General features: G+C 48.0%; 44 protein-coding genes and 1 pseudogene. 24 read left to right on the forward strand and 21 right to left on the reverse strand.

All coding sequences use genetic code 11. The annotated features are described in order from the left end of the window. Positions 1-226 (forward strand): annotated as a pseudogene (locus tag BGE37_RS22645) (ISAs1 family transposase); the annotation flags it as partial. 189 nt (positions 227-415) lie between these two features. On the opposite strand, the gene BGE37_RS22650 reads toward BGE37_RS22645, so the two are convergent. The 6 genes from BGE37_RS22650 to BGE37_RS22670 form a co-directional block, all read right to left on the reverse strand. Beyond that, positions 416-1540: an ABC transporter permease gene (locus tag BGE37_RS22650; protein ID WP_024212196.1), complete on the reverse strand. Its 1125-nt coding sequence runs from the start codon at positions 1538-1540 to the stop codon at positions 416-418. Continuing rightward, positions 1540-4275 (reverse strand): ribosome-associated ATPase/putative transporter RbbA, encoded by a 2736-nt coding sequence (gene rbbA, locus BGE37_RS22655; protein ID WP_032185361.1) that lies wholly within the window; start codon positions 4273-4275, stop codon positions 1540-1542. The genes BGE37_RS22650 and rbbA overlap by 1 nt, the downstream gene beginning before the upstream one ends. Beyond that, a complete protein-coding gene (locus BGE37_RS22660; RefSeq protein WP_105288470.1) occupies positions 4272-5339 on the reverse strand; it encodes an HlyD family secretion protein in 1068 nt (355 codons plus the stop codon). Before BGE37_RS22660 ends, rbbA begins: the two co-directional genes overlap by 4 nt. 71 nt (positions 5340-5410) lie before the next feature. After that, on the reverse strand, positions 5411-5515 hold the full coding sequence (gene yhiY / locus BGE37_RS25760) for a hypothetical protein (RefSeq protein WP_213054493.1): 105 nt from the start codon (positions 5513-5515) through the stop codon (positions 5411-5413). Between the two features lie 189 nt (positions 5516-5704). Next, entirely contained in the window at positions 5705-7327 is a 1623-nt protein-coding gene (locus BGE37_RS22665) for a DUF4049 domain-containing protein (RefSeq protein WP_088542103.1), read from the reverse strand. A 261-nt stretch (positions 7328-7588) separates the two neighbouring features. After that, the gene (locus BGE37_RS22670; protein WP_105288471.1) at positions 7589-9196 is read right to left on the reverse strand and encodes a DUF4049 domain-containing protein; all 1608 of its coding nucleotides are present in this window, start codon (positions 9194-9196) and stop codon (positions 7589-7591) included. Between the two features lie 381 nt (positions 9197-9577). Between BGE37_RS22670 and BGE37_RS22675 the strand changes: the two genes are divergently transcribed. Beyond that, positions 9578-10630, forward strand: a complete 1053-nt coding sequence (locus tag BGE37_RS22675) for a DUF2776 domain-containing protein (protein ID WP_001028909.1) — start codon at positions 9578-9580, stop codon at positions 10628-10630. Positions 10631-10936: 306 nt separating this feature from the next. Here the strand turns inward: BGE37_RS22675 and BGE37_RS22680 are convergent, their stop codons facing one another. After that, entirely contained in the window at positions 10937-12139 is a 1203-nt protein-coding gene (locus BGE37_RS22680) for an NAD(P)/FAD-dependent oxidoreductase (RefSeq protein ID WP_000439186.1), read from the reverse strand. A gap of 231 nt (positions 12140-12370) precedes the next feature. Between BGE37_RS22680 and pitA the strand changes: the two genes are divergently transcribed. Beyond that, positions 12371-13870 (forward strand): inorganic phosphate transporter PitA, encoded by a 1500-nt coding sequence (pitA, locus tag BGE37_RS22685; RefSeq protein WP_000902780.1) that lies wholly within the window; start codon positions 12371-12373, stop codon positions 13868-13870. Between the two features lie 244 nt (positions 13871-14114). Here the strand turns inward: pitA and uspB are convergent, their stop codons facing one another. After that, the gene (gene uspB, locus BGE37_RS22690) at positions 14115-14450 is read right to left on the reverse strand and encodes a universal stress protein UspB (protein ID WP_000626187.1); all 336 of its coding nucleotides are present in this window, start codon (positions 14448-14450) and stop codon (positions 14115-14117) included. Positions 14451-14840: 390 nt separating this feature from the next. Here uspB and uspA point away from each other — a divergent pair, with 390 nt between their 5' ends. Then, positions 14841-15275, forward strand: coding sequence for a universal stress protein UspA (gene uspA, locus BGE37_RS22695; RefSeq protein WP_000323571.1), 435 nt, complete (start codon positions 14841-14843; stop codon positions 15273-15275). Between the two features lie 98 nt (positions 15276-15373). Here uspA and BGE37_RS25765 read toward each other — a convergent pair whose 3' ends face one another. After that, on the reverse strand, positions 15374-15427 hold the full coding sequence (locus BGE37_RS25765) for a hypothetical protein (RefSeq protein ID WP_212591402.1): 54 nt from the start codon (positions 15425-15427) through the stop codon (positions 15374-15376). 165 nt (positions 15428-15592) lie between these two features. Between BGE37_RS25765 and dtpB the strand changes: the two genes are divergently transcribed. Further along, positions 15593-17062 carry a dipeptide/tripeptide permease DtpB gene (dtpB, locus tag BGE37_RS22705; protein WP_105288472.1) on the forward strand — a complete coding sequence of 490 codons (1470 nt, stop codon included), beginning with the start codon at positions 15593-15595 and terminating at the stop codon, positions 17060-17062. A gap of 48 nt (positions 17063-17110) precedes the next feature. Here dtpB and rsmJ read toward each other — a convergent pair whose 3' ends face one another. Beyond that, positions 17111-17863, reverse strand: coding sequence for a 16S rRNA (guanine(1516)-N(2))-methyltransferase RsmJ (gene rsmJ, locus BGE37_RS22710; RefSeq protein ID WP_000686608.1), 753 nt, complete (start codon positions 17861-17863; stop codon positions 17111-17113). Positions 17864-17870: 7 nt separating this feature from the next. Next, the gene (prlC, locus tag BGE37_RS22715) at positions 17871-19913 is read right to left on the reverse strand and encodes an oligopeptidase A (protein ID WP_032185368.1); all 2043 of its coding nucleotides are present in this window, start codon (positions 19911-19913) and stop codon (positions 17871-17873) included. A 202-nt stretch (positions 19914-20115) separates the two neighbouring features. Between prlC and rlmJ the strand changes: the two genes are divergently transcribed. Beyond that, complete coding sequence (gene rlmJ / locus BGE37_RS22720; protein ID WP_001353598.1) at positions 20116-20958, forward strand: 23S rRNA (adenine(2030)-N(6))-methyltransferase; 843 nt, start codon at positions 20116-20118, stop codon at positions 20956-20958. 71 nt (positions 20959-21029) lie between these two features. Next, positions 21030-22382, forward strand: coding sequence for a glutathione-disulfide reductase (gene gorA, locus BGE37_RS22725; RefSeq protein ID WP_000160799.1), 1353 nt, complete (start codon positions 21030-21032; stop codon positions 22380-22382). A 53-nt stretch (positions 22383-22435) separates the two neighbouring features. Here the strand turns inward: gorA and dinQ are convergent, their stop codons facing one another. Next, entirely contained in the window at positions 22436-22519 is an 84-nt protein-coding gene (dinQ, locus tag BGE37_RS22730; RefSeq protein ID WP_001295215.1) for a damage-inducible type I toxin DinQ, read from the reverse strand. Between the two features lie 157 nt (positions 22520-22676). Between dinQ and BGE37_RS25365 the strand changes: the two genes are divergently transcribed. The 7 genes from BGE37_RS25365 (at position 22677) to BGE37_RS22775 (ending at position 28671) form a co-directional block, all read left to right on the forward strand. Further along, a complete protein-coding gene (locus BGE37_RS25365) occupies positions 22677-23015 on the forward strand; it encodes a hypothetical protein (protein WP_162754263.1) in 339 nt (112 codons plus the stop codon). Positions 23016-23260: 245 nt separating this feature from the next. Continuing rightward, positions 23261-23614: an As(III)-sensing metalloregulatory transcriptional repressor ArsR gene (gene arsR, locus BGE37_RS22745; RefSeq protein ID WP_000008961.1), complete on the forward strand. Its 354-nt coding sequence runs from the start codon at positions 23261-23263 to the stop codon at positions 23612-23614. A 54-nt stretch (positions 23615-23668) separates the two neighbouring features. Next, positions 23669-24958 carry an arsenite/antimonite:H(+) antiporter ArsB gene (gene arsB / locus BGE37_RS22750; RefSeq protein ID WP_105288473.1) on the forward strand — a complete coding sequence of 430 codons (1290 nt, stop codon included), beginning with the start codon at positions 23669-23671 and terminating at the stop codon, positions 24956-24958. A gap of 12 nt (positions 24959-24970) precedes the next feature. Then, complete coding sequence (gene arsC, locus BGE37_RS22755) at positions 24971-25396, forward strand: glutaredoxin-dependent arsenate reductase (RefSeq protein ID WP_088542108.1); 426 nt, start codon at positions 24971-24973, stop codon at positions 25394-25396. A 545-nt stretch (positions 25397-25941) separates the two neighbouring features. Continuing rightward, on the forward strand, positions 25942-27174 hold the full coding sequence (locus BGE37_RS22760) for a hypothetical protein (RefSeq protein WP_105288474.1): 1233 nt from the start codon (positions 25942-25944) through the stop codon (positions 27172-27174). A 244-nt stretch (positions 27175-27418) separates the two neighbouring features. Further along, a complete protein-coding gene (gene slp / locus BGE37_RS22765) occupies positions 27419-27985 on the forward strand; it encodes an outer membrane lipoprotein Slp (RefSeq protein WP_001057453.1) in 567 nt (188 codons plus the stop codon). Positions 27986-28140: 155 nt separating this feature from the next. Then, positions 28141-28671, forward strand: coding sequence for a helix-turn-helix transcriptional regulator (locus BGE37_RS22775; RefSeq protein ID WP_000478615.1), 531 nt, complete (start codon positions 28141-28143; stop codon positions 28669-28671). A 60-nt stretch (positions 28672-28731) separates the two neighbouring features. Here BGE37_RS22775 and chuS read toward each other — a convergent pair whose 3' ends face one another. Together chuS and chuA are read right to left on the reverse strand one after the other, a co-directional pair. Further along, a complete protein-coding gene (gene chuS, locus BGE37_RS22780; RefSeq protein ID WP_032185374.1) occupies positions 28732-29760 on the reverse strand; it encodes a hematinate-forming heme oxygenase ChuS in 1029 nt (342 codons plus the stop codon). Between the two features lie 48 nt (positions 29761-29808). Then, on the reverse strand, positions 29809-31791 hold the full coding sequence (gene chuA, locus BGE37_RS22785) for a TonB-dependent heme/hemoglobin receptor ChuA/ShuA (protein WP_105288475.1): 1983 nt from the start codon (positions 31789-31791) through the stop codon (positions 29809-29811). A gap of 683 nt (positions 31792-32474) precedes the next feature. On the opposite strand from chuA, the gene shuT reads away from it, so the two are divergent. From shuT to BGE37_RS22820, 6 genes are read left to right on the forward strand one after another with little or no spacing between them, the layout of a single operon-like run. Next, complete coding sequence (gene shuT / locus BGE37_RS22795) at positions 32475-33389, forward strand: heme ABC transporter substrate-binding protein ShuT (protein ID WP_123057349.1); 915 nt, start codon at positions 32475-32477, stop codon at positions 33387-33389. Positions 33390-33408: 19 nt separating this feature from the next. Further along, complete coding sequence (gene hutW, locus BGE37_RS22800) at positions 33409-34746, forward strand: heme anaerobic degradation radical SAM methyltransferase ChuW/HutW (protein ID WP_105288477.1); 1338 nt, start codon at positions 33409-33411, stop codon at positions 34744-34746. A 12-nt stretch (positions 34747-34758) separates the two neighbouring features. Further along, positions 34759-35253 (forward strand): heme utilization cystosolic carrier protein HutX, encoded by a 495-nt coding sequence (gene hutX, locus BGE37_RS22805; protein WP_032185377.1) that lies wholly within the window; start codon positions 34759-34761, stop codon positions 35251-35253. Beyond that, a complete protein-coding gene (gene chuY / locus BGE37_RS22810; RefSeq protein WP_000189351.1) occupies positions 35253-35876 on the forward strand; it encodes an anaerobilin reductase in 624 nt (207 codons plus the stop codon). Before hutX ends, chuY begins: the two co-directional genes overlap by 1 nt. 48 nt (positions 35877-35924) lie before the next feature. Continuing rightward, the gene (gene shuU, locus BGE37_RS22815; RefSeq protein ID WP_206748511.1) at positions 35925-36917 is read left to right on the forward strand and encodes a FecCD family ABC transporter permease; all 993 of its coding nucleotides are present in this window, start codon (positions 35925-35927) and stop codon (positions 36915-36917) included. After that, entirely contained in the window at positions 36914-37684 is a 771-nt protein-coding gene (locus BGE37_RS22820) for a heme ABC transporter ATP-binding protein (RefSeq protein WP_000622316.1), read from the forward strand. The genes shuU and BGE37_RS22820 overlap by 4 nt, the downstream gene beginning before the upstream one ends. 51 nt (positions 37685-37735) lie before the next feature. On the opposite strand, the gene BGE37_RS22825 is transcribed toward BGE37_RS22820, so the two are convergent. The 3 genes from BGE37_RS22825 to hdeA all read right to left on the reverse strand — a co-directional run bounded on the left by BGE37_RS22825 (position 37736) and on the right by hdeA (position 39221). Beyond that, positions 37736-38383, reverse strand: a complete 648-nt coding sequence (locus BGE37_RS22825) for an MgtC/SapB family protein (protein WP_001296814.1) — start codon at positions 38381-38383, stop codon at positions 37736-37738. Positions 38384-38446: 63 nt separating this feature from the next. Continuing rightward, positions 38447-38773 carry an acid-activated periplasmic chaperone HdeB gene (gene hdeB, locus BGE37_RS22830; RefSeq protein WP_001298717.1) on the reverse strand — a complete coding sequence of 109 codons (327 nt, stop codon included), beginning with the start codon at positions 38771-38773 and terminating at the stop codon, positions 38447-38449. 115 nt (positions 38774-38888) lie between these two features. Then, positions 38889-39221, reverse strand: a complete 333-nt coding sequence (gene hdeA / locus BGE37_RS22835; protein ID WP_000756553.1) for an acid-activated periplasmic chaperone HdeA — start codon at positions 39219-39221, stop codon at positions 38889-38891. Positions 39222-39475: 254 nt separating this feature from the next. Between hdeA and hdeD the strand changes: the two genes are divergently transcribed. Together hdeD and gadE are read left to right on the forward strand one after the other, a co-directional pair. Beyond that, positions 39476-40048 carry an acid-resistance protein HdeD gene (gene hdeD, locus BGE37_RS22840; RefSeq protein ID WP_000965671.1) on the forward strand — a complete coding sequence of 191 codons (573 nt, stop codon included), beginning with the start codon at positions 39476-39478 and terminating at the stop codon, positions 40046-40048. A 798-nt stretch (positions 40049-40846) separates the two neighbouring features. Next, a complete protein-coding gene (gene gadE / locus BGE37_RS22845; protein WP_000576690.1) occupies positions 40847-41374 on the forward strand; it encodes an acid resistance transcriptional activator GadE in 528 nt (175 codons plus the stop codon). On the opposite strand, the gene BGE37_RS22850 is transcribed toward gadE, so the two are convergent. Beyond that, positions 41375-41653, reverse strand: a complete 279-nt coding sequence (locus BGE37_RS22850; protein WP_001205315.1) for a hypothetical protein — start codon at positions 41651-41653, stop codon at positions 41375-41377. It lies immediately after the preceding gene. Positions 41654-41760: 107 nt separating this feature from the next. Here BGE37_RS22850 and mdtE point away from each other — a divergent pair, with 107 nt between their 5' ends. Beyond that, positions 41761-42870 carry a multidrug transporter subunit MdtE gene (gene mdtE, locus BGE37_RS22855; RefSeq protein WP_311023917.1) on the forward strand — a complete coding sequence of 370 codons (1110 nt, stop codon included), beginning with the start codon at positions 41761-41763 and terminating at the stop codon, positions 42868-42870. A gap of 24 nt (positions 42871-42894) precedes the next feature. Then, positions 42895-46008, forward strand: coding sequence for a multidrug efflux pump RND permease MdtF (gene mdtF, locus BGE37_RS22860; RefSeq protein ID WP_089575752.1), 3114 nt, complete (start codon positions 42895-42897; stop codon positions 46006-46008). A 362-nt stretch (positions 46009-46370) separates the two neighbouring features. On the opposite strand, the gene gadW is transcribed toward mdtF, so the two are convergent. The 3 genes from gadW to BGE37_RS22880 form a co-directional block, all read right to left on the reverse strand. Then, positions 46371-47099, reverse strand: a complete 729-nt coding sequence (gene gadW, locus BGE37_RS22870; protein WP_105272318.1) for an acid resistance transcriptional activator GadW — start codon at positions 47097-47099, stop codon at positions 46371-46373. 368 nt (positions 47100-47467) lie between these two features. Continuing rightward, positions 47468-48292 (reverse strand): acid resistance transcriptional activator GadX, encoded by an 825-nt coding sequence (gene gadX / locus BGE37_RS22875; protein ID WP_105272317.1) that lies wholly within the window; start codon positions 48290-48292, stop codon positions 47468-47470. Positions 48293-48660: 368 nt separating this feature from the next. Continuing rightward, the coding region (locus tag BGE37_RS22880; protein WP_001773767.1) for a pyridoxal-dependent decarboxylase at positions 48661-49065 on the reverse strand (405 nt) is incomplete at its 5' end.

The following is a 49065-nucleotide window of genomic DNA, read 5'->3' on the forward strand; positions in this document are numbered from 1 at the left end:
GAAGCAATATGGTGATTTTGAAAATGGTATTCCTGTTCACGATACCATTGCCAGAGTTGTATCCTGTATCAGTCCTGAAAAATTTCACGAGTGCTTTATTAACTGGATGCGTGACTGCCATTCTTCAGATGATAAAGACGTCATTGTAATTGATGGAAAAACGCTCCGGCACTCTTATGACAAGAGTCGCCGCAGGGGAGCGATTCATGTCATTTCTCGCGTCAGTCCTTGCGGGGAGCGGGCTTTCGTAATCTTGCCCTGAATACCGGACTGAGTATCAAAAAGCCGGTTAACTGAAACTGTCCAGGTTTTGGGGGGCAGTCCATAAACGCTTTATCCTGCCTAAAAAACCACTAAATTTCAATAAATTGCACCAATGCGTAGACCCTATAAGCTTACGCATCGGGCACTGTAATTACGCCATTGTCCCAATCGTCTTCCTGAATCGCAGCAGCGCGATGGTGAAAAACGCGCCGCCAATTGCCATCAACGTCAGGAACTGCGGCCAGACGATTTCGAATCCGGCACCCCGGTAGAGGATGGCCTGCGCGAGGCTGACAAAGTGTGTCGTCGGCATGGTCAGCATAATGTCCTGCACCATCTGCGGCATACTTTCGCGCGGCGTGGAGCCACCGGAAAGCATTTGCAACGGCAGCAGCACCAGAATCACCAGCAGCCCCAGTTGCGGCATTGAACGCGCTATCGTCCCCATAAAAATGCCGATTGACGTGGTGGCAAACAGACTGAGCGCCACGCCCAGCATAAACAACGGGATCGAGCCTTCAATCGGTACGCCCAGTACACCTTTCACCATCAGCACCAGCGATAATCCCGACACCACCAGCACCACCAGCCCCATCGACCAGACCTTCGCCATCATGATCTCAAACGGCGTTATCGGCATCACCAGTAAGTGTTCCACCGTGCCGTGTTCACGCTCGCGGATCAGCGCCGATCCGGTCAACACAATCGCCAGCATGGTAATGTTGTTGATGATCGCCATCACCCCGCCAAACCACGCGGGATCGAGGTTCGGATTAAAGCGCATGCGGGTTTCCAGCGATACCAACGGTTCGCTGTTATCACGGTAGCGCGCGACAAAGCTGTTCACTTCACCGTTGATAATATTCTGGATATAACCGTTGCCAGTGAATGCCTGGCTCATGCGCGTGGCATCGACGTTCACCTGAATATCCGGCTGGCGTCCTGCGAGGACATCACGCTGAAAATTAGGCGGAATATTTATCGCGAAGGTATAGCGCCCGGCGTCCAGCCCAGCATCCATCTCATCGGCGGTGATCATCTCCGGGGGCAAAAACCACGGGCGGTAGAAGCTGTTAACGATCCGGTTCGATAACTGCGATTGATCCATATCGGCAATAGCGATCGGTGCCAGATTCAACGATCCTGGCGTGACGGTCGCTGACGAATACACCGACACCGTAAACGAGAAAATAATCAGCGTCAGCATCGCTTTATCACCAAGCAGACTGCGCAACTCTTTGATACCCAGATTAAAAATATTGCGTAAATGGCGCATCATCCCTCCTGTTTTTTCAGCAGCAGGATGCTTAAGCCCATCACCAGTGGAATGGCTATCAGCAACGGGATAAAAAGTTGCCATAAATCCGTCAGATCCAGCGCCTTCGAGAACGTCCCGCGGGCGATAGTCAGAAAATGACTGGTAGGGTAAACCTCGCCGATCCAACGTCCTGGACCTTCCAGCGAAGCTACCGGATCGATCATCCCGGAAAACTGCGTCGCCGGGATCAACGTGATAATCGCCGTACCGAAAATGGCGGCAATCTGGCTTTTCATAAAGGTGGAGATCAGCAGCCCCATTCCGGTGGCGATGATGATATACAGCAACGCCGCCAGAGTGAGCGTCAGGAAACTGCCTTTATGCGGCACGCCAAACACAAACACCGACAGGCCGCAGAGCAGGAAAAAGTTCAGCATCCCCAGCGCGATGTACGGTAGCTGTTTGCCAAGCAAAAATTCGCTACGGGTGGTGGGAGTCACGTAAAGGTTGATAATCGACCCCAACTCTTTTTCCCGCACCACGCTAAGGGCGCTTAGCATTGACGGAATCATCATCAGCAGAAGCGGGATCACCGCCGGAACAATCGCTGGCAGGCTTTTTACGTCCGGGTTATAGCGATAGCGTGTCTCAATATTCATCAGCCCGCTTTGGCTCGCGGGCGTGGATTGCCGACTCGCCACATCCTGTAGCCAGCTCTGGTGCATGGCCTGCACGTAACCTTTTACCGTTTCGGCACGACTGGGCATCGCACCGTCGATCCAGACACCGAGTTCCACAGGCGTACCACGCGCGATATCGCGCCCGAAATTGGGTGGAATCTCAATCGCCACCGTGATATCGCCCGCACGCATCCGACGATCAAGCTCGTCATAACTGGTGAGCGGCGGCTGCTCGATAAAGTAACGGGAACCGGAGAGATTGAGCGTCCACGCCTGGCTACTGACGGTCTGGTCGCGGTCGAGCACCGCAAAGCGCAGATTTTCCACATCCATACTGATGCCATAACCCATTATCAGCATCAGGATCACCGTTCCCATCAGCGCCAGCGTCGAACGTACCGGATCGCGGCGCAGTTCCAGTGCTTCGCGACGGCTGTAGCTAAACAGACGTCGCAGGCTAAATCCCTGACGCGGCGCGTGGGTGGTGTCATGTACCACAGGCGGCGCTTCGGCTTCGTTGCTCTGCCCTGCCGCTTCCTGCAAATAGGCGATAAATGCCTCTTCCAGACTGGCGGCTCCGCGTTTCTCAACCAGTTCCTGCGGTGTACCGCTGGCAAGCACTTTTCCGGCGTGCATTAGTGAGATGCGGTCGCAGCGTTCCGCTTCGTTCATAAAGTGGGTGGAGATGAAAATGGTCACTTTGTCCTGGCGCGAAAGATCGACCATTAACTGCCAGAACATATCCCTCGCCACTGGATCGACGCCAGAAGTAGGCTCATCGAGGATTAACATCTCCGGGCGATGAATCACCGCCACCGCCAGCGAAAGCCGCTGGCGAATGCCGAGCGGCAATGACTCCGGCAGAACATCTTCAACGTCGTTGAGCTTAAAACGCTCGCTCATTTCAGCCACTCTTGCGGGAATTTCCGCTTCCGGGATGTGAAATAAACGGGCATGTAACTCAAGGTTTTGCCGCACGGTGAGTTCGTTATAGAGCGAAAACGCCTGCGACATATAGCCTACCCGACGGCGAGTATCGATATCTTTTGGATCAACCGGTTGCCCGAACAGCCACGCCTCACCTTCGCTGGCGGGTAACAGTCCAGTAAGCATTTTCATGGTGGTGGATTTACCGCAGCCGTTCGAACCAAGGAAGCCAAAAATCTCCCCGCGTGGAATGCGGAAATTGACGTGATCAACGGCAACGAAGGAACCAAAACGCATGGTCAGATCGCGCGCTTCGATGGCAATCTCTGCGTTTTCAGGTTGATACGGTGGGATCACTACCGCCTGATGCGCCTGCCGTTGTGCTTGCGGTAACAGATTTATAAATGCTTCTTCCAGCGTGGCGCTTTGCGTTTGCTGCCGCAGCTCTTCGGCGCTGCCAGTCGCCAGTACTTCTCCGGCATTCATCGCTACCAGCCAGTCGAAGCGTTCCGCCTCTTCCATATAGGCGGTGGCAACCAGCACGCTCATATTGCTCTGCCGCTGGCGAATACTGTCGATCAGATCCCAGAACTGGGCGCGAGAGAGCGGGTCAACCCCCGTTGTTGGCTCATCAAGAATCAACAATTCCGGGTCGTGGATTAACGCACAGCACAGCCCCAGTTTTTGCTTCATCCCGCCGGAGAGTTTACCTGCCGGACGATCGCGAAACGGTGCTAACCCGGTGCTGGTCAGCAGCTCATTAATTCGGACTTCCCGCTCCGCTTTGTCGTGACCGAACAGGCGGGCGAAAAAATCGACGTTTTCATACACCGACAAGGTGTGGTAGAGGTTTTTGCCCAGTCCCTGCGGCATCCAGGCAATGCGCGGGCAGACGTCACGGCGATGCCTCGGGTCGCGCATATCGCCGCCCAGCACGATCACGTTGCCCTGCTCAATGACGCGGGCACCGGAAATCAGTGACAACAAACTCGACTTCCCGACGCCGTCCGGGCCAATCAGCCCGACCATACAGCGGGCCGGAATGTCGAGAGTGATATTGTTCAGCGCAACAGTTTTTCCATAATGCTGGCTCACGCCCGCCAGTTGCGCGACAGGCGGGACGGGAACCAGTTCCAGATGCGTCATTGCGGCAACCTCACCGCAAGGTCGTCAGGCCACGGAAGTTCTTCGTTCACCCGCACCCACGCCACGCCCGGCAAACCGGTTTTGACATATTCCAGATGTTGCTGGAGTAATTCCGGTGGGATACGCGCTTTGACGCGGAACATCAGTTTCAGCCGCTCATCGCTGGTTTCGACGGTTTTTGGCGTGAACTGGGCGACGCTGGCGACAAAACTGATGGTCGCCGGAATACGCAGATCTGGCGCGGCATCGAGGATCAGCCGTGCTTCACCGCCCAGTTTCAGCGTGCCCGCCTGTTCGGTTGGCAGGAAGAAGGTCATATAGACATCGCTGAGATCGACCATATTTAGCACCCGACCGCCTGCTGCCAGCACTTCGCCAGGCTCGGCAACCCGATACTGCACGCGTCCGTCACGCGGGGCTTTCAGTTCACTGTCATCGATATCTGCGGCAATGCGCCGCTCAGTGGCTTGTGCCGCTTCGACGCGCGTTTGCGCCTGAATGATATTGGTACGTGCCGCTTCTATAGCCGCTTTAGAAGCCGAAACCTGGGCTTTTGCCGATTCCAGCGCAGCACGGGCGCTTTCAGCGGCGGCGCGGTCGTCGTCCAGCTGTTGCGCAGAAATAGCCCCACGTTGGGCGAGCGAGCGGGAACGCGTATGACGTTTCGCTACAGAGTCCAGTTCGGCCTGGCGTTGATTAACCAGTGACTGCGCGGCACGAGTTTCACTTTGCCGTTGCTCCAGCAAAGCCTGCGCGGCGGCAACGGCACTTTGTGCCTCTTTGATTTGCGCGATGGCTTCCAGTCGCTGTTCCTGCAACACGCGAGTATCCATCTTCGCCAGCACTTCGCCTTCGCGAACAAACTGGCCTTCTTTCACCAGAATGGTATCGATACGCCCGGCAATTTTGCTGGCGATATCCACTTCCGTCGCTTCAATGCGCCCATTGCTGACGGCAAAGCCTTCCGGCACACCTGCCGGGCGCAACAGCCACCACGCCACGACGGCAGCCACCGCCAGTAACCCGACAACCCACCACGCCAGATGGCGCTTACTCTTATCCATAATCGACCCGCCATAATCCCTGTAAGCAAACGACACGTGTTACAACTGCCGCCGAACGACGTTCAGCGGATTCATCCATCCGGGATAAGAAGGAAACGGCAAATACGACCAGCGCACAGAGCATTGAGCGCCAATGGGGAAGGCTTAGTGAAAACGGGTAGTAATGTTGTCATCATCAGCATTCCTGGCCGTAAATGAAACACGCATACTCATAAGTGTGATCTATAAAACTGGCTGATAAAACGGTATCCATCCTGTTGGATAGCGTTTCACGCCTGTTCAGTTGCAGAAACAGAGCATTCCTTTTTACGTTTTATCAACAGTCTCAACCAGATAGTAACATTAATATTCATGTTGTCTATGGTTCAAAGCTGTAACAGCGTGCGCCTTCTACTCAAAGGCATAAGTTCATTTCTGTTTTTTTCATGCTGGTAAGACGTCCAGGGAGCGGTTACCTCAGGCCCTGCACCAGGATTAATTTGGCAATTATGCATACTGTACATTCTTCCGGCATGTTTACTGTCACGGGCGTTCAGACCTAAAACAGCCCCCATTTCACCTATGAGTTCTCTTCCACCATTACCGTTATGTGCAACAACTTGATTTATACCTAACATTTGTGAGCATGCTAATAGTGCTTCAAGTTTTGGCCTGTAATCTGTCGAGATGGAAAAATAACGATTAAAAGATTGACAAGAGATGGCCCGGCTAATTTTAAATTTTTTACCATTAATTATGGTATGATGCTTTTTATTAATGATTGCCGCTAATTCGACCGGATCGAGAACATTGGTCATTTCATCTTTAGAGACTGTTATCGGACCTAAAATGTAACGTTCGCGTTGTATGTCGAAAGTTATCCCATGATGATTTGCCATTATTTTATATTTGGGGTCATAGAAACATACAGGATAATCTTTTATCCCAGCGTAGGTATCTTCATTAAGTGGTTTCATGCGCGTGAAGTTCTGCATATAGTTACCATTGCAATTTGTTTCATGATTTCCAGCTAATACATGAACATTTTCATTGATACTCATTATGCGTTTTAACAAATCGATGATAAATTGATCGCCACAGATATTACTAAACCGATCGCCGGTTTGGTCACCCAGAAACGTACATGGCGTCACTGCGCCTTTATTAATAACCAAATAAGGCTGAAGACTTTCTAAAACAATATCTCTTCTGTTCAGAATACTGATAATTGTATTGACATTAGTGTCTAGTTCTTCATTAAAGTTATTCTTTAACAATACGTTGAGAACTTCATCTTCTATATTAAGCAACTGACTAAGGAAATTTTCTCCTTCAGCCATAATACCCAAATGACCTGTTGCAGTAAGCGCATACAAAACAGCACCGACTGAGCCATCGGTATCACCGAAATAGGTCGGTCTGGTACTTGTGGGATCAACGGGTGAGCAATTTGAGAAATAGACTCTATTAGAAAAATGGGCCTTTATTACTGTTTCGAATTTAATATCAAATATATTGTATTGCGAAGTTTTCCAGTCCCAGAGGGGTTTGTACGACTCAGTAACTACAATATCATTCATATTACCATCTTCTGTCATGGCATTAAGAAAACAAACAATGCTGCGCCAATTTATTTCTATGTTATCAAGAGGGCAACCGTAATTTTTTCCATTAATTGTCACAATAAACTGATAACTATTATTCCTGCGTAGGATATGCACACGCATGCCCGATAGCATACTATATTTTTCTGATTGATACGTCTGTATGGAAAATGAAATCTTGTCATCTTGAAAAGATTGTTGGAAACGTTCTATTTGCCAGTCATCTATTTTTTCCACAACTTCACCGAGCATTGTCCTGGCAATACTTGATATGTCATCACCTAAGCCATTTGCTATATACCCAAACAGTTCTTTAGTGAAGTTGGTAACATGATCTTGCATAATGTCATTTGCGGGGATTGTCATAGTACTGTCGTGAGTACCGGTCACAGCTCCAATTTTCATTTTTTACCTCATGCTATTCACCGCGAGGAATACGTAGTTAATATTTAATCTTATGACATACACCTCATGTTCGATGGAAAAACAATTATATTTTGCACAAATCATTCAGCCTTAAGGCATAATATGAAATTTCTTATCTCAAAGTAGACAAAATCCCTAGAGATTGTAGAGGCGTTATCAGAACATACCTCTACAATCGATTAAGAAAACCTATGAAATACTTTCAGGATTAATAAGACATACCACAGTATTCATGGAGTTTTAATGAGATTGAAAACAACTAAGCCCTGATAAATAAATTATTTCATTATTTTTATCACGTACTTTCTTCCGGGAATTTAGGCCCATAATACCATTATCAAATTGTTGATTCTGATCTACCCCGAGCCCATGATGGCCATATTTTTGTCTAATGTATTTTCTGGGGTCTTCACATTTGAGTTTCTCTCCACATATGAAGATATGTTTACGTGCTGGTCTGAAATCAGTAGTGTTATTAAAATAATCAGCATATAAATCTGTGGGTTTCATAATATTGCTTCGGATTAGATGGAATAGAGGATCATCCATATGTTCTTTATGTTTTTTATTAAATATATTAGCTAATTCCTCAGGATCAGTAGGATTTTTCATCTGTTTAAATGGAACCTGCAAAGCACCGAGACAATAACATTTACTTTCTTCATTTCTTATTATTCCGTGATGACTGGTTAAAACTTTCCTTTCTGGGTCATAATTACAAACATCAAGCGTTTTAATTAAGTTATATGTATCACCGGCGGAGAGTCTATGATTTGCTAGTCGTGCACTATAGTTACCATTAAAATTGATTTCATGATTTCCAGCCAGAACGACGACATTTTTATTTATACGACTATCTTTATTACCCTCCATATTTTGCATAGAATTTAGCAAAGTAAGGATATATTGATCTCCAAAAATAGTACTAAACCTGTCGCCTGTATGATCTCCAAGGAAAATACAAGGAGTAATCGCATCGCCTTTTAAAAAAACATGATTATGCAACTTATTCAAGATCATGTCTCTTGCATTTAATAAAGCGTAGAGCTCTCCCATTTTTTTCTTTTCGTATGCAGATGAAGCCATATTTTCGTGATTTAATAATTCACATATTAAACTCCACCCCTCTTCCCGGATGCCTATATGCCCTGAAACGAGCAATGCATAAAGTATAGCGCCTACTCTTCCATCTGTATCGCCAAAATAAGCCGTGTTCATATTTTGTGGGTTAATCACACCACAGTGTTTATAAAAATCTATTTCTGAAAACACAGATTTAACATAGTTATCAAACTTTTCCTTAGTGAGCATCTCAGTAGAGACATCCCAACGCCAGTCAGGTTTAAAATTACCGCTAAGAAGAGTAAAGAAATTTTCAGATATGATAGAAAGCCCATCAACTTTATAAATTATGTCTGATTTATCTCCGGAGAAATTAATAAAATAATAACCATCCCTACGCTCAATCGTAACGGTTATGGGAGATGATAATTTTAACACATGGTTATTGTCTGGTATAATTGTAAAGATAAACGTGTCAGTATCCATGTTGGCGAAACTATTATATTCTTGGATATCTATAGAAGGTTCACTATTGTAAAGCGATGTTTTCACCGTCTGATGAAAATAGTCATTTACATTCCAGTGACCATATTGCAGGAAATAGATGATATGCAGGCCTGCATTGTTACCTATTTGCGAAAATTTATCCAGTATATTAACTTCAACTGTCTTTGAAAGATGTTTTTTATCAACCTCGCCATGGTGTTGATGATTGTTAACTTTATCTGAATGCTTATATTCATGGCTTAAGGAGTTGTTTCCAATCAGATTATGAATTGCTTTCATAAATAACCTATGATATTTTTGAATTGTTTGTTACAAAATAAACGATACATGTCTGAAAGACATATTTACGACGATATAAAACAATAATAATTATATGTTCGCTGATTTTAAACACCGAGACTATCCGGTCTTTTACCAATAATGAAAAATAATCCCTCCCTGGAAGATAATTGTAAAGAACTACAGAATAAGAATTAATCTTAGGATAAATATTTATTTACCATGGCCTTTTGAACGCTGAAAAGTGGCACTCGGCAAAGTAAACCCAGCTATAGTTATGCTATGCATTTGTCTTTAATGATATCTCGTCATTTTATTAACAGGCTGAAATTATCATTAATGCACATTTCGATATTAGCAGGGATACCTGAGGAGTTTAAAGTGAACATATATATCGGGTGGCTTTTCAAATTAATCCCCTTGATTATGGGGTTAATTTGTATCGCGTTAGGTGGCTTTGTGCTGGAAAGTTCAGGGCAAAGCGAGTATTTCGTCGCGGGTCATGTGCTGATTTCTCTGGCAGCCATATGCCTGGCATTATTCACTACCGCATTTATTATCATTTCGCAGCTCACGCGCGGCGTTAATACGTTTTACAATACACTGTTCCCCATTATTGGCTATGCGGGGTCAATTATCACCATGATATGGGGTTGGGCACTGTTAGCAGGCAATGATGTGATGGCAGACGAGTTTGTCGCCGGTCATGTGATTTTCGGCGTTGGTATGATTGCCGCCTGTGTATCGACAGTGGCAGCGTCATCCGGTCACTTTCTGCTCATTCCCAAAAATGCATCGGGGAGCAAAAGCGACGGAACGCCGGTACAGGCTTATTCTTCATTAATCGGTAATTGCCTCATTGCCGTTCCCGTATTACTCACCCTGCTCGGTTTCATTTGGTCGATAACGCTGTTACGCAGTGCCGACATAACCCCACATTATGTCGCCGGTCACGTATTGCTTGGGTTAACCGCAATCTGTGCCTGTCTCATTGGCCTTGTAGCCACAATCGTCCATCAAACACGTAATACGTTCTCATCCAAAGAGCACTGGCTGTGGTGTTATTGGGTTATTTTTCTCGGCTCAATCACGGTGCTGCAGGGCATATACGTCTTAGTCAGTTCCGATGCAAGCGCTCGGCTGGCTCCCGGCATTATTCTCATTTGCCTTGGAATGATCTGTTACAGCATATTCTCAAAAGTCTGGCTACTGGCACTGGTCTGGAGACGTACCTGTTCGTTAGCCAACAGAATTCCGATGATTCCCGTCTTCACCTGCCTGTTTTGCCTTTTCCTGGCATCGTTTCTTGCGGAAATGGCGCAGACCGACATGGGATATTTTATTCCTTCGCGGGTTCTTGTCGGTTTGGGAGCGGTATGCTTTACGTTGTTCTCAATCGTTTCAATATTAGAAGCAGGTTCTGCTAAAAAATAATTGCAACGTACCGGATAAAACCAGCGTCGACCAATTGCGTAACGCTGGTTTTTCTTAGGTATCATGAAATAACTTAACATTGATGGTTAAGTATAAAAAACAGTAAAGTTACTGTCTTTTTTCAACCTGTTCATATTTTATAAAGATCTGGACTTCGGTCGATTTTTAATCACCATTCCCCCACCTTATTTTAAGCATGGAGGGTTTCAGTTCACGGGCTTATTAGAAAATAATCACAAGATAGCCACTATCAAAATTAGCTCATTTTTAATGCGGCTCTAATAATTTTCATCTTTAGGTAATAGGTCAGGACGACTTCGCTGCAATCAAATCCTGCGCACAAGCCCACGCACTCGACCACGCCCACTGGAAGTTATAGCCCCCCAGCCAGCCGGTAACGTCCATCACTTCGCCGATAAAGTACAGCCCAGGCACTTTGCGCGCTTCCATCGTCCGTGAAGAGAGTTCGTTGGTGTCCACGCCGCCGAGCGTCACTTCGGCAGTGCGATAGCCTTCAGTGCCGTTGGGTTGTACGCGCCAGTCGGTCAATGTGCTAATCAGTGCCTGTTGGTCACGCACGTTGAGCTGTTTTAGCGAAACATCCGGGATTTGCCCAAGTTGCTGTAAGCGTTCAACCAACCGCTTCGGTAGATGAACCGCCAGTGTGTTTTTCAGGCTCTGATTCGGATGTGCGTTACGCTGCTCATTCAGGAAGGTTTCGAGGTCTACATCCGGTAGCAGATTGATGCTGACAAATTCCCCCGGTTGCCAGTAGCTGGAAATCTGCAACACCGCCGGTCCAGATAAGCCGCGGTGGGTGAAGAGTAAGTTCTCACGGAAAACGGTGCCGTTTTCAGCGGTAATCACGGAAGGCACCGCCACGCCTGCCAGTACCTGTAACTCTTCGAGCAACGGTTTATGCAGAGTGAATGGCACCAGACCCGCGCGGGTCGGCAGCACGTTGAGGCCAAATTGTTCGGCAATCTTATAACCAAACGGCGACGCGCCCAGCCCTGGCATTGACAGTCCACCGGTCGCGATGACCAGCTTTTCGCAACCGACGGTCATGCCATTCAGTTCAAGCGTGAAGCCTGTTTCATCCTTCGCCACACTCAGCACTTCGCTTCGCAATCTGAAGGTCACATTGCCCTTCTCGCACTCATCCACCAGCATGTCGACAATCTGCTGCGCGGAGTCATCGCAGAAGAGTTGCCCTAACGTTTTCTCGTGCCAGGCAATGCCGTGTTTATTGACCAGATCAATGAAATCCCACTGGGTAAAACGCGCGAGTGCAGACTTACAAAAATGCGGATTCTGGCTCAGATAAGCGCCCGGTTCGACATAAAGGTTGGTAAAGTTGCAGCGCCCACCGCCAGACATGAGGATTTTGCGCCCTGGTTTTTTACCATTATCGATCAGCAGAACCCGGCGTCCTGCCTGACCTGCCAGCGCAGAACAGAACATACCCGCCGCACCAGCGCCTATAATAATGGCATCAAACCTTTCCACGTTGCGCTCCTCTAAGAAAAAACGGGCGTGAATTGTAAAGATTCCTCAGTGGTCGCACCAGCATCAATATTACTAAAAGGAAGTATTTGCCTGAATTATATAAGATAATTATTTTTTGAGTGCAATCTATACAGGAGGCAAATCAAAAAAAGTCTATATTTCACTTTGCCCGCGCCGCGAAAGTCACTGATAATGCGCCGCGTTCATGTCCTCAAAATGGCGTAACGTCCTATGCTACATTTGTTTGCTGGCCTGGATTTGCATACCGGGCTGTTATTATTGCTTGCACTGGCTTTTGTGCTGTTCTACGAAGCCATCAATGGTTTCCATGACACAGCCAACGCCGTGGCAACCGTTATCTATACCCGCGCGATGCGTTCTCAGCTCGCCGTGGTTATGGCGGCGGTGTTCAACTTTCTGGGTGTTTTGCTGGGTGGTCTGAGTGTTGCCTATGCCATTGTGCATATGCTGCCGACGGATCTGCTGCTTAATATGGGATCGTCTCATGGCCTTGCCATGGTGTTCTCTATGTTATTAGCGGCGATTATCTGGAACCTGGGTACCTGGTACTTTGGTTTACCTGCATCCAGCTCTCATACGCTGATTGGCGCGATCATCGGGATTGGTTTAACCAATGCGTTGATGACCGGGACGTCAGTGGTGGATGCACTCAATATCCCGAAAGTATTAAGTATTTTCGGTTCTCTGATCGTTTCCCCTATTGTCGGCCTGGTGTTTGCTGGCGGTCTGATTTTCTTGCTGCGTCGCTACTGGAGCGGCACCAAGAAACGCGCCCGTATCCACCTGACCCCAGCGGAGCGTGAAAAGAAAGACGGCAAGAAAAAGCCGCCGTTCTGGACGCGTATCGCGCTGATCCTTTCCGCTATCGGTGTGGCGTTTTCTCACGGCGCAAATGATGGTCAGAAAGGCATTGGTCTGGTTATGTTGGTACTGATTGGCGTCGCGCCAGCAGGCTTCGTGGTGAATATGAATGCCACTGGCTACGAAATCACCCGTACCCGTGATGCCATCAACAACGTGGAAGCTTACTTTGAGCAGCACCCTGCGCTGCTGAAACAGGCTACCGGTGCTGATCAGTTAGTACCGGCTCCGGAAGCTGGCGCAACGCAACCTGCGGAGTTCCATTGCCATCCATCGAATACCATTAACGCGCTCAACCGCCTGAAAGGCATGTTGACTACCGATGTGGAAAGCTACGACAAGCTGTCGCTTGATCAACGTAGCCAGATGCGCCGCATTATGCTGTGCGTTTCTGACACTATCGACAAAGTGGTGAAGATGCCTGGCGTGAGTGCAGACGATCAGCGCCTGTTGAAGAAACTGAAGTCCGACATGCTTAGCACCATCGAGTATGCGCCGGTGTGGATCATCATGGCGGTCGCGCTGGCGTTAGGTATCGGTACGATGATTGGCTGGCGTCGTGTGGCAACGACTATCGGTGAGAAAATCGGTAAGAAAGGCATGACCTACGCTCAGGGGATGTCTGCCCAGATGACTGCGGCAGTGTCTATCGGCCTGGCGAGTTATACCGGGATGCCGGTTTCCACTACCCACGTACTCTCCTCTTCTGTCGCGGGGACGATGGTGGTAGATGGCGGCGGCTTACAGCGTAAAACCGTGACCAGTATTCTGATGGCCTGGGTGTTTACCCTTCCGGCTGCGGTACTGCTTTCCGGCGGGCTTTACTGGCTCTCCTTGCAGTTCCTGTAATCGCACGCACCAAAACGAGCGGGTCAGCTGGCCCGCTTCAGATTGTTGACATAGTGCGCTTTGTTCATGCCGGATGCGGCGTGAACGCCTTATCCAGCCTACAAAAACATGCAAATTCAATAGATTGCAGAGATTATGTAGGCCTGATAAGCGTAGCGCATCAGGCAATTTTGCGTTTGTAATCAGTCTCGAGCGGGTCAGTTTGCTGGCCCGCTTTTTTTATGCGTTATTTTTTCTGAAGTGCTTAATGCCAAATCATCAATGCAATCAGACTGACCACCACCAGACCACACAATGCGCTGGTCAGAATAAACTGCCGACGCACCCGCTCACAGCGGCGAATAAACTCATCATCGTGATGATCGCGATAACGTTGGGCATAGATATACCAAACGAGACGCACCTGTTTGTTGGGTTGGCCATGTGAGGTAAAAAAGCCCCCTCCATCAACATATTGATAGAGCAATGGATCGCAGTTACGCAGTACCACTAACAACGCGCGTAGTGATGAGAAATAGCGCGCCATGTTAACAATGCAAACGACACATAAAGCCCAAAATAATGCGACGGTGCTTATCATACCTCCTCCCCGGCGACCTGCCCGCGGAGTTCCACCCCGGGGCTACCGCTCCCGATACGCTGCCAATCAGTTAACACCAGGTCCTGGAGAAACCGCTTTTGTGGTGACCAACATCCGAGCGGCTCTATAGATAGTGTAGGAGATCAGGTTGTTTTTTTTCCAGAAGGTTAACCACTATCAATATATTCATGCCGAAAATTTGTTTATCTAACGGGTAAGCAAGGCGGATTGACGGATCATCCGGGTCGCTATAAGGTAAGGATGGTCTTAACACTGAATCTTTACGGCTGGGTTAGCCCCGCGCACGTAGTTCGCAGGACGCGGGTGACGTAACGGCACAAGAAACGCTAGCTGGCCAGTCATCGACAACTTTATGGAAGGAGTAACACTATGGCTTATAAACACATTCTCATCGCGGTCGATCTCTCCCCGGAAAGCAAAGTTCTGGTAGAGAAAGCAGTCTCTATGGCTCGCCCCTACAATGCGAAAGTTTCTCTGATCCACGTAGATGTAAACTACTCTGACCTATACACCGGGCTTATTGATGTGAATCTGGGTGATATGCAGAAACGCATCTCTGAAGAGACACATCATGCGCTGACCGAGCTTTCCACTAATGCAGGCTACCCAATCACTGAAACCCTGAGCGGCAGCGGCGATCTGGGCCAGGTTCTGGTCGATGCAATCAAGAAATACGATATGGATCTGGTGGTTTGTGGTCACCACCAGGACTTCTGGAGCAAACTAATGTCTTCCGCACGTCAGCTGATCAACACCGTTCACGTTGATATGCTGATTGTTCCGCTGCGCGACGAAGAAGAATAATCTTCCCTCCACGACGTGTGCCTGAACGCCCGCATATGCGGGCGTTTTGCTTTTTGGCGCGCCTTGTTACCTGATGCAGCGTATACGCCTTATCTGGCCTACGATCTGCGTACGCAATCAAAATCCCCAGCCAATACAACATTTAACACCATCATATTTTCCATCATTAGTGTGATCAGCTGGTTATTTTCTGTTGTAATAGTGTATTAATCTATTCACCGCATCAATATTAAGAATCTCTGACAGATGTAAACTTTTTCGCGCGTTATCCCTTACGCGTTCATACTTTTCAGGATGGTATTGGAAGGTTAATAAATATGAATACAACAACACCCATGGGGATGCTGCAGCAACCTCGCCCATTTTTCATGATCTTTTTTGTCGAGTTATGGGAGCGATTCGGCTACTACGGCGTGCAGGGCGTACTGGCGGTTTTCTTCGTTAAACAGCTTGGATTCTCGCAAGAACAGGCTTTTGTCACCTTTGGTGCGTTTGCTGCGCTGGTCTATGGCCTCATCTCCATTGGCGGCTATGTCGGCGACCACCTACTGGGGACCAAACGCACCATTGTTCTTGGAGCGCTTGTGCTGGCGATTGGCTACTTCATGACCGGGATGTCGCTACTTAAGCCTGACCTGATTTTCATCGCCCTGGGCACTATCGCTGTCGGTAACGGCCTGTTTAAAGCTAACCCCGCCAGCTTGCTTTCGAAGTGCTATCCGCCGAAAGATCCACGGCTTGATGGCGCATTCACCCTGTTCTATATGTCGATCAATATCGGCTCGTTGATAGCGTTATCGTTGGCCCCTGTGATCGCTGATAGATTCGGCTATTCAGTCACCTACAACCTGTGCGGTGCGGGATTAATTATCGCGCTATTGGTTTACATCGCCTGTCGCGGAATGGTGAAAGACATTGGTTCTGAACCCGACTTCAAGCCGATGAGCTTCAGCAAACTGTTGTACGTGTTACTTGGCAGCGTGGTGATGATCTTCGTCTGTGCATGGCTGATGCACAACGTAGAAGTCGCCAATCTAGTGCTGATTGTTCTCTCCATCGTCGTCACCATCATCTTCTTTCGTCAGGCATTCAAGCTGGATAAAACCGGGCGTAATAAAATGTTTGTCGCCTTTGTTCTGATGCTCGAAGCGGTGGTGTTTTACATTCTCTACGCCCAGATGCCAACGTCGCTGAACTTCTTTGCCATCAACAACGTGCATCATGAAATTCTCGGCTTTTCCATCAACCCGGTCAGCTTCCAGGCGCTTAACCCGTTCTGGGTGGTACTCGCCAGCCCAATACTGGCAGGTATCTACACGCATTTGGGTAACAAAGGCAAAGACCTCTCGATGCCGATGAAATTTACTCTCGGTATGTTTATGTGCTCGCTGGGCTTTTTGACGGCTGCAGCTGCGGGAATGTGGTTTGCTGATGCACAAGGGCTGACATCACCATGGTTTATCGTGCTGGTTTACTTATTCCAGAGTTTAGGTGAACTGTTTATTAGTGCCCTTGGCCTGGCGATGATTGCTGCCCTGGTGCCGCAGCATTTGATGGGCTTTATTCTCGGGATGTGGTTCCTGACGCAAGCTGCCGCGTTCTTGCTTGGCGGCTATGTGGCAACATTTACCGCAGTACCAGACAACATTACCGATCCGCTTGAGACGTTGCCCGTCTATACCAGCGTGTTTGGTAAAATTGGCCTGGTTACGCTGGGCGTTGCGGTGGTGATGCTGCTGATGGTGCCGTGGCTGAAACGCATGATTGCGACGCCGGAAAGCCATTAATTATTCTTGCAGAACACAGGGTAGCAATAACACTACCCTGCTTTACTTTCACACCGGCGTACCTGCATAAATATCAAAGCGATGCCCTTTGGTGACAACCGCGTTTGGCGTGGCGACATTCGCCAGCGGCGGCGCGTAGTCCGGGCGCTTTACCACCACGCGTTTGGTCGCCAGCAAGCGTGCAGGCTCCAGCAATCCATCAGCGTCGAGATCCGGCCCCACCAGCGACTGGAACACGCGCATCTCTTTTTTCACCAGCGCGCTTTTCTGCTTATGCGGGAACATCGGGTCGAGATAGACCACCTGCGGGCGCGGGGTAATATCAGTCAGCGCCGTCAGGCTGGAAGCGTGAATTAATTGCAAACGCTCCTGCAACCAGCCGCCGATTTCCGCATCCGCATAACCACGCGCCAGGCCGTCGTCGAGCAATGCAGCAACCACCGGATTACGCTCCAGCATCCGCACGCGGCAGCCGACTGAAGCCAGCACAAAGGCATCGCGACCTAAGCCTGCGGTAGCGTCTACTACGTCCGGCAAATAATCGCCTTTAATGCCCACCGCTTTTGCCACCGCCTCACCGCGACCACCGCCGAATTTGCGACGGTGCGCCATCGCTCCGCCAACAAAATCAACAAAGATGCCACCAAGCTTCGGCTCATCACGCTTGCGCAGTTCCAGATGCTCCGGTGTTAACACCAGCGCCATCAGGTTGTCTTCATCGTGCTCCAGCCCCCAGCGGGCCGCCAGAACAGATAAGGCGCCGTCTCCGGCGCCTGTTTCATCAATTAAACAGATTTTCACTGAATGATCAGCCCTTAATGCCGTAATGCTCCAGCATCGCATCCAGTTGCGGTTCACGCCCACGGAAGCGTTTGAACAGATCCATCGGCTCTTCTGAACCGCCACGGCTCAGAATGTTGTCGAGGAACGACTGTCCGGTTTCACGGTTGAAAATGCCCTCTTCCTCAAAGCGCGAGAAGGCATCTGCCGCCAGTACGTCAGCCCACAGGTAGCTGTAGTAACCTGCGGCATAACCACCGGCGAAAATATGGCTGAAAGCGTGCGGGAAACGGCCCCAGGATGGAGACGGTACTACGGCAACCAGTTTCTTGATTTCTGCCAGAGTTTCGAGGATTTTCGCTCCCTGATCCGGGCGGAACTCGGCATGGAGGCGGAAATCGAACAGGCCGAACTCCAGCTGGCGCAGAATAAACAGCGCCGCCTGGTAGTTCTTCGCCGCCAGCATTTTATCCAGCAACTCTTTCGGCAGCGGTTCGCCGGTTTCATAGTGACCGGAGATAAACGCCAGCGCCTCCGGCTCCCAGCACCAGTTTTCCATAAACTGGCTCGGCAGTTCGACCGCATCCCACGGCACCCCGCTGATACCAGACACACCGGCGGTTTCGATGCGGGTCAGCATATGATGCAGACCATGACCGAACTCGTGGAACAGGGTGATTACTTCGTCATGCGTAAACAGCGCTGGTTTACCATTCACCGGGCGGTTGAAGTTACAGGTCAGGTACGCGACCGGTTTTTGCAGCGAACCGTCGGCTTTACGCATCTGGCCTACGCAGTCATCCATCCACGCCCCGCCGCGCTTGTTTTCACGGGCATACAGGTCGAGGTAGAAGCTGCCGCGCAGTTCGTTGTTCTCGTCATACAGTTCGAAGAAACGGACATCCGGATGCCAGACATCAACATCTTTACGCTCTTTAGCGGTGATGCCGTAAATACGTTTCACCACTTCAAACAAGCCGTTAACCGCTTTGTTTTCCGGGAAGTACGGACGCAGCTGTTCGTCGCTGATGCTGTAGAGGTGCTGTTTCTGTTTTTCGCTGTAGTATGCGATATCCCACGGCTGCAACTCATCGACGTCAAATTCGGCTTTGGCGAAAGTGCGCAGTTGCGCCAGCTCTTTTTCGCCCTGCGGACGGGCGCGTTTTGCCAGATCGGTTAAGAAATCAAGCACCTGCTGCGGGTTCTCCGCCATTTTGGTAGCCAGAGATTTAAAGGCGTAGTTTTCAAAGCCCAGCAGTTGCGCCAGTTCGTGACGCAGAGCGAGGATCTCTTCCATCACCTTGCTATTGTCCCACTTACCGGCGTTCGGGCCTTGATCGGAAGCGCGGGTGCTGTAAGCGCGATACATCTCTTCACGCAAGGCCTGGTTGTCGCAGTAGGTCATTACCGGCAAATAGCTTGGGATATCCAGCGTCAGCAAGTAGCCTTCCAGTTCTTTCGCTTCGGCCTGGGCTTTTGCCGCCGCCAGCGCGCTTTCTGGCATACCCGCCAGTTCCGCTTCGTCGGTAACGAGTTTGGTCCAGCCCATTGTCGCATCAAGGACGTTGTTGCTGTACTGGTTGCCCAACTCGGAAAGACGGGTAGCAATTTCGCCGTAGCGTTGCTGTTTCTCTTTCGGCAGACCGATGCCAGAGAGTTCAAAATCACGCAGGGCGTTATCAACCGCTTTCTTCTGCGCCGTATTCAGCGTGGCGTAATGATCGCCATCGCGCAGGTCGCGGTACGCTTTATACAGCCCCTCATGTTGCCCTACCCAGGTGCTGTATTCCGACAGCAGCGGCAGGGTTTGTTCGTACGCTTCACGCAGTTCCGGGCTATTTTTCACCGAGTTCAGGTGGCTGACCGGGGAGAAGATACGCCCCAACACATCGTCCACTTCCGCCAGCGGCTGGCAGAGATTTTCCCAGGTGTACGGTGCCCCTTGCGCTACTACGCGCTCCACATTTTCGCGGCAGTCATTCAATGCCTTCGTCACGGCTGGAACGACATGTTCCGGGAGAATTTTAGAAAACGGAGGCAATTCAAAGGGAGTCAGTAACGGATTCGTCATTAGCGCAGTCCTGGTTAAAGAGGTTAAGGAAGCGCTCAACAGGCGCTTTACATAATGTGTGTAGCATGGGGTTAAGTGTAGTGAATTTCAATGAGAAACGTTACGCTTTCGCGGCGACGGCCTCTTTTCGGTATACTGTCCTGATAGGCTTTTGTGCGCCCCGAATACGGGCCGATTTTTACTTACCGGAACACCTTTACCCATGCTCAGTTATCGCCACAGCTTTCACGCTGGCAACCACGCCGACGTCCTTAAACATACCGTTCAGAGCCTGATCATCGAGTCACTGAAAGAGAAAGATAAACCGTTTCTCTATCTGGATACCCACGCGGGTGCGGGGCGTTATCAGTTAGGCAGTGAACATGCCGAGCGTACCGGCGAATATCTCGAAGGTATCGCCCGTATCTGGCAGCAGGACGATCTGCCTGCGGAGCTGGAGGCGTACATCAATGTGGTAAAACACTTCAACCGTAGCGGTCAGTTGCGTTACTACCCCGGTTCACCGTTGATTGCCCGTCAGTTACTGCGTGAACAGGACAGTCTGCAACTGACCGAGCTGCACCCGAGCGATTTCCCGTTGCTGCGTGCTGAATTTCAGAAAGACAGCCGTGCGCGCGTGGAAAAAGCCGACGGTTTCCAGCAGCTTAAAGCCAAGCTGCCGCCGGTTTCTCGCCGTGGTTTAATCCTTATCGACCCGCCGTATGAAATGAAAACCGACTATCAGGCGGTGGTCAGCGGCATTAACGAGGGGTATAAACGTTTTGCCACAGGCGTCTACGCGCTGTGGTATCCAGTGGTGCTGCGTCAGCAAATCAAGCGCATGATCCACGATCTGGAAGCGACCGGTATTCGCAAGATTATGCAAATTGAACTGGCGGTACTGCCAGACAGCGATCGCCGTGGCATGACCGCTTCCGGCATGATTGTGATTAACCCGCCGTGGAAGCTGGAACAGCAGATGAATAACGTGTTGCCGTGGTTGCACAGCAAACTGGTTCCGGCTGGCACCGGGCATGCCACCGTAAGCTGGATCGTGCCAGAGTAATTGCAGCCATCGCTGGCACCTATTACGTCTCGCGCTACAATCGCGGTAATCAACGATAAGGACAATATGTCATGACTAAACACTATGATTACATCGCCATCGGCGGCGGCAGCGGCGGTATCGCCTCCATCAACCGCGCGGCTATGTACGGTCAGAAATGCGCGCTGATTGAAGCCAAAGAACTGGGCGGCACCTGCGTGAATGTTGGCTGCGTGCCGAAAAAAGTGATGTGGCACGCGGCGCAAATCCGTGAAGCGATCCACATGTACGGCCCGGATTATGGTTTCGATACCACCATCAATAAGTTCAACTGGGAAACGTTGATCGCCAGCCGTACCGCCTATATCGACCGTATTCATACCTCCTATGAAAACGTGCTCGGTAAAAATAACGTTGATGTAATCAAAGGCTTTGCCCGCTTCGTTGATGCCAAAACAATTGAAGTAAACGGCGAAACCATCACGGCCGATCATATCCTGATCGCCACCGGCGGTCGCCCGAGCCACCCGGATATTCCGGGCGTGGAATACGGTATTGATTCCGATGGCTTCTTCGCCCTGCCTGCTTTGCCAGAGCGCGTGGCGGTTGTTGGCGCAGGTTACATTGCCGTTGAACTGGCGGGCGTGATTAACGGCCTCGGCGCGAAAACGCATCTGTTTGTTCGTAAACATGCGCCGCTGCGCAGCTTCGACCCGATGCTCTCTGAAACGCTGGTCGAAGTGATGAACGCCGAAGGTCCGCAGTTGCACACCAACGCCATCCCGAAAGCGGTAGTGAAAAATGCCGATGGCAGCCTGACGCTGGAGCTGGAAGATGGTCGCAGTGAAACGGTGGATTGCCTGATTTGGGCGATTGGTCGCGAACCTGCCAATGACAACATCAACCTGGAAGCCGCTGGCGTTAAAACTAACGAAAAAGGCTATATCGTCGTCGATAAATATCAAAATACCAACGTTGAAGGTATTTACGCGGTGGGCGATAACACGGGCGCAGTGGAACTGACACCGGTGGCAGTTGCAGCAGGCCGCCGCCTCTCTGAACGCCTGTTTAATAACAAGCCGGATGAGCATCTGGATTACAGCAACATTCCGACCGTGGTCTTCAGTCATCCGCCGATTGGTACTGTTGGTTTAACAGAGCCGCAGGCGCGCGAGCAGTACGGCGACGATCAGGTGAAAGTGTATAAATCCTCTTTCACCGCGATGTATACCGCCGTCACCACGCACCGCCAGCCGTGCCGCATGAAGCTGGTGTGCGTTGGACCAGAAGAGAAGATTGTCGGTATTCACGGCATTGGTTTTGGTATGGACGAAATGTTGCAGGGCTTCGCAGTGGCGCTGAAGATGGGCGCAACCAAAAAAGACTTCGACAATACCGTCGCCATTCACCCAACGGCGGCAGAAGAGTTCGTTACCATGCGTTAAATGTTAAAGGGCAAAGAGTGGTGTGCTCTTTGCCCTTAGTTACGTTTCCGCTATCAGTTCAGAAGCTGAAGCAGGAAGCGGATCAGTTCCAGCAGCGCAATTAACGCCCCAAGAACGATGATTGCTTTATCAATCACCCGTTTTCTCCATGCGATGGAGTGAGAATGCATCCGCTTACTCATCCACTGCCTGTCACGGCGCATGCCTCATTGTTAGATGTGGGCAATCTCACTCCTGCCAGAGCATCAGTTAACGGCACCACCCGTACCACTGATCAGGACTTTGAAAGCGTTTATGCGCATTGCCAGAGTGAAAATGCCTCAGAGCCAACTGGATAATCATACAGTACTTGCGGGTTATAAAACCAGCATGTCCTTGCAATGGTTTCAGTATGGTATTAGCATTGATGTGTTAGATGATGGCTATCTCACTCCAGCCAGAGCCACCAACTCTGGGCTGAAGAGTAAAAAAACCGACGCGAAGTCGGTTTTTTTACGTCCGGATTCGGACAAGGCTTGGTACGGCAGCGACCCGATGAAAGTATATCAATCCTCTTTCACCACCATGTATAGCAAACTGTCCCTTCGCCAGCTGAAGAAATCGCTAACGCTTGCAATGTTAGCCACTGGCTAATAGTATTGAACCGTTAGATGTGGGCATTCTCACTCCAGCCAGAGCCACCAACTCTGGCTGAAGAGTAAAAAACCGACGCAAAGTCGGTTTTTTTACATCCTGATTCAGACTTCCTTTCAAATGAACACCCAACGCTTAATTCACACCTATACCTTTCTCTACACTTACATATTCGTTAAGTCATATATGTTTTTGACTTATCCGCTTCGAAGAGAGACACTAAGTGCAACAATCAGGAGCGTAATATGTCATTTCTGTTACCCATCCAACTCTTCAAAATTCTTGCCGATGAAACCCGTCTGGGCATCGTTTTACTGCTCAGCGAACTGGGTGAGTTATGCGTCTGCGATCTCTGCACTGCCCTCGATCAGTCGCAGCCCAAGATCTCCCGCCATCTGGCATTACTGCGTGAAAGTGGGCTATTGCTGGACCGCAAGCAAGGAAAGTGGGTTCATTACCGTTTATCGCCGCATATTCCAGCATGGGCGGCGAAAATTATTGAGCAGGCCTGGCGATGCGAACAGGAAAAGGTTCAGGTGATTGTCCGTAACCTCGCCAGACAAAATTGTTCCGCAGACAGTAAGAATATTTGTAGTTAAAAAATTTATCTAAACACATATGAATATTCGAATGTGTTTTATCCAGGAGGCATGATGTTACTGGCGGGCGCTATCTTTGTCCTGACCATCGTATTGGTTATCTGGCAGCCGAAAGGTTTAGGTATCGGCTGGAGTGCTACGCTCGGTGCGGTACTGGCATTAATGACGGGCGTGGTCCATCCGGGCGATATTCCGGTGGTGTGGAATATCGTCTGGAACGCGACGGCTGCGTTTATAGCCGTCATTATCATCAGCTTGCTGCTGGATGAGTCCGGCTTTTTTGAATGGGCGGCGCTGCACGTCTCACGCTGGGGCAATGGGCGCGGTCGCTTGCTGTTTACCTGGATTGTCCTGCTCGGTGCTACCGTTGCGGCCCTGTTTGCCAATGATGGCGCGGCGCTTATTTTGACGCCGATTGTCATCGCCATGCTGCTGGCTTTAGGGTTCAGCAAAGGCACTACGCTGGCGTTTGTTATGGCGGCCGGATTCATTGCCGATACCGCCAGCCTGCCGCTTATTGTCTCTAACCTGGTGAATATCGTTTCAGCAGATTTCTTTGGCCTTGGTTTTCGCGAATATGCCTCGGTGATGGTGCCGGTGGATATCGCTGCAATACTGGCTACCCTGGTGATGTTGCATCTCTATTTCCGCAAAGATATTCCGCAGAACTACGACATGGCGCTGCTAAAATCTCCCGCAGATGCGATTAAAGATCCTGCGACGTTCAAAACTGGCTGGGTTGTTTTACTGCTTCTGCTGGTGGGATTTTTCGTCCTGGAACCGCTCGGCATTCCGGTAAGCGCCATTGCGGCAGTAGGCGCGCTGATATTATTTGCCGTCGCTAAACGCGGTCATGCGATTAATACGGGTAAAGTGCTGCGCGGTGCTCCCTGGCAGATTGTCATCTTCTCGCTCGGCATGTATCTGGTGGTTTACGGCCTGCGCAATGCCGGACTCACGGAATATCTTTCTGACGTACTCAACGTGCTGGCGGATAACGGCCTGTGGGCCGCGACGCTCGGTACCGGATTCCTCACTGCGTTCCTCTCTTCTATTATGAACAATATGCCGACGGTACTGGTTGGCGCGTTGTCCATTGATGGCAGCACGGCGTCTGGTGTCATAAAAGAAGCGATGGTTTATGCCAACGTGATTGGCTGCGATTTGGGGCCGAAAATTACACCGATTGGTAGCCTGGCAACGCTACTCTGGCTGCACGTACTTTCGCAGAAGAATATGACTATCAGCTGGGGATATTACTTCCGTACAGGGATTATCATGACCCTGCCGGTGCTGTTTGTGACGCTTACCGCGCTGGCGCTTCGTCTCTCTTTCACATCGTAATGAGATACTGATATGAGCAACATTACTATTTATCACAACCCGGCCTGCGGCACGTCGCGTAATACGCTGGAGATGATCCGCAACAGCGGTACAGAACCGACCATTATCTATTATCTGGAAACACCGCCAACGCGCGATGAACTGGTCAAGCTCATTGCCGATATGGGGATTTCCGTTCGTGCGCTGTTGCGTAAAAACGTTGAGCCGTATGAGGAACTGGGCCTTGCAGAAGATAAATTTACTGACGATCGGTTAATCGACTTTATGCTTCAGCACCCGATTCTGATTAATCGCCCGATTGTAGTGACGTCGCTGGGAACTCGCCTGTGCCGCCCTTCAGAAGTCGTGCTGGAAATTCTGCCAGATGCGCAACAAGGCGCGTTCACCAAGGAAGATGGCGAGAAAGTGGTTGATGAAGCGGGTAAACGCCTGAAATAACTAAAGGGGGATATGCCCCCTTATTTGTTCTTCGTGGCTCCTTCGCCATCTGTTTTGCTAAGTGGCATTTATGACGGTTATTTTAGGTATAGCTATATGACTCAGATGCTATTTTAAAGTTAACAAAATCAAACTAAAGAATTTTTAGCGCCGAAGCTGCGCATTTTTGTCTCATCCTCCCTTTTAAAGGAAAAATTTCAGATACTAATGCAACACTTCTTTAAATAATTTCAATACAGCTTAACCAATTTTATTGCTACACTTAAAAAAGATCACTAAAATTTCACCTCATACACCTTCAAAGCATATCATAACCTTTTAAAATGAGCGTTTTTTGATAGTTGCTAGCGCATTATTTTACGATACTATCACTGCCTTTTTATACTCAAACATTACCACATAGAAATAAAATGGAAGTTAAAGATAATTATATCAGGAAGATATGTCGCATCGTATTTATAGCTGCATTGAAGGAAATCATTTCATATCTCTAATTATCATATTAACTAAAAATTTTGCAAAAAAGATGATCAATAAGGAATGTTATGTCAATTGATTTTACCCCTGGTATAATAAATATATATAATGGTGATATTTATAATTGTACTATAAATACTGACAAAATATTTAATGATGTTAAAGCCCCGGAGACTTCAAAGCGCCCTTATGATAATAGCGAAAAACAACTCATTAATTTCTCATTCCCAGGTGAAGAAAACCATCCTGAACAATTATATTTTGTGCAAAAACAATCACAACAAATTAATGAGTGCCACACAATCCCCCCATTTACAGATGCAGAATATTCACGAGTTGTAGATCAACTTGTGAATATTATTAATAACATTGAATCGATAGATTCAAAGCCACTCACGCAACAGACGCAAACAATATTTAATCAGATAAATAAAATTATATACCAAGAAGATAAAGATTCTGAATGTCAAATCATTGTAGTCGTTAATCCAACACCCAACAGACCAATCACAACAAGAATTCTCATAGAAGAGGAAATCCCTAAAACATTCAGCATCCAAACTGTTTGCTCAGATAATAACATTTTCGCTGGGCAACGAGCAGACTTACCATCTGAGATAAAAGACATTCAAAGCTTGTATCTGAAACTGGCCAAATTGTATGTTGCGCATAGTGAAAATGAAAACAGGATGAATGTATTTTCTGGATGTGACTTTATTAATTTCAATATGACAGGACAAGACATGTCAGGGCTCGTTCTGACCTTGTCAAAATTTTATTATGAAGATTTGCTCAATATAGATTTCACTGACGCAAATTTATTAAATACTATTTTTTTACATAAAAAACATCCCATCCAAAAATTACATAACTATGATCAGTACCTTGACAAACAAATTGATGGATTGTTTTCAACACTGTTGACTATAAATGATGAATCTTTGCGAGCAAAATCTGAAATTGCTTCAACGATAATACAACTTTTAAAGACAAAGGTAAAAAACCTTACATTTAAAGATATATTAAAATATCAGCAAGAATTCCAAAAGGAATGTTACGAGCAACTTCAAATTGTTACGACAGACCACCTATACAATAAAATTAAAAAATGGGCAACAATGTCTAAAGATGAATTCAATGCTTTTAAATACAGGACGCTTCAACTCGAAAAAATATCGCACAGTCATTATTTAAAGAGGCCACTACCTAATGAAAAAGATATAAATTACGGGGTGGAAATAAAATTACCAACTGGTAAAAGAATTCGCTTATCGAAGCATTACCAGAATATAATACCATAATTTTGAACATTAGCACTTTATAACTAATGAATAAAAATATATTTTAAGTATTTTTAAAATATGTCGCTAATATCATGGGGCGATGTCATACTCATGTCACGCCCCATAATTATCTAAATTGAATTGAAGGGATATAAACATCAGACAGGTTTACGTTACTATCAGGCATATCGCCTCAGAATCAGATGAAAACTATAAAGAAATATCTATTATGGTTTTAATATTTGTTGATAAGGATAGTAACATGAACATGACAAAAGGTGCACTCATCCTCAGCCTTTCATTTTTGCTTGCCGCATGTAGTTCAATTCCGCAAAATATCAAAGGCAATAACCAACCTGATATCCAAAAAAGTTTTGTTGCTGTTCATAACCAGCCGGGGTTATATGTTGGTCAACAAGCGCGCTTTGGCGGGAAGGTTATCAACGTTATCAATGGCAAAACGGATACGTTGTTAGAAATCGCTGTATTACCGTTGGATAGCTATGCGAAGCCTGATATTGAAGCCAACTATCAGGGCCGACTGCTCGCCAGACAAAGCGGCTTCCTTGATCCAGTGAACTATCGTAATCACTTTGTTACCATCCTCGGTACCATTCAGGGTGAACAACCTGGCTTTATCAATAAAGTCCCGTATAACTTCCTGGAAGTGAATATGCAGGGAATCCAGGTGTGGCATTTGAGAGAAGTGGTTAATACCACCTATAACCTGTGGGATTACGGCTATGGTGCATTCTGGCCGGAACCGGGCTGGGGCGCGCCTTACTACACCAATGCGGTGAGTCAAGTAACACCTGAGCTGGTCAAATAACACCACCGAGAGATGCAGATGCTTTCTCAGCATCTGCATCATGCATTACATTAAATTAATACACAGCCAGCTAACTATTATTATTATAAGCCCTGTCCTGTTAATTACCTTTGGCAAACTGATTATAAAGTTAATGTCCGCACCAGGAGTCGGTTATGTTTCTTATAATTACCAGGGATACGATGTTCTTCACTGCGATGAAAAACATTCTGAGCAAAGGTAATGTCGTTCATATACAGAACGAAGAAGAGATCGACGTAATGTTGCATCAGCATGCCTTCGTCATTATTGATACATTAATGAATAATGTATTTCATTCTAATTTGCTCACTCAGATTGAACGATTAAAACCTGTCCATGTGATTATTTTCTCTCCCTTTAATATTAAACGCTGCCTGGGGAAAGTACCGGTGACCTTTGTTCCGCGAACTATCACCATCATCGACTTTGTCGCACTCATCAATGGCAGTTACTGCTCTGTGCCTGAAGCGGATGTGTCCCTTTCGCGCAAGCAGCATCAGGTTCTGAGCTGCATTGCGAATCAAATGACAACGGAAGATATTCTGGAGAAACTGAAAATATCGCTAAAAACGTTCTACTGCCATAAACACAATATCATGATGATCCTCAATCTTAAGCGGATCAATGAGTTGGTACGCCATCAGCATATTGATTATCTGGTGTGATCGATTGATTAATATAAAGAGGCCCAGCAATAAATAGCCAGACCTCCCTTTAATTATACGTTATGCAGTAACGCCTTCCGGTATCAGCGAAGCAATTTGCTTACGCCATTGCGCTTGCTCCTGTTCGCCTTCTGTACGTTGACCATAAAGTTGCGCTATCTGCGTACCATCATGGGCAAACAATTCCAGACTGGTCACATAACCGTCACTAGCAGGTTTACGGGTTACCCAGGTTTCAGCAATGCTCTCTTCTAATAGATGAAGAGTAAACGTCGGGTTAAAAATATTCAGCCAACCTTTCATTGGCACCACTTTTTCTACCACGCCAGTGAAAATCTGTACGCAGCCACGGTTGCCAACAAACACCATGATTTCATTGCCATCCTGCTGTGCAGATTCAAGAATTTGCGCCAACGCACTGTTGGATACTTTGCAGGCCAAATCATCTGCCACCAAATTGAACGCCTGTTGGCGCGTCAGGTTGTGGCGCTTGAGCAACGTAAAAAACTGATGAACGTCGGTCATCGCCCGCCACTCTTGCTCGACCACACTGGCATCGGCTCGCGTTTGAACAACTGGCGCATCAACGGCTTTTAACTCAAGCGGCGTATTCTCATCGGTGATAAACCGTGCCAGAAGCTCACTCCATGCCGCCATATCGGTATTGTCGGTGGCATAAACTTTTAGTAATGCATCGCCCTGATGATCAAAGAACTGAATACTCTGGCGTTCGCCACGAGTCGTATTTTCTTTGATGTGGAAAACACTGGCCCATTGATTGAGAAACAGACGCAAATCCAGCGCGCGCGGATTGAGGATCAATCCGGCATGTCCGTTTAAATGCTGGTTTGTGAACGCACCAACTTGCTCATGGACTGCATATTCATTACGACAAATACATTTGGTCTCGCCAACACTTTCGAGCGCCGCCAGAATGTCACGGATATCGCCGCACATCCGCCACGCATCGTGCGTGACGCGCGCAAATGCCAGTTCTGCTTCGCTAATATTCATTAAACCTGCGATGTCACGCGCGTACTTTCCGGGATTTTGTTCTTTTAACTCAAGCCAGCGTGTGTAGTGGTTCATTGTCTCTCTTCCTTCCAGATAAATGCCCCGAAATATCGGGGCAGATGATTACCATTGATAACTCACGAAAATTTTTCCGTTACGACCATCCTGTGGGATGCCTTGCGGCGACCAGTACTCTTTGTCGAAGGCGTTGCCCAATACCAGAGTAGTGGTCATACCTTTGAGCGCCTGCTGCCCTTGATAACTGACGTAGAAATCATTCACACCATAGCCAGGTTGTTTGCTGTAACTGCTGCTGATATGTGTTGAGCGATCGGCAAACGTACCGACCCAACCAACAGAGAAGCCACTGTGAGCGATCGGAATATTCAGGGTGCTGGTAACGGTATCCGGGTTAATACTGGAAATATATTCCCCGGTATCGGTGTCTTTGCCGCGGGTACGGTTATAGGCCACATCAAGGCTAAACAGATCAGTGGTATATTTCGTCATCACATCCCAGCCCCAGATTTTGGCGTTCGGGACGTTATACGACATAGTTGTCGCCGCCGCGAAATCGACAGTCGTGGAGATGTAATCCTTCGCTTTGGTATCAAAGTAGCTGGCTTTAAATTCCAGGGCATCATTGGACAACATCAGGTCATCAAAACGCAGCCCAAAACCGTACTCCTGAGTTTCGTTAGTTTCCGGACGTAAGTTCGGGTTTGGCACCCAATAGTTGGTATAGAAGCGACCAATCGAGAAGTGCTTAGAATCGTTATACATTTCGCCCATCGTCGGGGCGCGGAATGCCTGGGCATATGAGCCAAATAACATCAGCCAGTTGGTCGGGTTGATAGTCATCCCCGCACGAGATGACCATTTGTCGGCATCAACATCTTTGTAGCCGTCGCTGCTACCGCGATAACTGTCATAGCGGGTTCCGCCAAGCAGAGTAATCGGCAGATCGCGTAAGGTGATCTCATCCTGTAGCCAGCCGGAGCTAAAATCGATTTTTGCTTGCGGGAAGCCCGTCGTCGCGCCGCCCGGATGTTGTTCCTGACGATAATACTCACCGCCATATGTCAGTAAGTGAGAAGCGAAACTGTCGGCAAATAGAGTGGAACGGTTCTCCAGCCTGGCTCCTTTTGTTATCTGTTCACGATACTCGCCGGAACTCCCCGTGTTTTGCGCATTAATACGGACTTCCGACCAGTAAATTTTTGCATCTGCATTTAACCAGTCGTTGCCCTGCGGGGCGAGTTTATAAGAAAGCTGCGCATCGCGTTGAATTGTTGAACGATCAACCATCGGGTTGCTGTTTTCAGAAGCCTCAACGGTCTGCGGATTTTTTGGTTCACGCGCGTCGTTGTTGTAATAACGCACTAATCCGCTCAGAGACTGGGCTGAATCAATTTGCCAGGTCCCTTTCGCCAGCATGTTATTAATGGACTCGTCATTCGGCGCGGTTTCACCATTGCTCTGGCGTAAATCACCCCGATCGCGACTGGACCAGGCCACAATACCATCCAGATTTTCAGTTCGCCCAAACGCGCTCGCGCCTAATCCCAGGCTATGGTCCCCCGTGCCACCAGTACCAAAGACACGAAAACCACTACTTTGTCCTTCCTGCAATAAATCTTTTGCATCGACCGTATCGTAGGAGATCACCCCACCCAGCGCGCCACTGCCATACAGTAATGCTGAAGGTCCGCGAACAATCTCAACACGCTTGATCAGCGCCGGATCGAGAAAAGTACCATTCAGGTGTCCGGTATCCGTTCCCTGGCGAACACCATCGACAAGAACCAGCACGCCGCGATGATCATAGCCACGCATATTTACATCCTGACCGTTGGTTCGTCCGGTACCATCAAGAGTAATTCCAGGAACATGACGCAGCAGATCGGTGGCTGAAGTAGCCGTTTGATTTTCAGGAGCGGAAGTGTCGATGACGCTGACCATCATAGGCGCTTCGAAGGAACTACGGGCATTCCCCGTTGCCGTAACGGTCATGGTTTCAGTAGCAAAAGCAAACGTTGGCAAGGTGGCAGAAACAGCCAAAGCCAACAAACTCAAACGCAACGAGGTAAATTGCGGACGTGACATAGCGATTCTCCATGAGGAAAATAAAAAATGCTGGCTGCCTGGGTTAATACCGGGGTGGCTTGCGAGAAATAAATTTATTTAAAATTCAGAGCGATAATATTCGCCGGGTGAGTTTACAGGCGTTTATATCCCATGAAATTGCCTGGTATCTCGGCAAATACGCAAAAGCACGCCCTCTTTATCAGGCAAAACGATATGCCCCATCAGGAGTGAAGAGCGCTGTGCGTTATCCCTTGCAAATGCTATGGTTTTGTTATCCATATGGTCGTGTTTTGTTAAGCGCGAACGTGATAATGAGAATTATTATCGATCAATTTTTTATGATCAAGCTTTTTTTTAACCGCCATTAACACAATAAACAGGGGGTTATGAAACCTATCCTGCGCCCTGGAAACCACTTTGTTTTTATGGTTATTCCCCCATGACCTCATCACTAAACTTTGTCGTTAACAGTGATAATTTTCTCTTCTCTTTGCTCTGCAAGCCGCGATATCTCTGGGTTCTCAGCTTTTTCCCGCGCTGAAATTTAGTCGGTAACAAGAACGTTAGCTGACGAAGTATCTTGATAAAAATCAAAAATAAATACGCTTGTAACGCCTTGCGTATTGAATCGACGGTTGTATTTCATATATAACTCAAATGATAATCATGATCATTCTCAATTTGATAAGAGTTCTCATATTATGCCAAGGATCACCACCAGGCCGTTTCTTTTTTCCCCACTGACGTTATGTATTTCAGCCGTGGCCTCTGCCGCGAAGACCGCGGTAAAACGAAAAAAATTGTTTACGGCAGTACTGGCTCTTAGCTGGGCTTTTAGCGTAACGGCTGCCGAACGTATCGTGGTCGCAGGAGGATCGCTGACGGAGCTAATCTACGCGATGGGCGCTGGCGAACGCGTGGTTGGTGTCGATGAAACGACATCTTATCCACCAGAAACCGCCAAACTGCCGCATATTGGCTACTGGAAACAACTCAGCAGCGAAGGCATTTTGTCACTTCGCCCGGATAGCGTAATTACCTGGCAGGATGCCGGGCCACAAATTGTGCTCGACCAACTACGAGCGCAGAAAGTCAACGTCGTCACCCTGCCGCGTGTGCCTGCCACCCTTGAGCAGATGTACGCCAACATTCGCCAACTGGCAAAAACGCTACAGGTTCCTGAACAAGGCGAGGCGCTGGTGACACAGATCAACCAACGCCTGGAGCGAGTACAGCAAAACGTGGCGGCCAAAAAAGCCCCGGTTAAAGCCATGTTTATTCTCTCCGCAGGCGGAAGTGCGCCACAGGTTGCCGGTAAAGGCAGCGTCGCGGACGCCATTCTTTCGCTTGCCGGAGCAGAAAACGTCGCAACCCACCAGCAGTACAAAAGCTACAGTGCAGAATCACTGATTGCGGCTAATCCAGAAGTGATTGTCGTAACCTCACAAATGGTCGATGGCGATATTAACCGGCTACGTTCTATTGCCGGAATTACCCACACTGCCGCATGGAAAAACCAGCGCATTATCACCGTTGATCAAAACCTGATTCTGGGAATGGGTCCGCGTATTGCTGATGTCGTTGAGTCTTTACACCAGCAGCTTTGGCCGCAATAAATGGATTTAAATCAGACGAATGAACACAAATAACACCCTGGATCTCACGCCACATTTTGCTTTAGACGGTGATCAGCCATTTAAAGACAGGCGCGCCATGATGCCGTTTCGTGGGGCCATTCCAGTTGCCAAAGAGCAACTGGCACAGACCTGGCAAGAGATGCTCAATCAAACGGTATCACCACGTAAGCGACTGGTTTATCTACACATTCCTTTTTGTGCAACACACTGCACGTTTTGTGGTTTTTATCAGAACCGTTTTAATGAAGATGCGTGTGCTCATTATACCGACGCCCTGATTCGTGAAATAGAAATGGAAGCGGACAGCGTATTGCATCAGTCTGCCCCCATCCACGCGGTCTATTTCGGTGGTGGCACGCCTTCCGCGCTTTCGGCACACGATTTGGCCAGAATTATCACCACATTACGAGAAAAGCTGCCACTGGCCCCTGATTGTGAAATCACTATCGAAGGCCGGGTACTGAATTTTGACGCTGAGCGAATCGATGCTTGCCTTGATGCAGGAGCAAACCGCTTCTCAATTGGTATTCAGTCGTTTAACAGCAAAATCCGTAAGAAAATGGCCCGCACCTCGGATGGCCCAACCGCCATTGCGTTTATGGAAAGCCTGGTCAAACGCGACCGTGCTGCGGTGGTCTGTGACCTTCTGTTTGGCCTGCCGGGTCAGGATGCGCAAACCTGGGGAGAAGATCTGACTATTGCCCGCGATATCGGTCTCGACGGCGTCGATCTCTATGCGCTCAATGTCCTGCCCAATACACCGCTGGGCAAAGCCGTGGAAAATGGGCGTACTACCGTGCCCTCTCCGGCAGAACGACGCGATCTTTATCTGCAAGGGTGTGACTTCATGGACGAAGCTGGTTGGCGCTGTATCAGTAACAGCCACTGGGGCCGTACCACACGCGAACGCAATCTCTATAACTTGCTGATTAAACAAGGTGCCGATTGTCTGGCCTTTGGTTCCGGAGCCGGCGGTTCGATTAATGGTTACTCCTGGATGAACGAACGCAGTCTTCAGACCTGGCATGAATCCGTCGCGGCAGGCAAAAAACCGCTGATGATGATCATGCGTAACGCCGAACGTAATGCGCAATGGCGTCATACCTTGCAGTCAGGTGTTGAAACAGCGCGTGTACCGCTGGATGAACTTACGCCACATGCCGAAAAACTCGCGCCGTTACTGGCTCAATGGCACCAAAAAGGCTTAAGCCGCGATGCTTCAACTTGCCTGCGGCTGACTAATGAAGGTCGTTTCTGGGCAAGCAATATTTTGCAGTCTCTTAATGAACTAATTCAGGTACTTAATGCGCCAACGATTGTGCGTGAAAAACCATAACAGGAGTGATTTATGAGCCATGTCTCGTTACAAGAATTTTTGAAAACGGAGCCGGACGGTACGCTGGAGGTGGTAGCCGAACAATACAACACCACACTGCTGGAAGTAGTGAGAAATCTACCCTCCTCTACCGTAGTGTCAGGCGATAAATTCGATACTGTCTGGGATACCGTCTGCGAATGGGGCAACGTCACCACGTTAGTACATACTGCCGATGTAATCCTCGAATTTAGCGGCGAACTGCCTTCGGGTTTCCATCGCCACGGCTATTTCAACCTACGCGGAAAGCACGGCATGTCCGGGCATATCAAAGCAGAAAACTGCACACATATTGCCTTGATCGAACGTAAATTTATGGGCATGGACACCGCATCCATTCTCTTTTTCAACAAAGAAGGCAGCGCAATGCTGAAAATCTTCCTCGGCAGGGATGACCATCGTCAGCTCCTGAGCGAACAAGTCAGCGCCTTCCATGCTCTGGCAGCATCGTTAAAGGAACACGCCTGATGACGCCGTGGCTACTCTTTGGCGCAGGCGGAAAAGGTGTGGGTGCCAGAACGCTTGAACTGGCGCTGGCGGAACAACGTCCGGTCGTTGCTGTCATTCGTCATGCTGATGCCGCCACGAAACTGGCGCAACAAGGCGTACAGGTTTTTACAGGCGACGCCTGTGATGCCAGCGTAGTCGCGGCTGCTTGCCGCGCAGCTGGCCCGGATGCGCTTATCATCTCAACAATGGGCGGAGCTCAGGATTATCTGGCACACAGAACAGTGATTGATGAGGCCGAAAAGGCCGGCATCAGTCGCATGATTCTGGTGACCTCTTTGGGATGTGGCGATAGCTGGCCGTTTTTATCGGAGCGGGCAAAGGCTGCGTTTGGTCAGGCGGTACGGGAAAAAACGCTGGCGGAAAGCTGGTTGCAAACCAGCCAACTTGATTACGCCATTCTCCGCCCTGGCGGTCTGCTTGATGGTGCGGCAACGGGCAAAGCACAACGGATACAAAATCAGGAGTGTCATGGTTTTGTTAACCGCGCCGATGTCGCCGCACATATCCATGAACTGGCAAATGCGCCAGCACTTAACCAGCAGGTCTACAGTCTGATTGAACCGGACCTGAAACCGGCGTGATCCCCCGGCGCGGAATCTCCGCGCCGTAATGTCGTAACGGAGTTTTGCGTGCTCAAGGATTCACTCTTTTCCGCCAGGGTCTTTATGGGGCTATCACTATTATTGCTAGCTCTGGTGCTGTTCGGTGCCAGTCAGGGAGCGTTAAAGATCAGTTTTGATGCCCTTTTTGATGAGGAATACCGCGATATCTGGCTCAATATTCGTCTACCACGGGTTTTGCTGGCGGTGCTGGTAGGTGCAGCGTTGGCAACCGCCGGGGTAATTATGCAGGGGCTTTTTCGCAACCCAATGGCTGACCCTGGATTACTCGGCGTCAGTAGCGGTTCTGCATTAATGGTTGGCGTTGCTATTGTGCTGCCCTTTTCCTTCCCAGTGGTGCTGGTGCTCTATGAGCAAATGGTGTTTGCCATTGCCGGAAGTTTAGTGGTCTGCACCATCATTTTTCTCATCACGCAGCGCCATCGCGATGGCAGCATGATGCAATTATTACTCGCCGGTATCGCCATCAATGCCCTGTGCGGCGCAGCGATCGGCATCCTGAGCTATATCGGCGATGAGCAGCAGCTACGACAACTCACATTGTGGATGATGGGCAATCTTGGACAGGCGCAATGGCCGACGTTATTGGTTGCCAGTTCATTCATCCTACCGGCCATTATTGCAACAACTTGTCTCGCCGGAACGCTGAATTTACTGCAGCTCGGTGATGAAGAAGCCCACTACCTCGGCGTGAACGTTAAGCGTAAACGCCAGCAATTATTGTTAGTGAGCTCACTGCTCGTTGGTGCCGCCGTATCGGTAAGCGGCATTATCGGCTTTATTGGCCTGGTGATCCCGCATCTGATTCGTATGACTACCGGGGCAAATCACCGCTGGCTAATCCCTTGCTCCGCCCTCGCCGGAGCCTGTTTATTGCTGATGGCAGACACGCTTGCCCGCACACTGGTACAGCCAGCAGAAATGCCCGTGGGATTATTAACCAGCCTGCTTGGTGGCCCTTATTTTATGTGGTTGATTCTGCGCAACCGGAGGATCACATGATCAGCGCCCAGAATCTGGTTTATAGCCTTCAGGGGCGGCGTCTGACTGATAATGTCTCGCTGACTTTTCCCGGTGGGGAAATTGTTGCCATTCTCGGCCCTAATGGTGCGGGAAAATCTACGCTGCTTCGCCAGTTAACCGGCTATCTTCAACCTGATAGCGGCGAATGTCGGTTGTTTAATAAGCCATTAAATGAATGGTCGATTACTGAACTGGCGAAACACCGGGCCGTGATGCGTCAAAATAGCCACATGGCGTTTCCATTCAGCGTACAAGAAGTTATCCAGATGGGGCGGCATCCGCATCGTACTGGTAATCAGGATAATGAAACAGCACAAATAATGGCGTTATGTGACTGTCAGGCGTTAGCAAACCGCGACTATCGGCAATTATCCGGTGGTGAACAACAGCGCGTGCAATTAGCGCGCCTGCTGGTGCAACTCTGGGAACCAACTCCCTCACCGAAATGGTTATTTCTTGATGAACCAACTTCGGCGCTGGATATTCACCATCAGCAGCACTTGTTTCGTTTATTACGCCAGCTAGTTCACGAACGGCAGTTCAATGTTTGCTGCGTATTGCACGATCTAAATCTTGCCGCGCGTTATGCAGACCGTGTTGTATTAATGCAAAAAGGAAAGGTTATCGCAAATGGTAAACCGCAGGACGTATTGACACAGCAGGCGCTGACAATGCTCTACGGCGCGGATATTACCGTACTTAAAGATCCTGCCAACCATTCACCACTGATCGTCCTCGATCATTAAAACCAACAGGAGTACCGCTCTGGTACTCCTGCGAATAAATAACTATATAGATTAGCTAATTGAAACGCCTTTCACCCCTGCCATACCTTTTAATAATCGCAACAGATCTTCTATCGACGTCGTGGCATGAAGCTGGATATCAATGGCGACCACTTCATGATCTTCATTTTCCTGCAACGAAACTAAATCCGTTTTTATTTTTTGCTGCTTAAACCAGTCGAGCATTGATACCGTATTACCGTTCACTAATGTCAGCTGTAAATGGTAATTTTTATTCATCAGGCGGAAGGTTAATTGATGGAAGACTTCCAGCACCAGTAAGGTCATCACTGAACCATAAATGCCCAGTTCGTACATACCGCTACCAATAACCATACCAATGGCGGCGGTCACCCAGATATCCGCTGCCGTCGTCAGACCTACAATATTTTGGTTACGAACGAGAATGTTACCTGCACCGATAAACCCGACGCCCGTCACCACCTGAGCAGCAATACGGCTGGGGTCCAGTCCGACGTGATCTAAAGACAGCACGTCAGCAAAACCATATTTCGAAACAATCATAAACAGGGCGCTTCCCATGCCAATTAATACATGTGTGCGTAACCCTGCTCCTTTGCCGCGCATTTGCCTTTCCATGCCAATAGCGCCACAGGCAATTGCTGCGAGTATAAGACGTATAATAAATTCTGCTGTCATATAAAAATGCAAAAAGGAGCAGCAAGATGGCTCAACTTGCTACTCCTTTTTACTTGTGCCCCATTAATTCGGCAAGTCATTAGATGCTTGATTTTTGAAAGTATACAAATTTTTCTGCGGATTTTTTTTGCAGTATTCGATCACTTTAGGAATTTGAGTAAGATCGGTTTCATTTAAAGTAACAGTATCACCACCTTTATAAACTGTTTCTTCATGCAGCATCCACCACGCAACCGGTGTCATTGCTTTTGGATTCAGATCAATAAATTCCTGGCAAGTCATATCTTTAGCGGATTCATTGGCTGCCAGCGCAGATTGTGCGTTCACCAGTGACAAAGCCGCTACAGCGCCCATAAAAATAAACGCTTTACGGAGAGATGAAATATTCATTTTGTAACCCATTCAATATAGAGATTAAATATGAACAGAAGGAATAGCTGCTTTTGAAGAAGGTATTCCTACCTGTTCAATATGCAAGGAAGTACGATGTAACGTATTCCCGGAATTACATATCTTTCTTAACTTTGTCCCATTCGCTTTTAACTTTATCTTTAAAGTTGGCTTGTTTATCCTGAGTACAAGCCTGAACGATCGCTGGGGTTACGGTTGCAATACCCTGAACATCTAAAACCGCATCTTCTGGTTTATCTTTATTGTTCAGTGCTTCAGCAAAACCAACTGCAGTTGGCTGGAAGGATTCGTCCACAGCCAGAAAATCTTCACAGGTCCAGGTGTTGACCGGTTTTTTGTTATCAGCTGCTTTTTGTGCATCCGCTGCATTGCTCACCACTGGCAGAAGAAGCAGACCACCAAGAATAACGCCTAATACTTTTTTCATCGTAATATCCTCAACTATAAAGTGAAAGAGCCGTCACGAATTAATTTCGACACTGAGGTTATAACCTGGTTTTCTGTATATGTCATGTTGATGGAAAATATCAAAATCAGATATTTTTATTTTAATACAATGAGTTACAGATGCATCTGATACTGTAATTAGGAAATTTTTATTAAATCGACTGCATTCTTAGACGCGTTTTTGGCATAGATTGATAGCAGGGGATTTTCTTCTTAATTTTATAGGGTGGTTCTATGTTATATATAGATAAGGCAACAATTTTGAAGTTTGATCTGGAGATGCTTAAAAAACATCGCAGAGCAATCCAGTTTATTGCCGTGCTGCTGTTTATCGTCGGGTTGCTGTGTATCAGTTTTCCGTTCGTCTCTGGCGATATTTTAAGCACAGTAGTGGGTGCATTATTAATCTGCTCGGGTATTGCGCTTATTGTCGGGTTATTCAGCAACCGCAGTCATAATTTCTGGCCGGTATTATCCGGTTTCCTCGTCGCAGTCGCCTATTTATTGATCGGCTATTTCTTCATCCGCGCACCAGAGCTGGGCATTTTTGCCATTGCGGCATTTATTGCCGGTTTGTTCTGTGTGGCAGGGGTTATTCGCCTGATGAGTTGGTATCGTCAGCGTTCAATGAAAGGCAGTTGGCTACAGCTCGTTATTGGTGTGCTGGATATCGTCATTGCCTGGATATTCCTTGGTGCTACGCCGATGGTTTCTGTAACGCTGGTTTCCACACTAGTGGGAATTGAACTGATATTTAGCGCCGCTAGCCTGTTCAGCTTCGCCAGTTTGTTTGTTAAAAAGCAATAATTATCCCTATTGCCACCTGGATCATAGTCACTTGATGTGACTATGATCCAATTAATACTCTCTCCGCTACACAGCATTTTAGATCAATTGCGCGCTATCATTGAAATAATTACCTGCTGATGAGTATTTCAACCTACTGAATTTTATCTGATTTTTTTCATTGCATGGCAAATTAGCCATTTCAAACATTATCATGGCTGATATTTTCCGTAGTCAGGTTTAATGTTTTAAAAGTGCTGTGGGAAAGTGAACAAAGAGTTCCGTAAACGTTGATGCTATGGGCGGTTAAATAAGTAATCCGGGTTCATTTTTTTGCAACTGGCGTTGATTACATTGCATAAATATCCGTGTCTCCAGACGCTATATAAAAACCTGAAGACATGAATGAGTTATTTACTCAGGTAATTTCAATGCGTTAAAAGAAAGCTGGCAATCCAATTGCCAGCTTAAGTCGAAACAAGGAGACTCGATATTTAAATCGGATTACATTTTAACTTTAGTAATATTCTTCAGAGATCACAAACTGGTTATTGATAACTTATTCTTGGGCAGTAATCCGCAAACGTTAATTTTTTGTTTGCAGTTTACAATCTGATAACAACCAGGAATTTTACTTAGGATCAATATATGGAGTGCGTGATGGATAAATCTGAAGTATTGATTAGTGTTAATAGACGTATTAGTTCACGAAGGGCAAGGTTCTTATAGGCGTTTACTATATTGAACAACGATTCGGACAGGGATGTAAATAATGAAAAGGATGACATGTTCGAAACGATAACGGCTAAGGAGCAAGTTATGATTTTTCTCATGACGAAAGATTCTTTTCTTTTACAGGGCTTTTGGCAGTTGAAAGATAATCACGAAATGATAAAAATCAATTCCCTGTCAGAGATCAAAAAAGTAGGTAATAAACCCTTCAAGGTTATCATTGATACCTATCACAACCATATCCTTGATGAAGAAGCGATTAAATTTCTGGAGAAATTAGACGCCGAGAGAATTATTGTTTTGGCACCTTATCACATCAGTAAACTAAAAGCTAAAGCGCCTATTTATTTTGTCAGCCGCAAAGAAAGTATCAAAAATCTTCTTGAGATTACTTATGGTAAACACTTGCCCCATAAGAATTCACAATTATGTTTTTCACATAATCAGTTCAAAATTATGCAGCTGATTCTGAAAAACAAAAACGAAAGCAATATCACGTCAACGCTCAATATTTCGCAACAAACATTAAAGATTCAGAAATTCAACATTATGTACAAGCTGAAACTAAGACGTATGAGCGACATCGTCACCCTGGGTATCACATCTTATTTTTAGTCAGGACATAATTAACTGAAAATGATGGCAGGCATGAAGAGGGATGCAGATGCTGATTTCATTATCCCCGGTGATGACTAAAGGAGAGGCGAAAACGACTTTATTCCCCTGGTATGTGTATCCACCAGTAGAACCCTTCGTTGCCCGAATGCTGGCAGGAACTGTTGGCAGAACGGCAACATTTTTTTTGTCGTTGACCTCACCATGTCGATCACTGTGCTTGCATCCCATCTTACTGGCTGACAACCCCACTATGCCGCTGGTCTGTAAATCCCTCATACCTCTCCTCGCGCGCAATTTAAAGAACCGTTATATCTCAAGAATTTTCAGGGACTAAAATGAACAGAAGAAGAAAACTGTTAATACCGTTGTTATTCTGCGGCGCGATGCTCACCGCCTGCGATGACAAATCGACGGAAAACGCCGCCGCCATGACGCCTGAGGTCGGTGTCGTCACACTCTCCCCCGGTTCGGTCAATGTGTTGAGCGAATTGCCTGGTAGAACCGTTCCTTATGAAGTTGCCGAGATACGCCCTCAGGTGGGCGGTATTATCATTAAACGCAACTTTATCGAAGGCGATAAAGTGAACCAGGGCGATTCGCTGTATCAGATTGATCCTGCGCCTTTACAGGCCGATCTAAACTCCGCCAAAGGCTCGTTGGCGAAAGCACTCTCAACCGCCAGCAATGCCCGCATCACCTTTAACCGCCAGGCATCATTGCTGAAGACCAACTACGTTAGCCGTCAGGATTACGACACCGCGCGCACCCAGCTGAATGAAGCAGAAGCCAATGTCACCGTCGCCAAAGCGGCTGTTGAACAGGCGACGATCAATCTGCAATACGCGAATGTCACCTCGCCGATTACGGGCGTCAGCGGGAAATCGTCGGTGACCGTCGGCGCACTCGTTACCGCTAATCAAGCCGATTCACTGGTTACCGTGCAACGTCTGGACCCGATTTATGTCGATCTCACGCAGTCGGTGCAGGATTTTTTGCGCATGAAAGAAGAGGTCGCCAGTGGACAAATCAAACAGGTTCAGGGCAGTACGCCAGTACAGCTCAATCTGGAAAATGGTAAACGTTACAGCCAGACCGGCACGCTGAAATTCTCCGACCCGACGGTGGATGAAACCACGGGCTCCGTGACGTTACGGGCGATTTTCCCCAACCCAAATGGTGACTTGCTGCCAGGTATGTATGTCACGGCATTAGTGGATGAAGGTAGCCGCCAGAATGTATTACTGGTGCCGCAGGAAGGCGTCACCCACAACGCCCAGGGTAAAGCAACGGCGCTCATTCTGGATAAAGACGATGTTGTGCAGCTACGCGAAATTGAAGCCAGCAAAGCCATCGGCGACCAGTGGGTTGTCACCTCTGGCTTGCAGGCTGGCGATCGGGTGATCGTTTCCGGTTTGCAACGTATTCATCCGGGTATCAAAGCACGTGCAATTTCCTCCAGCCAGGAAAACGCCAGCACCGAATCGAAACAATAACGTTGCAGGCTTAAGGGGACTTTCATGGCTAACTATTTTATTGATCGCCCGGTTTTTGCCTGGGTACTTGCCATTATTATGATGCTTGCAGGTGGTCTGGCGATCATGAACTTACCGGTTGCGCAATATCCGCAGATTGCGCCACCAACCATTACCGTCAGCGCAACCTATCCGGGTGCCGATGCGCAAACGGTAGAAGACTCGGTCACTCAGGTGATTGAGCAAAATATGAATGGGCTTGATGGCCTGATGTACATGTCTTCAACCAGCGATGCGGCGGGTAATGCCTCCATCACTCTGACCTTTGAGACGGGGACATCGCCTGATATCGCGCAGGTTCAGGTGCAAAATAAACTGCAACTCGCTATGCCTTCATTACCTGAAGCGGTGCAGCAGCAGGGTATTAGCGTCGATAAGTCGAGCAGTAATATCCTGATGGTAGCGGCGTTCATTTCTGATAACGGCAGTCTCAACCAGTACGATATCGCGGACTATGTAGCGTCTAATATCAAAGACCCGCTAAGCCGTACCGCGGGCGTTGGTAGCGTACAACTCTTTGGTTCCGAGTATGCCATGCGTATCTGGCTGGACCCGCAAAAACTCAATAAATACAACCTGGTACCTTCCGATGTTATTTCCCAGATTAAGGTGCAAAACAACCAGATTTCTGGTGGTCAACTGGGTGGCATGCCACAGGCGGCAGACCAGCAACTGAACGCCTCGATCATTGTGCAGACGCGTCTGCAAACGCCGGAAGAATTTGGCAAAATCCTGTTGAAAGTTCAGCAAGATGGCTCGCAAGTGCTGCTGCGTGATGTCGCCCGCGTCGAACTTGGGGCGGAAGATTATTCCACCGTGGCGCGCTATAACGGCAAACCTGCTGCCGGTATCGCCATCAAACTGGCTACCGGAGCAAACGCCCTGGATACCTCGCGAGCGGTGAAAGAGGAGCTGAACCGTTTATCGGCTTATTTCCCCGCAAGCCTGAAGACGGTTTATCCTTACGACACCACACCGTTTATCAAAATTTCTATTCAGGAAGTTTTCAAAACGCTGGTTGAGGCTATCATCCTCGTCTTCCTGGTCATGTATCTGTTTTTGCAGAATTTCCGAGCCACAATCATCCCGACGATTGCCGTACCGGTGGTTATTCTCGGGACGTTTGCGATCTTGTCGGCGGTCGGTTTCACCATCAACACCCTCACCATGTTCGGGATGGTGCTGGCGATAGGGTTGTTGGTGGATGACGCCATCGTGGTGGTGGAGAACGTCGAGCGTGTCATTGCGGAAGATAAGCTACCGCCGAAGGAAGCAACGCATAAATCCATGGGGCAGATCCAACGTGCGCTGGTCGGGATTGCCGTTGTGCTTTCCGCAGTGTTTATGCCGATGGCCTTTATGAGCGGTGCAACCGGGGAGATCTACCGACAGTTCTCCATCACGCTGATCTCCTCGATGCTGCTTTCAGTATTTGTCGCAATGAGCCTGACCCCTGCCCTGTGCGCCACCATTCTGAAAGCCGCGCCGGAAGGCGGTCACAAACCTAACGCCCTGTTCGCACGCTTCAACACGCTGTTTGAAAAATCAACTCAGCACTATACCGATAGCACCCGCTCACTGTTGCGTTGTACCGGTCGCTACATGGTGGTCTACCTGCTGATTTGCGCCGGGATGGCGGTGCTGTTCCTGCGTACGCCGACCTCTTTCTTACCAGAAGAGGATCAGGGGGTATTTATGACCACCGCGCAGTTACCTTCCGGTGCAACCATGGTTAACACCACGAAAGTGCTGCAACAGGTGACTGATTATTATCTGACAAAAGAGAAAGATAATGTTCAGTCGGTGTTTACCGTTGGCGGCTTTGGCTTCAGTGGCCAGGGGCAAAACAACGGTCTGGCGTTTATCAGCCTCAAGCCGTGGTCTGAACGTGTCGGCGAGGAAAACTCAGTTACCGCGATCATTCAGCGGGCAATGATTGCGCTAAGCAGTATCAATAAAGCCGTCGTCTTCCCGTTCAACTTACCCGCGGTGGCTGAACTGGGTACCGCATCAGGTTTTGATATGGAACTGCTGGACAACGGTAACCTGGGGCACGAAAAACTGACCCAGGCGCGAAACGAGCTGTTATCACTGGCTGCGCAATCGCCGAACCAGGTTACCGGGGTACGCCCGAACGGCCTGGAAGATACGCCAATGTTCAAAGTTAACGTCAATGCCGCGAAAGCCGAGGCAATGGGCGTGGCGCTGTCCGATATCAACCAGACAATTTCCACCGCCTTCGGCAGCAGCTACGTGAACGACTTCCTCAACCAGGGACGGGTGAAAAAAGTGTATGTCCAGGCAGGCACGCCGTTCCGTATGTTGCCGGATAACATCAACCAGTGGTATGTACGCAACGCCTCTGGCACGATGGCACCGCTTTCTGCCTATTCGTCTACCGAATGGACCTATGGTTCGCCGCGACTGGAACGCTACAACGGTATCCCGTCAATGGAGATTTTAGGAGAAGCGGCGGCCGGGAAAAGTACCGGTGACGCCATGAAATTTATGGCAGACCTGGTCGCTAAACTTCCGGCAGGCGTCGGCTACTCATGGACCGGACTGTCTTATCAGGAAGCGTTATCCTCAAACCAGGCTCCCGCGCTGTATGCCATTTCACTGGTCGTGGTGTTCCTCGCCCTTGCCGCACTTTATGAGAGCTGGTCAATTCCGTTCTCGGTGATGTTGGTTGTACCGTTAGGCGTCGTTGGCGCATTACTGGCCACCGATCTGCGCGGCTTAAGTAATGACGTCTACTTCCAGGTTGGTTTGCTGACTACCATCGGGCTTTCCGCCAAGAACGCCATCCTGATCGTCGAATTTGCCGTTGAGATGATGCAGAAAGAAGGGAAAACGCCGATAGAGGCGATCATCGAAGCGGCGCGAATGCGTTTACGCCCAATCCTGATGACCTCTCTGGCCTTTATTCTCGGCGTGCTGCCGCTGGTAATCAGTCATGGTGCCGGTTCCGGCGCGCAAAACGCGGTAGGTACCGGCGTGATGGGCGGGATGTTTGCCGCAACAGTGCTGGCCATTTACTTCGTTCCAGTCTTTTTCGTTGTAGTGGAACATCTCTTTGCCCGCTTTAAAAAAGCGTAACGTGTAAATGAGAGTAAGGTTGAACGTGAGGGTTCAGCCTTACTCTTTCCTGCTAACCATTCACCACTCAACAACCAGCTGACCGTCAGGAATACCAGGCTTAGTACACAGCACTGAAAGTAGAAGCCACTCCAGCCATTCGTCATCAATTTGAACAGCACAATACTGACCCACATTCCCGTAATCGTATGAATTGTCAGCTTAATAATCCCAAACATGCCGAGTCTTTTCCTCCTGAAAATACCTATACCGCCTGGCTAACTACGAAAGAGATCTTGCCGGTAGCCCGGAAGAGATCATCAGGAAAGAGTTTCACATGAAGCAGGTGCGAGATCCTGACCAATATTCAAATACGAAATAGGTCAGGAGAAGGTACCCGGAGAATGTTGCGCAAACTGATGTGGCGTTACACCATAATATTGTCGAAATGTGTTTATAAAGTACGACGTACTGCTATACCCACATTTTTCTGCAATAGTATGTAGAGGAATTTGACGTAACTCGAGTAATCGTCTGGCCATCGACATCCTGGAGGCGAGTAATATTTTACTGAAACAGGTATTTTCATCCTGCAACTTTTTTTTGATGAGACTCTCGCTGGTATACATTCTTTCCGCGATATCGCGTAGATACCAACGTTTAGCGATATCAAAGCTAATAAGGCGTTCAACTTTTCCTGAAACAGTACTGATACTATTGAAAAGTAAGGGGATAAGTTCTTTCTTATGAGAAAACATTGATAAACAGGAAAGGTAAAGCATCTTGCTCATTATCGGCGAATTTACCCCGGATTCATTGAAACTATCAAAAATCGCCGTCACCAGAGGCATGGGGGGGGACTGGTTAATTAACAAACGGTCTTTGCTATGTAACCCTAAATTGCGTGGTAGCTGACGAATATTTTGTAAGTAATGGCAAATTGTCAGCTCATCGATATCCAGCCGTCGCGTATCCGGTGAACAAAACGCAAAATCATCTGCCAAATTTTTATCCAGCAGTAGAATACTTTCGTTGTGCAACGATATTTTTTGCTGTTCATGATGAATATCCAATGAACGACGAACGAGGATCACCGAGCAGACATGAGTCATGACTATCCCTTATATTTCATTACTGCGATTATTTCAATTTCAGTATACTAATGAAATGACGCCAGACTGTTTCTTAGTGCAAAAACTGCCATATTTGGTAGGACCAAAATTTATCCACAAAGTAGTTTTGCATAACAGTTAATTGATAATAAGTAAATGCAACACCAATATATTTTCACACAGCGTATAGCTTATGTTTATAAAAAAATGGCTGATCTTATTTCCAGTAAAAGTTATATTTAACTTACTGAGAGCACAAAGTTTCCCGTGCCAACAGGGAGTGTTATAACGGTTTATTAGTCTGGAGACGGCAGACTATCCTCTTCCCGGTCCCCTATGCCGGGTTTTTTTTATGTCTGAGTAAAACTCTATAATCTTATTCCTTCCGCAGAACGGTCAGTGCCGTAAAAATTCCCTTGTGCAACAATACTTGCCACCGAGTCACGGTTCGGCAATTCTTGTGCCGATCGCTCCTGATACTCTGTGGGCGTCATCCCATAATAATTTCGAAAAACGTAAATGAAATACGACACGCTGTGATAACCACAGGACACTGCGACTCTTTTAATTGAAAACCCATGTATAACAATAAGTTGTAAAGCACGTTGCATTCTACACTCAGTAAGCAACTGTGAATATGACGTACCTTCTTCGCGCAATTTTTTCTTTAACAGGCTTGAACTCATCAACAGCTCGCTGGCGATTTGGGCTAATGTCCACTCATGGGCGATATTATTATTGATGACCGTACAAACTCGTGTTCGCATGTTCGGTTGCAAAACGTTCAGAAGCAGCGGTATAAACTGCTCGTCCTCCAGGAAAACAGATAACAACGCAAAGATTAATGCTCTTTTACGGAGCATTTCTGCATAGCGCAGATTCTTATTCTGCGATAGTTGCGCAACCTCCTGAAAAACAGGAATATCTCTGGTACAGTGATGAACGAGTAACGAAGGAACTTTTTTATGTGCATGAAGATTTAATGCCTCCTCCTTGAGCATCGGGAGAAATAATGAAAGCGTGTCCCTTGAAACTAATACAAAATTCTCGACACACTTATCCACTTGAATTTGACTTGCATCCGCAAAAACCAGTTCACCGCCATTAAAATAGCGATATTCACCATTAACCATGGTGAGAATATATTTATGTCTTGCGTACGCAATTAGACAATTACCATGTAGTGATTGCATAGTCGGCTTAATATTACATAAACATATTACTGTTTATTAATGTAGCACGCCGCCCTCTTAAGTCAAATTGATTGATAAATAAATTTAAACGAAGCGGGAAAACAGGATGATGATGTGTGATGATAGTCGGGCTGGATAACTGGATTTATAATACAAAAAAAGGCGTTAAAAACGCAGGGAAATTATTAGTAAGCAAATAATCCCTTATTGTGATATTAAACGGTCTCGCCACCCTTAATAACATTCATATAACATATATCTTATCAACACGATGAATAAACAGCCAATATATTATTGCATGAATAAGTAACCGAATGCCCCACCTGTTTTTTAAGGTCGGGGCATTCGGTTTTTACAAAATTATGTTATCAGGTGTGTTTAAAGCTGTTCTGCTGGGCTATACCCTGCAGTTTCGGGTGATCGCTGAGGTATTTCAGGGAGGCTTTGTAGTCTTCCAGTAACAGTTCAGCAAAGTCCATTTCGAAGCCACGACGGCACATAATGCGCATCACCACGATGTCAGTGGCTTCACCGCCGAGAGTGAAGGCCGGAACCTGCCAGCCGCGCAGGCGCAGACGTTCAGAGAGGTCGTAGAGGGTGTATCCCGGGTCTTCACCATCTTTCAGTTTGAAGCAAACCGCCGGGATGCCTTCGTCCGGGCGACCGGTACAGATGAACTCATACGGCCCCAGTTTGGCGATTTCATCCGCCAGATAAGCGGCAACCTGGTAGGAAGCGTTCTGTACTTTGGTATAGCCTTCACGACCGAGGCG

The organism is Escherichia sp. MOD1-EC6300 (assembly GCF_002965045.1).
In the GTDB taxonomy this organism is placed as follows: domain Bacteria; phylum Pseudomonadota; class Gammaproteobacteria; order Enterobacterales; family Enterobacteriaceae; genus Escherichia; species Escherichia coli_F.

What these genes read in the sequence shown, in the direction of transcription:
- BGE37_RS22650 (WP_024212196.1), bottom strand. Translation starts at nt 1,540, where the DNA reads ATGCGCCATTTACGCAATATTTTTAATCTGGGTATCAAAGAGTTGCGC.
- rbbA (WP_032185361.1), bottom strand. Translation starts at nt 4,275, where the DNA reads ATGACGCATCTGGAACTGGTTCCCGTCCCGCCTGTCGCGCAACTGGCG.
- BGE37_RS22660 (WP_105288470.1), bottom strand. Translation starts at nt 5,339, where the DNA reads ATGGATAAGAGTAAGCGCCATCTGGCGTGGTGGGTTGTCGGGTTACTG.
- yhiY (WP_213054493.1), bottom strand. Translation starts at nt 5,515, where the DNA reads ATGATGACAACATTACTACCCGTTTTCACTAAGCCTTCCCCATTGGCG.
- BGE37_RS22665 (WP_088542103.1), bottom strand. Translation starts at nt 7,327, where the DNA reads ATGAAAATTGGAGCTGTGACCGGTACTCACGACAGTACTATGACAATC.
- BGE37_RS22670 (WP_105288471.1), bottom strand. Translation starts at nt 9,196, where the DNA reads ATGAAAGCAATTCATAATCTGATTGGAAACAACTCCTTAAGCCATGAA.
- pitA (WP_000902780.1), top strand. Translation starts at nt 12,371, where the DNA reads ATGCTACATTTGTTTGCTGGCCTGGATTTGCATACCGGGCTGTTATTA.
- uspB (WP_000626187.1), bottom strand. Translation starts at nt 14,450, where the DNA reads ATGATAAGCACCGTCGCATTATTTTGGGCTTTATGTGTCGTTTGCATT.
- uspA (WP_000323571.1), top strand. Translation starts at nt 14,841, where the DNA reads ATGGCTTATAAACACATTCTCATCGCGGTCGATCTCTCCCCGGAAAGC.
- dtpB (WP_105288472.1), top strand. Translation starts at nt 15,593, where the DNA reads ATGAATACAACAACACCCATGGGGATGCTGCAGCAACCTCGCCCATTT.
- prlC (WP_032185368.1), bottom strand. Translation starts at nt 19,913, where the DNA reads ATGACGAATCCGTTACTGACTCCCTTTGAATTGCCTCCGTTTTCTAAA.
- rlmJ (WP_001353598.1), top strand. Translation starts at nt 20,116, where the DNA reads ATGCTCAGTTATCGCCACAGCTTTCACGCTGGCAACCACGCCGACGTC.
- gorA (WP_000160799.1), top strand. Translation starts at nt 21,030, where the DNA reads ATGACTAAACACTATGATTACATCGCCATCGGCGGCGGCAGCGGCGGT.
- BGE37_RS25365 (WP_162754263.1), top strand. Translation starts at nt 22,677, where the DNA reads ATGCGCATTGCCAGAGTGAAAATGCCTCAGAGCCAACTGGATAATCAT.
- arsR (WP_000008961.1), top strand. Translation starts at nt 23,261, where the DNA reads ATGTCATTTCTGTTACCCATCCAACTCTTCAAAATTCTTGCCGATGAA.
- arsB (WP_105288473.1), top strand. Translation starts at nt 23,669, where the DNA reads ATGTTACTGGCGGGCGCTATCTTTGTCCTGACCATCGTATTGGTTATC.
- arsC (WP_088542108.1), top strand. Translation starts at nt 24,971, where the DNA reads ATGAGCAACATTACTATTTATCACAACCCGGCCTGCGGCACGTCGCGT.
- BGE37_RS22760 (WP_105288474.1), top strand. Translation starts at nt 25,942, where the DNA reads ATGTCAATTGATTTTACCCCTGGTATAATAAATATATATAATGGTGAT.
- slp (WP_001057453.1), top strand. Translation starts at nt 27,419, where the DNA reads ATGAACATGACAAAAGGTGCACTCATCCTCAGCCTTTCATTTTTGCTT.
- BGE37_RS22775 (WP_000478615.1), top strand. Translation starts at nt 28,141, where the DNA reads ATGTTTCTTATAATTACCAGGGATACGATGTTCTTCACTGCGATGAAA.
- chuS (WP_032185374.1), bottom strand. Translation starts at nt 29,760, where the DNA reads ATGAACCACTACACACGCTGGCTTGAGTTAAAAGAACAAAATCCCGGA.
- chuA (WP_105288475.1), bottom strand. Translation starts at nt 31,791, where the DNA reads ATGTCACGTCCGCAATTTACCTCGTTGCGTTTGAGTTTGTTGGCTTTG.
- shuT (WP_123057349.1), top strand. Translation starts at nt 32,475, where the DNA reads ATGCCAAGGATCACCACCAGGCCGTTTCTTTTTTCCCCACTGACGTTA.
- hutW (WP_105288477.1), top strand. Translation starts at nt 33,409, where the DNA reads ATGAACACAAATAACACCCTGGATCTCACGCCACATTTTGCTTTAGAC.
- hutX (WP_032185377.1), top strand. Translation starts at nt 34,759, where the DNA reads ATGAGCCATGTCTCGTTACAAGAATTTTTGAAAACGGAGCCGGACGGT.
- chuY (WP_000189351.1), top strand. Translation starts at nt 35,253, where the DNA reads ATGACGCCGTGGCTACTCTTTGGCGCAGGCGGAAAAGGTGTGGGTGCC.
- BGE37_RS22820 (WP_000622316.1), top strand. Translation starts at nt 36,914, where the DNA reads ATGATCAGCGCCCAGAATCTGGTTTATAGCCTTCAGGGGCGGCGTCTG.
- BGE37_RS22825 (WP_001296814.1), bottom strand. Translation starts at nt 38,383, where the DNA reads ATGACAGCAGAATTTATTATACGTCTTATACTCGCAGCAATTGCCTGT.
- hdeB (WP_001298717.1), bottom strand. Translation starts at nt 38,773, where the DNA reads ATGAATATTTCATCTCTCCGTAAAGCGTTTATTTTTATGGGCGCTGTA.
- hdeA (WP_000756553.1), bottom strand. Translation starts at nt 39,221, where the DNA reads ATGAAAAAAGTATTAGGCGTTATTCTTGGTGGTCTGCTTCTTCTGCCA.
- hdeD (WP_000965671.1), top strand. Translation starts at nt 39,476, where the DNA reads ATGTTATATATAGATAAGGCAACAATTTTGAAGTTTGATCTGGAGATG.
- gadE (WP_000576690.1), top strand. Translation starts at nt 40,847, where the DNA reads ATGATTTTTCTCATGACGAAAGATTCTTTTCTTTTACAGGGCTTTTGG.
- BGE37_RS22850 (WP_001205315.1), bottom strand. Translation starts at nt 41,653, where the DNA reads ATGAGGGATTTACAGACCAGCGGCATAGTGGGGTTGTCAGCCAGTAAG.
- mdtE (WP_311023917.1), top strand. Translation starts at nt 41,761, where the DNA reads ATGCTCACCGCCTGCGATGACAAATCGACGGAAAACGCCGCCGCCATG.
- mdtF (WP_089575752.1), top strand. Translation starts at nt 42,895, where the DNA reads ATGGCTAACTATTTTATTGATCGCCCGGTTTTTGCCTGGGTACTTGCC.
- gadW (WP_105272318.1), bottom strand. Translation starts at nt 47,099, where the DNA reads ATGACTCATGTCTGCTCGGTGATCCTCGTTCGTCGTTCATTGGATATT.
- gadX (WP_105272317.1), bottom strand. Translation starts at nt 48,292, where the DNA reads ATGCAATCACTACATGGTAATTGTCTAATTGCGTACGCAAGACATAAA.